Annotated in this window: 53 protein-coding genes, 1 pseudogene and 1 riboswitch (2 of these 55 running past the window's edge); of the genes and pseudogenes, 29 read left to right on the top strand and 25 right to left on the bottom strand. The window is 68.5% G+C overall.

The window, feature by feature from the left end:
• The 4 genes from GKZ92_RS05790 to GKZ92_RS05775 all read left to right on the top strand — a co-directional run.
• Positions 1–324 carry the final stretch of an AMP-binding protein gene (locus GKZ92_RS05790; protein ID WP_042378098.1) on the top strand. The gene continues 1,245 nt to the left of window position 1, outside the view, so 324 of the gene's 1,569 nt are visible here — the last part of the coding sequence; the start codon falls outside the window, past its left edge; the stop codon is at positions 322–324.
• A 35-nt stretch (positions 325–359) separates the two neighbouring features.
• A complete protein-coding gene (locus tag GKZ92_RS05785; protein WP_035753111.1) occupies positions 360–1,145 on the top strand; it encodes an enoyl-CoA hydratase-related protein in 786 nt (261 codons plus the stop codon).
• An 84-nt stretch (positions 1,146–1,229) separates the two neighbouring features.
• Complete coding sequence (locus GKZ92_RS05780) at positions 1,230–2,081, top strand: mycofactocin-coupled SDR family oxidoreductase (RefSeq protein ID WP_042378082.1); 852 nt, start codon at positions 1,230–1,232, stop codon at positions 2,079–2,081.
• Entirely contained in the window at positions 2,078–2,920 is an 843-nt protein-coding gene (locus GKZ92_RS05775; RefSeq protein WP_035753114.1) for an NAD(P)-dependent oxidoreductase, read from the top strand. The genes GKZ92_RS05780 and GKZ92_RS05775 overlap by 4 nt, the downstream gene beginning before the upstream one ends.
• Positions 2,921–2,950: 30 nt before the next feature.
• Here GKZ92_RS05775 and GKZ92_RS05770 read toward each other — a convergent pair whose 3' ends face one another.
• Positions 2,951–3,811 (bottom strand): acyl-CoA thioesterase, encoded by an 861-nt coding sequence (locus GKZ92_RS05770; RefSeq protein WP_042378086.1) that lies wholly within the window; start codon positions 3,809–3,811, stop codon positions 2,951–2,953.
• Between the two features lie 86 nt (positions 3,812–3,897).
• On the opposite strand from GKZ92_RS05770, the gene GKZ92_RS05765 reads away from it, so the two are divergent.
• Positions 3,898–5,001 carry a hypothetical protein gene (locus GKZ92_RS05765; RefSeq protein ID WP_155225086.1) on the top strand — a complete coding sequence of 368 codons (1,104 nt, stop codon included), beginning with the start codon at positions 3,898–3,900 and terminating at the stop codon, positions 4,999–5,001.
• A 21-nt stretch (positions 5,002–5,022) separates the two neighbouring features.
• Here the strand turns inward: GKZ92_RS05765 and GKZ92_RS05760 are convergent, their stop codons facing one another.
• From GKZ92_RS05760 to GKZ92_RS05745, 4 genes are read right to left on the bottom strand one after another with little or no spacing between them, the layout of a single operon-like run.
• On the bottom strand, positions 5,023–5,805 hold the full coding sequence (locus GKZ92_RS05760) for a FadR/GntR family transcriptional regulator (protein WP_052362814.1): 783 nt from the start codon (positions 5,803–5,805) through the stop codon (positions 5,023–5,025).
• Between the two features lie 35 nt (positions 5,806–5,840).
• On the bottom strand, positions 5,841–6,032 hold the full coding sequence (locus GKZ92_RS05755) for a ferredoxin (protein WP_042378514.1): 192 nt from the start codon (positions 6,030–6,032) through the stop codon (positions 5,841–5,843).
• 26 nt (positions 6,033–6,058) lie between these two features.
• Complete coding sequence (locus GKZ92_RS05750) at positions 6,059–7,738, bottom strand: AMP-binding protein (RefSeq protein WP_052362813.1); 1,680 nt, start codon at positions 7,736–7,738, stop codon at positions 6,059–6,061.
• A gap of 35 nt (positions 7,739–7,773) precedes the next feature.
• Positions 7,774–10,074 carry an acyl-CoA dehydrogenase gene (locus GKZ92_RS05745; protein ID WP_139319420.1) on the bottom strand — a complete coding sequence of 767 codons (2,301 nt, stop codon included), beginning with the start codon at positions 10,072–10,074 and terminating at the stop codon, positions 7,774–7,776.
• A gap of 141 nt (positions 10,075–10,215) precedes the next feature.
• On the opposite strand from GKZ92_RS05745, the gene GKZ92_RS05740 reads away from it, so the two are divergent.
• The 3 genes from GKZ92_RS05740 to GKZ92_RS05730 are packed head-to-tail and all read left to right on the top strand — an operon-like array spanning position 10,216 to position 13,078.
• On the top strand, positions 10,216–10,956 hold the full coding sequence (locus tag GKZ92_RS05740) for an enoyl-CoA hydratase/isomerase family protein (RefSeq protein ID WP_196222032.1): 741 nt from the start codon (positions 10,216–10,218) through the stop codon (positions 10,954–10,956).
• A 26-nt stretch (positions 10,957–10,982) separates the two neighbouring features.
• Positions 10,983–12,134: an acyl-CoA dehydrogenase family protein gene (locus tag GKZ92_RS05735; protein ID WP_035753120.1), complete on the top strand. Its 1,152-nt coding sequence runs from the start codon at positions 10,983–10,985 to the stop codon at positions 12,132–12,134.
• Positions 12,135–12,136: 2 nt separating this feature from the next.
• Positions 12,137–13,078: an acyl-CoA dehydrogenase family protein gene (locus GKZ92_RS05730; RefSeq protein WP_051405924.1), complete on the top strand. Its 942-nt coding sequence runs from the start codon at positions 12,137–12,139 to the stop codon at positions 13,076–13,078.
• A 79-nt stretch (positions 13,079–13,157) separates the two neighbouring features.
• Here the strand turns inward: GKZ92_RS05730 and GKZ92_RS05725 are convergent, their stop codons facing one another.
• Both GKZ92_RS05725 and GKZ92_RS05720 read right to left on the bottom strand, forming a co-directional pair.
• Positions 13,158–15,944, bottom strand: a complete 2,787-nt coding sequence (locus GKZ92_RS05725; protein ID WP_075862756.1) for a sacsin N-terminal ATP-binding-like domain-containing protein — start codon at positions 15,942–15,944, stop codon at positions 13,158–13,160.
• Positions 15,945–15,961: 17 nt separating this feature from the next.
• A complete protein-coding gene (locus tag GKZ92_RS05720; RefSeq protein ID WP_006360650.1) occupies positions 15,962–16,750 on the bottom strand; it encodes a DUF3027 domain-containing protein in 789 nt (262 codons plus the stop codon).
• A gap of 236 nt (positions 16,751–16,986) precedes the next feature.
• On the opposite strand from GKZ92_RS05720, the gene GKZ92_RS05715 reads away from it, so the two are divergent.
• Positions 16,987–18,807 carry an MFS transporter gene (locus GKZ92_RS05715; protein ID WP_006360649.1) on the top strand — a complete coding sequence of 607 codons (1,821 nt, stop codon included), beginning with the start codon at positions 16,987–16,989 and terminating at the stop codon, positions 18,805–18,807.
• A complete protein-coding gene (locus tag GKZ92_RS05710) occupies positions 18,804–19,337 on the top strand; it encodes a DUF2771 family protein (RefSeq protein ID WP_035753124.1) in 534 nt (177 codons plus the stop codon). The genes GKZ92_RS05715 and GKZ92_RS05710 overlap by 4 nt, the downstream gene beginning before the upstream one ends.
• A 37-nt stretch (positions 19,338–19,374) precedes the next feature.
• On the opposite strand, the gene GKZ92_RS05705 is transcribed toward GKZ92_RS05710, so the two are convergent.
• Positions 19,375–19,788: a cold-shock protein gene (locus GKZ92_RS05705; protein WP_006360647.1), complete on the bottom strand. Its 414-nt coding sequence runs from the start codon at positions 19,786–19,788 to the stop codon at positions 19,375–19,377.
• 241 nt (positions 19,789–20,029) lie between these two features.
• Between GKZ92_RS05705 and GKZ92_RS05700 the strand changes: the two genes are divergently transcribed.
• The 5 genes from GKZ92_RS05700 (at position 20,030) to GKZ92_RS05680 (ending at position 23,249) form a co-directional block, all read left to right on the top strand.
• Positions 20,030–20,239, top strand: coding sequence for a hypothetical protein (locus tag GKZ92_RS05700; protein WP_006360646.1), 210 nt, complete (start codon positions 20,030–20,032; stop codon positions 20,237–20,239).
• Positions 20,240–20,246: 7 nt separating this feature from the next.
• Complete coding sequence (locus GKZ92_RS05695) at positions 20,247–20,792, top strand: flavin reductase family protein (protein ID WP_035753382.1); 546 nt, start codon at positions 20,247–20,249, stop codon at positions 20,790–20,792.
• A gap of 13 nt (positions 20,793–20,805) precedes the next feature.
• Entirely contained in the window at positions 20,806–21,894 is a 1,089-nt protein-coding gene (gene moaA / locus GKZ92_RS05690) for a GTP 3',8-cyclase MoaA (protein WP_035753126.1), read from the top strand.
• A 10-nt stretch (positions 21,895–21,904) separates the two neighbouring features.
• On the top strand, positions 21,905–22,153 hold the full coding sequence (locus GKZ92_RS05685; protein WP_035753127.1) for a MoaD/ThiS family protein: 249 nt from the start codon (positions 21,905–21,907) through the stop codon (positions 22,151–22,153).
• A gap of 254 nt (positions 22,154–22,407) precedes the next feature.
• Positions 22,408–22,607: riboswitch (cyclic di-AMP (ydaO/yuaA leader) on the top strand.
• Between the two features lie 6 nt (positions 22,608–22,613).
• The gene (locus GKZ92_RS05680; RefSeq protein WP_006360642.1) at positions 22,614–23,249 is read left to right on the top strand and encodes a transglycosylase family protein; all 636 of its coding nucleotides are present in this window, start codon (positions 22,614–22,616) and stop codon (positions 23,247–23,249) included.
• A gap of 111 nt (positions 23,250–23,360) precedes the next feature.
• Here the strand turns inward: GKZ92_RS05680 and GKZ92_RS05675 are convergent, their stop codons facing one another.
• A complete protein-coding gene (locus GKZ92_RS05675) occupies positions 23,361–24,212 on the bottom strand; it encodes a helix-turn-helix domain-containing protein (protein ID WP_006360641.1) in 852 nt (283 codons plus the stop codon).
• A 53-nt stretch (positions 24,213–24,265) separates the two neighbouring features.
• Between GKZ92_RS05675 and GKZ92_RS05670 the strand changes: the two genes are divergently transcribed.
• Positions 24,266–25,093, top strand: a complete 828-nt coding sequence (locus GKZ92_RS05670) for an SDR family NAD(P)-dependent oxidoreductase (RefSeq protein ID WP_196813034.1) — start codon at positions 24,266–24,268, stop codon at positions 25,091–25,093.
• Here the strand turns inward: GKZ92_RS05670 and GKZ92_RS05665 are convergent.
• Genes GKZ92_RS05665 through GKZ92_RS05650 form a run of 4 tightly spaced genes read right to left on the bottom strand, consistent with a single transcriptional unit; the run spans position 25,090 to position 26,828 of the window.
• Positions 25,090–25,521, bottom strand: coding sequence for a molybdenum cofactor biosynthesis protein MoaE (locus GKZ92_RS05665; protein WP_035753129.1), 432 nt, complete (start codon positions 25,519–25,521; stop codon positions 25,090–25,092). The two genes, GKZ92_RS05670 and GKZ92_RS05665, sit on opposite strands and share 4 nt — an antisense overlap.
• Positions 25,522–25,559: 38 nt before the next feature.
• Positions 25,560–26,063, bottom strand: coding sequence for a MogA/MoaB family molybdenum cofactor biosynthesis protein (locus GKZ92_RS05660; protein ID WP_035753131.1), 504 nt, complete (start codon positions 26,061–26,063; stop codon positions 25,560–25,562).
• The gene (gene moaC / locus GKZ92_RS05655) at positions 26,056–26,592 is read right to left on the bottom strand and encodes a cyclic pyranopterin monophosphate synthase MoaC (RefSeq protein ID WP_035753133.1); all 537 of its coding nucleotides are present in this window, start codon (positions 26,590–26,592) and stop codon (positions 26,056–26,058) included. The genes GKZ92_RS05660 and moaC overlap by 8 nt, the downstream gene beginning before the upstream one ends.
• Positions 26,593–26,597: 5 nt before the next feature.
• Positions 26,598–26,828: a hypothetical protein gene (locus GKZ92_RS05650; protein ID WP_006360636.1), complete on the bottom strand. Its 231-nt coding sequence runs from the start codon at positions 26,826–26,828 to the stop codon at positions 26,598–26,600.
• An 88-nt stretch (positions 26,829–26,916) separates the two neighbouring features.
• Between GKZ92_RS05650 and GKZ92_RS05645 the strand changes: the two genes are divergently transcribed.
• A complete protein-coding gene (locus tag GKZ92_RS05645; protein ID WP_155225084.1) occupies positions 26,917–29,115 on the top strand; it encodes an RCC1 domain-containing protein in 2,199 nt (732 codons plus the stop codon).
• 141 nt (positions 29,116–29,256) lie between these two features.
• Positions 29,257–31,626 carry a protein kinase domain-containing protein gene (locus GKZ92_RS05640; RefSeq protein WP_035753138.1) on the top strand — a complete coding sequence of 790 codons (2,370 nt, stop codon included), beginning with the start codon at positions 29,257–29,259 and terminating at the stop codon, positions 31,624–31,626.
• A 24-nt stretch (positions 31,627–31,650) separates the two neighbouring features.
• Here GKZ92_RS05640 and GKZ92_RS05635 read toward each other — a convergent pair whose 3' ends face one another.
• The gene (locus GKZ92_RS05635; protein WP_035753140.1) at positions 31,651–32,412 is read right to left on the bottom strand and encodes an IclR family transcriptional regulator; all 762 of its coding nucleotides are present in this window, start codon (positions 32,410–32,412) and stop codon (positions 31,651–31,653) included.
• Positions 32,413–32,562: 150 nt separating this feature from the next.
• On the opposite strand from GKZ92_RS05635, the gene GKZ92_RS05630 reads away from it, so the two are divergent.
• Entirely contained in the window at positions 32,563–33,837 is a 1,275-nt protein-coding gene (locus GKZ92_RS05630) for a DUF6986 family protein (protein ID WP_035753142.1), read from the top strand.
• Positions 33,838–33,893: 56 nt separating this feature from the next.
• A complete protein-coding gene (locus GKZ92_RS05625) occupies positions 33,894–34,706 on the top strand; it encodes a bifunctional allantoicase/(S)-ureidoglycine aminohydrolase (protein ID WP_035753387.1) in 813 nt (270 codons plus the stop codon).
• A gap of 168 nt (positions 34,707–34,874) precedes the next feature.
• Here the strand turns inward: GKZ92_RS05625 and GKZ92_RS05620 are convergent, their stop codons facing one another.
• The 5 genes and pseudogenes from GKZ92_RS05620 to GKZ92_RS05600 all read right to left on the bottom strand — a co-directional run bounded on the left by GKZ92_RS05620 (position 34,875) and on the right by GKZ92_RS05600 (position 38,213).
• Complete coding sequence (locus GKZ92_RS05620; RefSeq protein ID WP_006360630.1) at positions 34,875–35,165, bottom strand: type II toxin-antitoxin system RelE family toxin; 291 nt, start codon at positions 35,163–35,165, stop codon at positions 34,875–34,877.
• Complete coding sequence (locus GKZ92_RS05615; protein ID WP_035753144.1) at positions 35,162–35,437, bottom strand: type II toxin-antitoxin system Phd/YefM family antitoxin; 276 nt, start codon at positions 35,435–35,437, stop codon at positions 35,162–35,164. Before GKZ92_RS05615 ends, GKZ92_RS05620 begins: the two co-directional genes overlap by 4 nt.
• A gap of 228 nt (positions 35,438–35,665) precedes the next feature.
• Positions 35,666–35,836 (bottom strand): annotated as a pseudogene (locus GKZ92_RS05610) (type II toxin-antitoxin system Phd/YefM family antitoxin); the annotation flags it as partial.
• An 80-nt stretch (positions 35,837–35,916) separates the two neighbouring features.
• Positions 35,917–36,639: an aspartate/glutamate racemase family protein gene (locus GKZ92_RS05605; protein ID WP_035753146.1), complete on the bottom strand. Its 723-nt coding sequence runs from the start codon at positions 36,637–36,639 to the stop codon at positions 35,917–35,919.
• 20 nt (positions 36,640–36,659) lie between these two features.
• Positions 36,660–38,213, bottom strand: a complete 1,554-nt coding sequence (locus tag GKZ92_RS05600; protein WP_035753147.1) for an NCS1 family nucleobase:cation symporter-1 — start codon at positions 38,211–38,213, stop codon at positions 36,660–36,662.
• A 249-nt stretch (positions 38,214–38,462) separates the two neighbouring features.
• Between GKZ92_RS05600 and allB the strand changes: the two genes are divergently transcribed.
• The 4 genes from allB to GKZ92_RS05580 all read left to right on the top strand — a co-directional run bounded on the left by allB (position 38,463) and on the right by GKZ92_RS05580 (position 45,107).
• Positions 38,463–39,857 carry an allantoinase AllB gene (gene allB / locus GKZ92_RS05595; RefSeq protein ID WP_006360625.1) on the top strand — a complete coding sequence of 465 codons (1,395 nt, stop codon included), beginning with the start codon at positions 38,463–38,465 and terminating at the stop codon, positions 39,855–39,857.
• Positions 39,858–39,909: 52 nt separating this feature from the next.
• Positions 39,910–42,258, top strand: coding sequence for a helicase-associated domain-containing protein (locus tag GKZ92_RS05590; protein ID WP_155225083.1), 2,349 nt, complete (start codon positions 39,910–39,912; stop codon positions 42,256–42,258).
• Positions 42,259–42,457: 199 nt separating this feature from the next.
• Positions 42,458–43,381: an oxygenase MpaB family protein gene (locus tag GKZ92_RS05585; protein WP_006360623.1), complete on the top strand. Its 924-nt coding sequence runs from the start codon at positions 42,458–42,460 to the stop codon at positions 43,379–43,381.
• Between the two features lie 55 nt (positions 43,382–43,436).
• Positions 43,437–45,107 carry a DNA repair helicase XPB gene (locus GKZ92_RS05580; protein ID WP_329602405.1) on the top strand — a complete coding sequence of 557 codons (1,671 nt, stop codon included), beginning with the start codon at positions 43,437–43,439 and terminating at the stop codon, positions 45,105–45,107.
• A 128-nt stretch (positions 45,108–45,235) separates the two neighbouring features.
• On the opposite strand, the gene GKZ92_RS05575 is transcribed toward GKZ92_RS05580, so the two are convergent.
• Positions 45,236–46,963, bottom strand: coding sequence for a serine/threonine-protein kinase (locus GKZ92_RS05575; protein ID WP_035753156.1), 1,728 nt, complete (start codon positions 46,961–46,963; stop codon positions 45,236–45,238).
• Positions 46,964–47,093: 130 nt separating this feature from the next.
• A complete protein-coding gene (locus GKZ92_RS05570) occupies positions 47,094–47,648 on the bottom strand; it encodes a hypothetical protein (protein WP_006360620.1) in 555 nt (184 codons plus the stop codon).
• A gap of 101 nt (positions 47,649–47,749) precedes the next feature.
• Here GKZ92_RS05570 and GKZ92_RS05565 point away from each other — a divergent pair, with 101 nt between their 5' ends.
• Positions 47,750–48,916 (top strand): pyridoxal phosphate-dependent aminotransferase, encoded by a 1,167-nt coding sequence (locus GKZ92_RS05565; protein ID WP_035753159.1) that lies wholly within the window; start codon positions 47,750–47,752, stop codon positions 48,914–48,916.
• A 243-nt stretch (positions 48,917–49,159) separates the two neighbouring features.
• Here GKZ92_RS05565 and GKZ92_RS05560 read toward each other — a convergent pair whose 3' ends face one another.
• On the bottom strand, positions 49,160–50,143 hold the full coding sequence (locus GKZ92_RS05560) for an LLM class F420-dependent oxidoreductase (protein ID WP_035753161.1): 984 nt from the start codon (positions 50,141–50,143) through the stop codon (positions 49,160–49,162).
• A gap of 51 nt (positions 50,144–50,194) precedes the next feature.
• Positions 50,195–50,827: a DUF3558 family protein gene (locus GKZ92_RS05555; RefSeq protein ID WP_155225081.1), complete on the bottom strand. Its 633-nt coding sequence runs from the start codon at positions 50,825–50,827 to the stop codon at positions 50,195–50,197.
• A 177-nt stretch (positions 50,828–51,004) separates the two neighbouring features.
• Here GKZ92_RS05555 and GKZ92_RS05550 point away from each other — a divergent pair, with 177 nt between their 5' ends.
• The 3 genes from GKZ92_RS05550 to GKZ92_RS05540 are packed head-to-tail and all read left to right on the top strand — an operon-like array spanning position 51,005 to position 54,835.
• On the top strand, positions 51,005–51,586 hold the full coding sequence (locus GKZ92_RS05550; RefSeq protein ID WP_155225080.1) for a TetR/AcrR family transcriptional regulator: 582 nt from the start codon (positions 51,005–51,007) through the stop codon (positions 51,584–51,586).
• Entirely contained in the window at positions 51,579–53,117 is a 1,539-nt protein-coding gene (locus GKZ92_RS05545) for a flavin-containing monooxygenase (protein ID WP_155225078.1), read from the top strand. Before GKZ92_RS05550 ends, GKZ92_RS05545 begins: the two co-directional genes overlap by 8 nt.
• The gene (locus GKZ92_RS05540; protein WP_075862768.1) at positions 53,114–54,835 is read left to right on the top strand and encodes a GMC oxidoreductase; all 1,722 of its coding nucleotides are present in this window, start codon (positions 53,114–53,116) and stop codon (positions 54,833–54,835) included. Before GKZ92_RS05545 ends, GKZ92_RS05540 begins: the two co-directional genes overlap by 4 nt.
• A 57-nt stretch (positions 54,836–54,892) precedes the next feature.
• Here GKZ92_RS05540 and GKZ92_RS05535 read toward each other — a convergent pair whose 3' ends face one another.
• Positions 54,893–55,522, bottom strand: coding sequence for an alpha-ketoglutarate-dependent dioxygenase AlkB (locus tag GKZ92_RS05535; protein WP_006360613.1), 630 nt, complete (start codon positions 55,520–55,522; stop codon positions 54,893–54,895).
• 330 nt (positions 55,523–55,852) lie between these two features.
• On the opposite strand from GKZ92_RS05535, the gene GKZ92_RS05530 reads away from it, so the two are divergent.
• A complete protein-coding gene (locus GKZ92_RS05530) occupies positions 55,853–56,365 on the top strand; it encodes a hypothetical protein (RefSeq protein WP_006360612.1) in 513 nt (170 codons plus the stop codon).
• 77 nt (positions 56,366–56,442) lie between these two features.
• Here GKZ92_RS05530 and GKZ92_RS05525 read toward each other — a convergent pair whose 3' ends face one another.
• Positions 56,443–56,751 carry the 3' portion of an oxidoreductase gene (locus tag GKZ92_RS05525; RefSeq protein ID WP_075862769.1) on the bottom strand. The gene runs 579 nt beyond the window's last position, so 309 of the gene's 888 nt are visible here — the last part of the coding sequence; the start codon falls outside the window, past its right edge — the gene reads right to left on this strand; its stop codon occupies positions 56,443–56,445.

Below are 56,751 nucleotides of genomic sequence, written 5' to 3'. Positions count from 1 at the left end.
ATCATCTCGGGCGGCGAGAACATCGCCTCCATCGAGGTCGAGCAAGCCATGTCACGCCATCCCGCGGTCTCCGAGGTCGCCGTTGTCGGCGCGCCACACGAGCGATGGGGCGAGGTGCCCGTCGCGTTCGTCACCCCCCGGGCCGGTGCCGAGGTGAGCCCCGAGGAACTCATCGAGTTCTCGCGCTCTCATCTCGCCGGCTACAAGGTGCCACGACGCATCGTCTTCACCGACCTCCCGAAGACCGGCACCGGCAAGATCCAGAAGTTCGCGCTGCGCCACCGCATCCGGGACGACTCCGATGCGTCCGGTCCCGGCATCTGAGATCATCCTCGACCGACACGAAAGGGGTTGGCACTGTGAATGACTCGGTGCTACTCGACCGCGAGGGTCACACCCTCGTGATCACGATCAACCGTCCTGAGGTCCGCAATGCGGTGGACATGGGCGTGTGCCTGGCGATCGGCGACGCCCTCTCCGACGCCGAGGCCGATCCCGACATCCGTGCGGTGATCCTCACCGGCGCCGGCGAGCAAGCGTTCTGTTCCGGCGCCGACCTGAAGGCGATCGGCCGCGGCGAACCCATCATCCCGCCCGGACGCGAGGCGTGGGGTCTGGCCGGCTACGTCAACCACCCGATCAGCAAACCGACGATCGCCGCGGTCAACGGCCTCGCCCTCGGCGGTGGTACCGAGCTGGCGCTCGCCAGCGACCTCATCGTCGCGTCGGAGAACGCGGTCTTCGGCCTGCCCGAGGTGAAGCGCGGACGAGTCGCGGGCGCCGGTGGCGCATTCCGGTGGACACGGCAACTCCCCGAACGCCTCGCCCTCGAGCTGCTGTTCACCGGCGAATCCCTGACCGCCGCAAAGGCGCTCGAGCACCACCTCGTCAACCGCGTCGTCCCTGCCGCCCTGGTACGCGCCGAGGCCCTCCGACTCGCCGCGAAGATCGGCGAGAACGGACCGGTGGCCGTGCAGGCGACCAAGCGGATCGCCAAGGGCATCCGTGACGGAGCCGTACCGGCCGAGACCGACTTCTGGACGCACACCGCACGGGAAGCCGTGACGGTGAACGCCTCCGACGATGCCCGCGAGGGTCTGGCGGCCTTCGCGGAGAAGCGGCCGCCGAGGTGGACCGGCCGCTGATCGTCTGGATTCCAGCGAAAGCCGGACGCCACAACGACACTCGCCCCACCCGATGGGGCACGAGAACGAACAGAGGAGAACGCAATGACAGGTAGGGTCGCGGGCAAGGTCGCCCTCATCACCGGTGCCGCACGAGGCCAGGGGCGCAGTCATGCGCTCGCCCTGGCTCGCGAGGGCGCCGACATCATCGCCGTCGACATCTGCGCGCAGCCGGAGTGGATGAATTATCCGCTCGCGACGCCCGATGATCTCGCCGAAACGGTCGACATGGTCAAAGGTCTCGACGGCCGGATCAGTCCCCACATCGTGGACGTCCGGGACAAGACCGCCCTCGCCGACGCCGTCGACGCCGGAGTCGCCGAACTCGGTCGTCTCGACATCGTCATCGCCAACGCCGGCGTCTGCCCCCTCGGGGAGAACGAGCCCGAATCGGTGTGGCTGGAAACGGTCTCGACCAACCTCACCGGCGTGATGAACGCGATCGACGTGGCACTCCCCCATCTCGGCGCCGGCGCGTCGATCATCGCCACGGGTTCCTTCGCGGGTCTCACCCCGCAGGGAGTCAAGAACGGCCCCGGCGGAACCGGCTACTCCTACGCCAAGCGAGGGGTCGCGTCCCTGGTCAACTCCCTCGCGATCCAGCTGGGACCGAGAAACATCCGCGTCAACGCCGTGCACCCGGGCAACTGCAACACCCCCATGCTGCACAGTGCGCCCATGTACAAGGTCTTCCGGCCCGACCTCGACGACCCCAAGCGCGAGGACGTGCTCGACGCCTTCGCCTCGACGCAGATCATGCCGGTGCCGTACGTGGAGCCGGAGGACATCAGCAACGCGGTGCTCTTCCTGTCTTCCGACGAATCGCGCTATGTCACCGGACTGCAGCTCAAGGTCGACGCGGGTGCGCTCCTCAAAGCCGGAGTGACCGGTCTGTGAGCACTGGATCACATGGTGGCGGAGTCGGTTTCATCGGGGCGGGCAGCATGGGCGCCCCGATGATCGACCGTCTCCTCGGCGCCGACGTGCCGGTGACCGTGTCGGTACGACGCCCCGAGGTCGCCGAGCGGCTGCGGGACGCGGGGGCTCAGGTGGTGGACACGCCGGCAGCCGCGACCCGCGGCCACGCGGTGGTCGTCGTGTGTCTCTTCGACGAGAAGCAGCTCGACGAGGTGATCCTCGGCGAGGGCGGCATCGCCTCGCACCTCGACAACGACGCGATCCTCGTCATCCACACCACCGCCGGGCCACAGATGATCCGTGCGATCGCCGACGCGGCAGCCCGACGTGCTGCGCGGGTTCTCGACGCCCCGATCAGCGGCAGTGCCACCGACATTCGCGACGGTCGGCTGACCGTTCTGGCCGGTGGCGATCCCGACGTGGTCGCCGCTGCCGAGCAGACGGTGTCGACGTACGCCGGTCGTTACCTCCCGACCGGCGCGCTCGGCACCGCGAGCACGATCAAGCTCATCAACAACCTGCTGTTCACCGCCAACGTGCAGCTCGTGGCCGAGGCCGCACGCATCGGGGACGCTCTCGGAGTCGACGAGTCCGCGCTCCTGGCGACGATCGGCCAGTGCAGCGGCGCATCCGATGCCATGCGTCGGATGGCACTCGAGTCCAGCGTGGCCGCCTTCGGCGACCGCGTCGGCAAGTACCTCTCCAAGGACTCCGATTCGGCTCTCGCACTGGCATCCTCACTCGGAGTTCCCTCGCCGCTGCTCCGGCATGTCGCCGTCGAAGGTCCCCTCCCCCTCGGGGTGACGACGCCGGCATAGGCGCGTCCGCCACGCCGGCCCGCGCGGGTTCTACGGTTCCAGCACCAGCGCACTCTGGGTCAGCGTGGCGACGCGCACACCGCTGGTCGTGTACACCCCGGCGACGACGTAGACCGTACCGTCGAATGCCGAGACGAGTTCGCGGTCGAACAGCAACCAGTCTCCGACGAGACCCGGCCGATGGACGACCATCGAGTGCGTGAGGGTCGCGGGGACCGCGGATTCCTGCCAGATCAGGGATGCGTGGTACGCGAGCGGGTCCAGCATGGACAGGTCACTCGCGTAACCGAGTGCAGCTGTGGCCAAACGTGGTTCGATGCCTCGCAGGTCGCAGTACCCACGGCTCCGCTCCGGGGTGCGGCCGGTGCCGGCGGCAACTCGCGGCGGGTCGTCGACGAACCGCATCCCGGTCCTGACGTACCGCGGGATCGCCTGCGCCGGAACCTCGACCCCTCGAACCCGATGCTGTTCGACCGCCGACAGGGGCGGGATCGGCGGGACGGCCGACATGGGTTCCTCGACCGGGAGCGTCACCGCCCCGGTGGGCTCGGCGTTCCCGAAGAGCACTGTCGCGGTGAACAGGAGCTTCCTGTCCTGAAATCGGTCCACGCGACGGCTCGCCAGACGCCGGCCGGTGAGCAACCGCGCGACGCGGTACTCGACCTCGTGCTCTTCGAGACCGGGGCGAAGGAAGTCGATCCGCACGGAGCGCAGGGGTTCACCCGAGACCGTCTCGGTTGCGGCGACGATGCTCTGGGCGATCGCATGGCCGCCGTAGAGCCGCCTGCTGCCGTCGGCGACCGCCGGCCCGGCGAACTCGTCGTCACCGGTCAGGCGCAGATCGAGGATGTCCGTCAACGGACGGTGGGCGGTGAGCCGGTCCTGTGACATGCCACTCCCATGGCTCGATTATCGTTGTATTATCTATACGATAATACGGCGCATTGTCTCCGAGCGACCGACCCCGGAAGTACTCCATGACAGATCTTCACGAACGAATCGCCCTGCTGCGCACAACCATCGGGATCCGAGTTCCGGTCGTGGGCTGGAACAGGCAGGTCACCCCCGAGTCGGTGCGACACTTCGCCGCTGGCATCGGTGATGATTCACCGCGCTGGGCCCGGGACGGACGGGTGCCCCCGACGTATCTCTACAGTTGCAGCAGCGTCGGACGAGCCGACGATGCGTCGACGCCGTCGCCGGCATCGTGCCTGGCCGGCTACGCAGCGCTGTGGCGGGGCGACCGCTGGACGTTCCACTCAGCGGTCGAGGTCGATCGCCGGGTCACGACGACGGTCGAACTGTCCGCCGTTGAGGTGCGGTCGTCGCGTCGGCGAGGCGAGGTCGTCGAACTGGAAGAGTTGTTCCGCCATCACGACGACACGGGCACGCTCCTCGCGGAGTGCCGGAAGCGCACCATGCGCTTCCCGCGCGGGGACCGCGCCGGCACAGCCGATTCGGCGCCTCCCGCATTCGGAGAGCCACCGACGTACAGGCCCGAGGACATCGATGCGTTGATGCGGGAGTCATTGCGGGAGAACATCCCCGGGCCCAGGGCGACCTTGGGTCCGGATGTACGGACGGGCGACGGTCTGGGCACCCTCGTCAAGGGGCCGCTGACCGTCACCTCCATCATCGCCTGGCTGCTCGGCTGGGGATCACCGCTGGTCCTCACCGACCGGTGCGCGCACCGGCTGTGGTCCGCCGACCCGGCCACACGCCTCTTCGGTGAACACGGTTACCCCGACACCGCGGAGGCCGGCCACTGGGACACCTCGATCGCACGCCAGAACGGACTCACACGCGGCTATGACTTCGGCGCGCAACGGATCTCGTGGCTGGCGCAGCTCGTCACCGACTGGTGCGGCGACGCCGGACGGATCGTCGAACTCGACACAGACCTGTTGGCCCCGAACCTGATCGGCGACGTCACCCGCATCGGCGGCGAGGTATGCGCGGTCCACGACGACGGCCGGGTGGAGTGCGAGGTCACCGCACGCAACCAGCGCGACGAGACCACCGCGAGCGCCCGGGTCGTCGTGCGCCGCAGGAGCACTGACAGCGGGGAGTTCTCCGGGTGAGGTCGGCACCCCCGGTGTGACTCAGCTCAGCAGGTCGATGACGGTACCCGGCACCACGTCGGCCATGGTCTCCGACACGCCTTCGAGATGGCGGCGCCACAGGGCATCTGCGCCTTCGACGTCACCGGCCGCGATCAGCCGGTAGAGCTTCTTGTGCGCGCGGAGAGCCGTGGCGCTCGACTTGGTCCCCCGCGACGGCGCCTGCGACGTCACATAGTTCTTGCTGGCGAGGTCGATGATCACGCCGAGCATCGAGTCGAACAGGGTCAGCGTCTTGTTGCCGCTCATCTCCACCACGATCGAGTGGAACCCGCGCGACAGGACCGGCAGCCGACTCTGATCCGCGTCGGGATCGGCCAGGATGCGTTCGGCCTCGGCGATGTTCTCCTCGAGCCGCCGGAGATCCTCCGGATCGGGGTTCTGCGCGGCGAGCGCCCCCGCCGGCGCCTCCATGACCGAGCGGGCGAAGTACACATCACTCAGTTCGGTGCGTTCGAACTGCAGCATCAACCCCGCATGCTGTGCGGCGACGTCGGCATCCGGCAGCCGGACCCGGGCACCGCCCTTGGCACCACGACGCACCTCGATGAGGCGCTCCGACTCGAGGATGCGGTAGGCCTCCCGCAGCGTCGGCCGCGATACCTGATACTTCTCGGTGAGCAGGTGCTCCGGGGGCAGGCTGTCGCCCTCGACGAGCTCGCCGCGGATGATCTGGCGTCGTAGATTGGCCGCGACGAGCTCGGCGGTCTTCGGCACACGAAACCCGCCGTGCGGTACGGAGGTCTCCACCGGCTGCATCGTCATGGGGTTGATCGTAACCGACATGGGAGCGAACTCGCTTAATCTATAACCTCAATGGCATTTTCCGGGCATGCGTCGGCACCAGACGCGGCAGCATCCTCCTGGTCGGCGGGAACGAGCAGGTCGGTGATGGCGCAGTACCCTTCGTCATCGAGTTCGTAGACCTCGGGCGCGTACACCGCGCATCGCCCATGGCCCTGGCACGTGTCGCGGTCGACGACGATCTTCATCTGTTTCTCCTCCACGGAAGGGGTTGTCACCGGCGGACCTCGAGATCGGACTGCTCGCGGTCCCAGGTCGAGGACGTCACGCCCTCGTCCCGCAGTTCGTACTTCAGGATCTTGCCGAGTGCGTTCTTGGGCAGTTCGTCGCGGATCTCGACATATCGCGGCACCGCGAAGTAGGGCAGGCGGTCGAGCGACCACTCGCATAGGTCGTAGGGGGTCACCGTGGCACCCTCACGCAGTGTGACGGTCACCTTCACCTCGTCCTCGGTGAGGTCGCTCGGTACGGCGTGCACGGCGCATTCGCGGACCGCGGGGTGCTGATGGAACGTCGACTCGAGCTCGTACGACGAGATGTTCTCCCCTCGCCGCCGGAGATAGTCCTTCTTGCGGTCGGCGAAGTACAGCCAGTCGTCGTCATCGAAGTAGCCGAGGTCGCCGGTGTGGAACCACAGGTTGCGCATGACCTCCGCGGTCGCGTCGGGACGTCGCCAGTACCCGGCGAACATGATGTTGGGGCGCCGCGGCCGGACGACGATCTCGCCGACCTCGCCGGTGGGCACCTCGCAGTCCTGGGCGTCGACGATCCGCACGTCGAAGTCCGGTCCGCGTCGACCCGCGCTCCCCGGCGGCGGGGTCGCCGCGGCGTCGGCCATGGTGACGAGCGATGCCTCGGTCAGCCCGAAGGCGTTCGAGCCGAAGATCTCTCCCCCGAACCGCTGTTTCCAGTGCTCCTGCAGCGACGCCGGGAACGGGGCGCCGCGCACGACGCGCAACTGGCCGAAGCACCGCTTCTCGGCCTCGGTCTCCGGTGCGTTGGCGACCATCGTCAGCATGGCGCCGAGCAGGGTGGCGATGCGTGCACCGCTCTCCTCGATCTCCCGCCAGAATCCCGACACGCTGAACCGGGTGGCGAGATAGACCTTGCTGCCGATCATCAGTGTCGAGAGCACGGCGGTCGATGCCGCGTTCATGTGGAACAGCGGGAGCGCGGTCCAGGCCACCTCCTCGGGCGTACGTGCGGTACCGGCCAGATACTGGCGAGCCAGATTGCAGACGTAGTTGTGGCTGATCATGCAGCCCTTCGACGGCCCGGTGGTGCCCGAGGTGTAGATGAACATCGCCAGGTCACCCGGGGCCACGGTGACCATCGGCACGTGCGGCCGGTCGGCGGTCAACAGTACGGCGAGTGTTTCTGCGCGCCAGGGCATATCGTGGCCGACAGGTTCGCGGGTGACGACCGTGGTGACCTCGGGGATGCCGTCGGCGATCGGCACGAGGCGTTCGACGAACCTGGATTCGGTGATCACCACGGCCGCACCCGCATTGTGGATCTGGTGACGCAGGAACTCGCCCTTGTTCGCGGTGTTCAACGGCACCCAGATGGCACCGAGCCAGTTCACCGCGAACCACACCTGCGCACATTCGACGCTGTTGTCGAGCAACATCACCACGCGATCGCCGCGCTGCACACCGAGAGCGGCGAGACCGGCGGCGAGGGATGCCGCCGACTCGGCGATCTCGGAGTAGGTGTGAACCACACCGTTGTTCTCGAGGTAGGGACGATCCGGCCACTGACCTGCCGCCCGGGCGAGCAACTCATTGACGGTCTCCTGGACACCGGCAGACCATTCCGGCTGCGGTGCAACGCGCACCTCGTCCGCCGGTGCGTGCTGCACCCGGTCCGCGTCGTGGACGGCTGTGTCAATCATCGGGAGTTCTCCTCTTGTGTGCTGTGCGGCCACCGTCATCGGGGTAGGCCCAGCACTCTCTGGGCGATGACGTTCTTCATGATCTCGGTGGTACCACCGGCGATGGACGCCGAGCGGGACCGCAGGTACGCCACCTCGGTGGCCGCGTCGGGTTCGAGTGCGCCGGCACCGGCCGCGGCGAGCCGCAACTCCCCCAGCGACTGGGTGACCTGGCTCCAGGCCAGTTTGACGACGGACTGTTCGGGTCCCGGTGGCGTGCCGGCCTCGATGGCGGACAGAATCCTGGTTCCGTGGAGGTCCAGTAATCGGGCGCGGGCCGCGGTGTCGGCCAGTGCACGTGCCACGTCGTCGTCGAGACGTGTGCCGTCGACGATGCCGTCGGTGTCGTTGACGTCGACGATGCCGTCGAGGACGTCCTGCACCGACTGCTGCAGACGCGCCGCGAGCGCGACGACGCCGGTCCGTTCGTAGGCCAGCGTGGTGCGACTGACCGCCCAACCCTCGCCTTCGACACCCAGCAGCGCCGACGCCGGGACCGCGACGTCGTCGAAGAAGACCTCGGCGTACCCGACCGAGCCATCGAGCTGGACGATCGGGCGACGGGTGATTCCCGGGGTGTCGAGCGGCACCAGCAGCACGGTGATACCGGCATGCCGTGTGGACTCGGGATCGGTACGCACCATCAGTTCGATGTGGGTGGCGTCCATGCCGTCGGTCGTCCAGATCTTCTGTCCGTTGATCACATACTCGTCACCGACACGGGTGGCACGGCAGCGCAGGCCGGCGAGGTCGCTGCCGGCGCCCGGTTCGCTGAACCCCTGGCACCACACCTCGTCGGTGGACAGGATCGCCGGGAGGTGCCGCTGCTGCTCGGGCGTACCGTGCGCGATCAGGGTGGGCCCCACGTTGTTGATGCCGAGGACGCCTGCGAGGGAGGGCGCACCCGCGGCGGCCAGCTCGCGTTCGCAGTCGACCTGCTGTCGGACCGTGAGTCCGCGTCCGCCATGGCTTTCCGGCCATCCCAGGCCGATCCATCCGCCGTCGTGCAGCCGTCGCTGCCAGGCCCGCCGGGCGCCGAAGGTCTCGTCGACGCCCCATTCTCGTCGATGCTGAGCCACCGCGGTCGACAAGAACTCACGGAACGCCGCGACCACCGGGTCCGTCGGCGGCGCACCCGTCGCGTCGTTCCGACGTCGGACGGCCGGCGCGGTGGCCGGACCCAGGAGCCGGGCATGCGCGCCCGCCCTACGGAAGGCGTGGTGCGCCGTCGCCTCCCAGGTGAAGCCGAGACCGCCGAGGACCTGGATGACCGACGCCGACGCCATCCGCAGCGCCTTGACGGCCTGGTGATGTGCCAGCTGTGCGGGTTCGGTGACGTCGTGACCGCCCGTATCGAGGACGACCGCCAGGTGACGCACCGCGCTCGTGGCCAACTCCGTCTCGACGAAGACGTCGGCGAGTCGATGGGAGACACCTTGGAAGCTGCCGATCGGCGCCCCGAACTGTGTGCGGTCCCTCGCATGCGCGACCGCGTGGCGCAGTACGCGCCGACACAGGCCGACGTGTTCGGCGGCGAGCGCCAGGGTCGCGACCGCGTGCGCGGTGCGCAGCGCACCCGAGGCCTCCGACGCCTGCAACACGATGGTCGCCTCAGCGGATTCCAAGGCCACCGCGGCGAGCGGGGTCAGCACATCCAGACCCGTGCGCGCGGTGAGGACCGCTCGCTCGGCCGGGACCATCGCCACGACCACGTCGTCACCGAGCACAGCGGGCACCAGCAACAACTCGGCCGCGGGCCGGAGGAAACAGTCGACGTGGCCGGACAAGGTCACTGTGCCGGCACCCGAGGCCTGCGCCTCCACCTTCAGGGCGTCGGTATCCGCCCAGTCCGCGGTGGTCCAGTCGGCGGCGACGCCCGCCCGCAGCGAGCCGTCGGCGACACGTCCGGCGAGGCCGGTGTCGGCGACATCGCTGTGGGACAGCAGCACCGTGGCCGCATACGACGTGGCCAGCGGGTTGGGCACCAGGGTTTCTCCGATGCGTTCGATCGCGGACACGACGTCGAGCCATCGTCCGCCGAACCCTCCGCGGTGTTCGGGGACCGGCACGCCCGGCATACCGACTCCGGCCAGCGCCGCCCATGCGACCTCGGCGTCGGCGTCCCGACCGTCGCGACCGATGCCCCGCAATGTCTCGTCGTCCCACACCGAAGCGACCGCCGCGGCGACGGCAGCTGCGAATGAGCGGTGCTCATCGGTCTCGATGGTCGACTCCAGCTGATCGGGCGCGGCCGCGCTCGACGTCGCGGACTCGGCCGCCACCTGCGTGGGGGTCACTGCGCCTCCTCGGGTTTGTCAGTGTTCAAGAATTAGCATAAATAGGTAGATAAAACATAGACTTATTGGGCCTCGGCGATCCATACTCGACCGAGAGTTCCGAGCGGGCCGCGCTACGGCCGGGAAGAGGAGTTGAGCAACGTGGGTGTGATCTTGGATGTTGAATCCGACGCAGCGGTGGTGACTTTCGACTGGCCGGAGAAGCGCAACTCCCTCAACCCCGAGGACGCCGACCAGATCGTCGACGCCATCGAGGAAGCGGGCCGGTCCGACGTCGGACTGGTCATCGTCACCGGGAACGGGGCCTTCTGCTCGGGAGGCGATCTACCCGCATTCGCCGAGATCTCCGCGACTCACACCCCGGAGCAGGTCCGCGACACCGTCTACAGCCGCATGCAGCGCATCATCCGCGCCTTCCAGCACTGTCCGCTGCCCACCGCCGCGGCGGTCGACGGCGCCGCGATCGGACTCGGTCTCGACATCGCCCTCGCCGCCGACATGCGCTTCGTCGGTCCCCGCGGCTGGTTCCGCCAGGGCTGGGCCAATGCGGGCCTGATCCACGGCGTGGGCGGGATCGGACTGCTGCGCCGGTTGGACGGCTCACTGCTGTGGCGGCTGCTCGCGGACCAGGAACGCATCGACGCCGACCTCGCCGCACAGTTGGGTCTCGGCGAGAAGGCCGAACCAACCGCCCTCGACGCCGCCCGCGTCCGCGCCGCCAAGCTCGCCGCGCATCCCGGGCACCTCCTGGAGTCCTACGCCCGCCTCGCCCGCGAGGACTGGCCGTCCGACGGCCATTTCGACACCGCCGCCGACATCCAGGGACAACTGATCGGCTCCGCCGAGTTCCGCGCACTGACCGCTCAGGTCCTGGGCAAATAAGTCGCCCGGCACGAACGAAGGACATCATGGATCTGGATTTCTCCGAAGAACAGGAGCAGTTCCGCGCCGAACTCCGGGCGCTGCTGGAATCGCGCCTGCCCGACGACTGGGTCGGGATCTTCCACGGACCGGACGAGTATCTCGACCTCAGCTTCTCGATCACGCGCGAGATGGCCGAACGCGGATGGCTCACCCAGACATGGCCCGAGGAGTACGGCGGTCGGGGCGCATCGAACTGGCGGCAGGTGGTGCTCCAAGAGGAGACGTGGGCCTACTTCGAACCTCGCGGCGGCCAGTACATGGGAGTCAACTGGATCGGACCGGCGATCATCAGGTTCGGCACCGACGAACAAAAGATGCGATTCCTCCCGCGTATTGCCGCCGGCGACGTGCAGTGGGCGCAGCTCTTCTCCGAGCCGGGGGCCGGATCCGACCTCGCCGCGCTGCGGACCAAGGCCACGCCCACCGGTGACGCGTTCATCGTCAACGGCGAGAAGATCTGGACCAGCTACGGCGACTACGCCGAGTACGGCGTCCTCCTCGCTCGATGCGAAGCAGGCTCGGAACGTCACGCGGGACTCGTCGTGCTCCTCATCGACATGTCGACGCCCGGCATCGAGGTCAAGCCCATCGCGACCCCATTGGGCAAACACAAGCTCAACTCCGTCGTCTTCACCGACGCGGTGATCCCCGCCGACGCCGTTCTCGGCGCGCCAGGCGACGGATGGCGAGTCGCCATGGCGTCGTTGGCCTTCGAACGGGTCGGTGTGGCGCGATATGCGCGCTCCACGCGCATCCTCGGTGAGCTCGAGCGTCTTCCGGAGGCGGACCGGCCCGAGATCCAGCGCGACATCGCGACCGCACTCGCCGGTGCGCGCGTCGCCGAACTGATGAGCTACCTCGTCGTCGACATGAAGGAGCGGGGCGAGGTGCCGACGTGGCAGGGCAGTGCAGCCCGCGTGCACAACGTCACTCTCGAACAACGGGTCTCGGCCATCGCGGATCGGGTACTGGGACCGATGGCGATCGTCGACTCCCACGACACCGCCGCGGTCGAGGGCGGCGAGATCGAGGACTTCACCCGCCTGGCACCCACCGGCACCGTCACCGCCGGTGCCTACGAGATCCAGATGGGGATCATCGCCCAGCGCGGACTGGGCCTGGAAAGGATTCGCTGACCATGGATTTCGTCCTCCCCGACCACACCGTCGGCCTCGTCGACGAACTGCGTCGATGGGCCAGGGACCGGCCCATCTTCGAGGTGTCCGATGCCGACGACGCCACCGGCTGGAAGCAGCTGGTCGAGTTCGGCATCTTCGACCTCGAGGCGCATGGCGGCGACATGCTCGACCTGGTGTGTGCCATCAGCGCGGTCTCCCGCGCTCCCCTACCCGGGCCGCTCGTCGAAGCCGAACTAGCCGCCCGCGCCAATCCCACTGTGGCGCCCGACGTCCTGGGGCGTGGCGGTGTCATCAGCAGCATTGGCCCCGGCGGTCCGGCCCGCCGCGTCGTCGGCTGGGGCGCCCGCGCCGAGGCGGTCGTGTCCACGGTCGACGGCGCGGTACTGACCGATCGGCCGTGCGAACCGGTCCACAACGCCTACCATCTGCCGCACGGCTGGCTCGAGCACGATGGGCAGGGCGCCGACGAGATGGCATCCCGCCGTTGGCTACTCGCCTCCGCGGCCACTCTCGGACTGGCGTCCGGGGCATATGAGATGACCATGCGGCATACCAAGGACCGTGAGGTCTTCGGCCGGCCGCTCGCATCCCGGCAAGCCGTGCAGGTCCGGCTCGCGGAGTGCTCGATGCTCCTGCAAGGCGCCGAGGTCGCCGTCCTCGATGCCGCTTGGCGGTGGTCGGGAGACGACGTCCGATCGCCCACCGCGGCCGCACTCACCTGGCTCTACACGCGGGAGGCGACCGAGAAGGTTCTGGCACACGCACACCAACTGTTCGGCGCGCTGGGATTCTGCGACGAGACCGGACTCGTGCGCCTGAGTTCCCAAGCGCGATGGTTACGCCTGTCGGTGCCGGAGGGCCCCGCCGTCGACCACGTGGTCTCCACACGCGCCCGTGCCGCCGGTACGCCGCCGTCGTTGGTGTTGCGAGGTTTTCGCTGACACCGCCCGGAAATCGAGGCCACGCAGGCCGGTGGTTCCGCACTCCCCGGTGAGGGCGCGCCATCAGGTGCTCGGCGAATCAGCGAACTCGGCGAGCACGCTCGAGGTGTGTGGCCCCGCCCTCGACCCACCAGCGCACGCGCACATCCTTATGAGAGTCCCCGTCGCGCAGCGAGATCCACAACTCGTCGTGGAGGCGCACCTGGCCGCGGGGGACCTCGACCCCGCGTTCGGCACCGAACCGCACCGCCTCGGGGTGAGCCCAGGTCGCCGCGTCGCCCGGGTCGCGGACGGTCGCGGCGTACTCCTCGGAGGCCGGTGGCAGGTCGAGCAGCGTAGCGAGCATCTCGGCATCGGCCGCGGTCACCGTCGGTCCGGCGAGGACCGCTTCGTCGTCGGGTAGCGCTTGGAGGAACCACGGTCGGTCGACCACCACCGCGCGGTCGGTGACGGTGCCGGCGATCGTCCGGACCTGTTCGGGCACTTCGACATCGGCCGCATCGAGATCGCCCCGGCGGCATGCCGCGACCACGGCGGCGTGCACCATCACCGCGGCACCGGCGGAGATGTCCCGGTCGGGGTCGCCGAGGCGGGTGAGAAGCAGCGCGGCATCGTCGGCGGTGTCGGGTTCGAGGCGTGCGAGCGCGCCTACCAGCGCGTCGGCGTGCGGATGATCGAGCGGGTCGATGATCCCGGCGAGGATCTCATCCGAGGGTGCGCGGTACTCCCCCAGCAACAATCCGTCGACCTCGGCATGCCGCCGCAACCACCAGGCGGTGTACCCGTCGCGGTCGGCGAGCAGCGGTGCAATGTCCGCGTCGGTCGCCATCATGGTCAGCGCCTCGGACCAGGACCGGTCGTCGATCAGGTCGAGATCCCGGACCGCCGTGAGCCTTTCGGGTGCGTCGGGCAGCGTGTCCCACCAGTCCTCCTCGTCGGGGAGGTCGTGGTCGGGACCGACCGGCAGGTCGTCGACGACGGTGAGGAATCCCCACCCGACGCCCAGGCGCCGCAATTCTTCTGCGCCACACTCGGACACGACCTCGTCGTCGACGACACCGAACGGATGGTCGTCGACGAGGACCGACAGCAGCGGACTGTCGGGCAGCAGCAGTTCATCGGCGGGGCGGAGCTCGCCGTCGCTGTCGAGCAGCGGCAGGGTGGCCAGCCACGGCGGTACGGACGCATCCGGATCGGCCCGTAGGACCGCACAGATCTCGGCGGCCAGCCCGTCGTCGCCGGCACCGTCGAGGTCGATGTCCTCGACCAGCACCCGAAGTGCCGGGTCGGCCAGTGCGTCGGCGACGGAGAGTTCCCGCACGCCCAGGCGTTCGAGGAGCGAATGCCGGGCGTCTGGGTGGACGGTGGGCATCCATCGCATCGGCGTGGCGATGCGATCGCTCACGAACAGTCCGCGGACCCCGACCGACATCCGTCCGTCGGATCGCGGGATCGGCAGCGCGCCCAGTTCCTCGACCTCGCGTCCCGTCGACACGAGCGGCGCGAGCGCGTCGTACAGGTCGTGCCACCAGGACGGCTCGTGGTGCAGGCCGCCGAGCCGCTCGGCCAGCGCCGCCAGCCCGAGTTCCTCGACGCCCAGCCGCCCGAGCGTCGGAAGATGCTGGGCGAGTGAGATGTCGGGGTGGACGAGATCCGCGAAGTGTTCGGACAGCATCCCGGCCAGGCGATCGGTCAGCCCGATCAGGACCACCGACCGCGACGGCAGCAACGGCTCGCCGTCCGCACCCGGCAGCCACGCGACGTCGCGGAGCTGTACGCGCACGGCCTCGATCAGCCTGGCGTCGTCGCGATTTCGCGCGAGATGCAGCTCCGGCACGAGCTGTAGCCGACGAACCGGGTCGACGAGGAGCAGAAGGTCCACATAACCGGCTGCGGCATCGCCGATCTCGGCACCCGGGTGAAGGTGCCGACGGTCGGGGGTGAGCGCGAGGTCGGTGATGCACCGGCACGGCAGGCTCAGTTCGATGTCGGTGGGCGTGGGTGCGCGCAGCACATCGTGCTCAGGTGCGCGACCGCCGTCGGCGTCGACGAGCCAGCGCGTCCCGCCGCGGGTGACCTCCAGCCAGCGTTGGGTCGACACCGAACCGGAGCCGTCCACGGACACGGTGACGATCGCGGACGAGGCCTGATCGTCACCGATCTCGGGCCCGGCGGACCGCTCGACCGTGACCTCCACGCCGTCCACGGTGATCCGTTGCAATGCAGCGAGTTCCACGACAAGATCCGGCGCCTGGACGAGCATCGCGTCGATGAGCGGCCCGGACGGCTCACGCAGACTCAGGACCACCTCGGTGTCGAAGCCCGCTGTGCTGGAACCCACCCCCGCCCCCGGCACGGCATCGGTCGGCCACACAAGCCGTAGGACCGGAACGGTGTCCGCCGAGAGCCCGGCATCGTCGACGGCTTCGGCGGTGGCGGCGCGGTCGAAGACGATCGACCCGGTACGAGACCGGACCTCGACGCGGTCGGCGACCGTTGCGGTGGCGGTGAATCCGACGCCGAATCGTCCGATCTGACCGTCGGTGGGCGCCTTCGCCGACACCCGCAGCGCGGCCAGCGATCGGACGCCGTCGACACTCAGCGGCTCACCGGTGTTCGCGACATGTAGCTCGTCACCGTCGACCCAGACGGCGAGCTCCCCCGCGATCCCCGCCGCGGCCGCGGCATCGGCGGCATTCGCGGCGAGTTCGGTGAGCAGCCGATCGCGGTATCCGACGGTCACCAGATCCGACTCGGCAGCCGCGTCCTCGGCGAGACGGGTCGGCGAGGCCGTCCAGGCGTCGAGCGTCGACGACCGCAGTGCGGCGGTGCCAAACGGGTCCGGGCCGAACGGATCGGCGCTCATGGATGGTGGCGAGTCGTTCAGGAGCGGGCCGGTTCGGCGTCCCGGGTGACCGAGATGACCTCGAGGGCGCCGTCGTCGTAGGCGTCGTAGGCGGGTGAGCCCTCACCCTTGGGCGCCTGGACATCGGAGTGCGCTCCGCAGCCGTACTCGGCGGAGACCACCCGGCCGTCGGCTGCGTATTCGTTGGTGCAGGCACCGAATCCGGCGCGCAGCGCACCCGCGAGGGGCACATAGAAACCACAGGTGCAGCAGGGGAACGGGGCCGCCTGAGCCATCTCCGACGACGGACCGAAGTCGCCGTCGTACCAGCGCTGCGCGGCGTCGGCGCGACCGTCGTAGCTCAGCAGTCGGCGACGGCCGAGGCCGATCTCGCCGGCGATCTGACCGATGTCGTCGGGGTCCTCGGACTCGGAGTCGAAGCGGAACTCGTCGCCGGTGTCGATCTGGTTGGGCACCAGACGCGGATCGTCGGGTTCGGCGGCCAGCAGGTCACCGGGCGCGAGGTCGCCGGAGGCGACACGCTCGGCCCACGGCACCCACGGCGGTGCGAGCAACGAGCCGTCGCCCGGCAGCAGCACGACCTCACTGAGGGTGATCTCGTCGCTGCCCGGGGAACCGGCCAGCACGACGCACCACTGCCATCCGCGATAGCCTGCGAGCTCGGCGTCGAAGTAATGCGCAGCGGCCCACTCGCCCTCGGCGACGCTGCGCCGATGCGCGCCGGGCTGCTGTCCTTCGTCGACCAGCGCGGCTCGTGCGATGTCGACGGCCGCCAGCAGTCGTCCGCCCTCACTTACGTCAGTCACGCTTCCAGTGTGCAATATCGCCGACGTGTGCCACACAACGACCCGCTTCAAGCGGCACCGGCACGAGATGAGGAACAATCGGGGGCGTGATCCCACGGAGTTCCCGACACGACGATGGGCGCGGGGCCCCCAGGGGTCCGGCGAGCCAGCATTCTCGACCGCCGACAGACGATCGCGGCCGTCGCGCCGCGCAGCACCCCGGGTCGGCCAACTACCCGGCCGACGAGACCCGCCAGATGCGCGGCCGCCGGCCCGCACCCGGCTGGGGACCGCCACCCGGACCGGGTCCCGGCCGCAATGCCTACCTGCCCCCGCCCACCCACAATCCGCATCTGCCGCCGCTCGACGAGCGAGGTCAGCCGCAGTACGACGAGTCGGCGACCCGGGCGATGCCCGCCGACCACGGGCCGCGAACGCCCAAGAAGCTGACCGTGATGCGCGTCGCCGCGATGCGCAGCCGCGAGCTGACGGGCAAGGGCATCGGCAAGATCCACCGGGCCGCGACCGCCGACGGCGCCGACCAGTCCGGCCTCACTGCGCTCACCCTGCCGGTGATCGCGAACTTCGCCGCCGACGCCGCGATGGCCGTCGCGCTGGCCAACACCCTGTTCTTCGCCGCCGCGTCGGGTGAATCCAAGACCAACGTCGCGCTGTATCTGGCGCTGACGATCGCGCCGTTCGCACTCATCGCTCCCCTGATCGGTCCGCTGCTCGACCGACTCCAGCGCGGGCGTCGTATCGCGATGGCCACGACCTTCGGTCTGCGCGTCATCCTGGCGCTGCTGATCATGTCGAACGTCCAGTGGAACGACGCCACCCAGCAACTCGAGTACGACCCGTGGGTGCTCTATCCCTGCGCGCTGGGCCTGCTGGTGCTGTCGAAATCTTTCGGCGTGCTCAAATCGGCGGTCACCCCACGTGTGGTGCCCCCGACCATCGACCTGCCGCGGGTGAACTCCCGCCTGACCACCTTCGGCCTGATCGGCGGCACGATCGTCGGCGGTGCGGTGGCCGCGCTGATCGAGATGCTGCTCGGCAAACTGCTGCCGCTGCATCTGCCGGGAGCCATGGTGTGGCTGGCGATCGTCGCCGCGGCCGGCGCCTACCTGTGCATGCGCATCCCGTCGTGGGTCGAGTCGACCGAGGGCGAGATCCCCACGACCCTGACCTATCACGGCGAACCGGCCCGCTCGGCGATGCCCGAACACGAGCCGACCAGCGCTCGCGAGGGTGCCAAGATGCTCGCCGCGAAGATGCGTCAGCCGCTGGGCCGCACGGTGGTGGCCGGTCTGTGGGGCAACGGCACCATCCGCATCCTGACCGGCTTCCTGACGCTGTTCGTGGCCTTCTACGCCAAGGCCCAGCAGGGCGACGCATCGGACTGGACGCAGCTGCTGCTGCTCGGCGCCGTCGGTGCCGCCGCCGGCGTCGGCAACATGATCGGCAACGGCGTCGGCACCCGGCTGGAGCTGAAGAACCCGCCGGGCATCATCGTCTGGGCCACCGTGGCCTGCTTCGTCGTCGCGGTCCTCGCGGCGATCTTCGGCAACATCCTCTTCGCGGCGGTCGCCGCGCTGGTCGCCTCGGGCGCCAGCGCGATCGGCAAGGTGTGCCTCGACTCGTCGATCCAGGACGACCTGCCCGACGAGTCACGCGCCTCGGCCTTCGGCCGTTCGGAGACGGTCCTGCAGTTGTCGTGGGTGTTCGGCGCCTCACTCGGGGTGCTGCTGCCCCCGACCCTGTGGATCGGCTTCACCGTCGTCGCCGTGCTGCTCGGGCTGGGCCTGCTCCAGACCGTGATGACGACCCGCGGCACATCGCTGGTGCCGGGTCTGGGCGGTCGACGCCCCGACCACGCCGCACCGACTGTCGCCTTCCGGGCCGCCGGTTCGGACGATGCCGCACGCCGGACCGGACCGGGGTCGGCACCGACCCGGGCGCATTCCCAGCGGCCGACGACCACGCGGATGCCGTCGACGGCACCGTTCCCGAACTCCGGTCACCGGCCACCCGGTGACCGCTCCACCCCCGACGAGACAGGACAACGCCGACCGTGATCAGCAGTGGTGAGAAGAAGGCACTTTCGATCATCGCGATCGTCGTGGTGGCGTTCGTCGCAGTCGTCGGCGTCTCGGTGTTCCTGCTGACCCGCAACTCCACGCACGACGACCGGCCGTACGTGCACCTCGCCGTCGGCAAGAACCTCTACACCGTCGAACCGGTGCGGTGGTGCGACCTGATGCTCGACGAGTGCGACCCGCCGCTCGGCACGTCGCAGCGCGAGGCGCCCCGGGTTCCGGTGGCGGTCGGCGACACGGTGATGCTGTCGGTCTCCGGCGACATCGCGAAGGGACCCTGGAACCTCGCGGCCGTCTACTGGACGCCGAAGGGGCTCGTCGAAGACGAGCAGCCCCAGGCGTCGGGTGAGACGTACACGGTCACGCTGAAGACGGCACCCGAATTCGTCCTGCTGGGGGTCACCGTCTACCCGGCGTCGGCCCGGTTGACGCAGAACGACGAGATCATCCCGCGCGGAGTGCTGGCAGCACAGACCGCACCGGAGAATTTCCTGCAGTACCTCGGCTGACACCGCGGCGTCGAGGTCGGCGCTCGACGACCGGGGTTCAGCTCTCGAGTTCGCGGGCGACCGCGCGCACGACCTCGGAGATCCGCTGCGCGGTCTTGCGGTCGGGGTAGCGCCCCTTGCGCAGGTCCGGCTGCACCTTGCCCTCGAGCAGGGTGATCAGATCGGCGACCATGCCGTGCAGTTCATCGGGGGTGTGCCGCTTGGTGTCCTTGCGGGCGGCCTCGCGCACGTTCTTGGACACGCTCGGCGCGGGTTCGAGAACCTTGACGCTCAGTGCCTGCGGCCCGCGGCGACCGGCGGCCATGCCGAACTCCACCCGCTGCCCCGGCTTGAGGGCCTCCACCCCTTCGGGCAGGGCGGACGAACGGACGTAGACGTCCTCACCGCTCTCCTGAGCGAGGAAGCCGAAGCCCTTGTCCGCGTCGTACCACTTCACCTTGCCGGTCGGCACTGTGCTCACCCTCATCTGTACGTCGTAGATCTCTTGCGGATCTGCCTGTCACAACAAAAGACGCCGTCACCCATCACACGACCCACGGCGGAAAGTCCGTATGGGCCCAGACGGATGCAAGGCGCCTGCTGCGCCCCATGGTAGCCAACACCCCACCCCGCGGTCACACCATTACCTCAGCCCAACCCGTCACACCCTTGCGCGACGTCGCCCTCCCGGAGAGTGCACTACCGTAGACGGCATGCAGAAGACGACGTCCCCGCGGCTGCTGCAGGTGGCCATGGTGATCTTCGCGATCGGACTCATCGCCCTCGTGGCCTTGTTCGTGACCCCGCTGGTCACCGACGGCGACACGGCACCGACCTTCGTCTACCTGCTGACCATGTGCGCACCCCTGGGTTTTCTCCTCGGCCTGGTGTACGCACTCCGTGCCGGACGCCGAGCCAGGTGAGGACCCCGTGACAGCGACCATCGACACCACCCCAGACCTCGCCCCCGTCTCCGACGCCAAGGCTCTCCGGGCAGCGTTCAGCTGCTTCCCCAGCGGCGTCGTCGCGGTGTGTTGCCTACAGGGTGAGGGAGATTCGACCACGCTGATCGGAATGGCGGCGAGTTCTTTCACCACCGTCTCCCTCGACCCTCCGCTGGTGTCGGTGTGCGTTCAGAACACGTCGACGACGTGGCCGCAGATCCGTACCGCGCCGGCCATCGGGGTCAGCGTCTTCGCCGGCGACCAGACCGACGTCTGCAAACAGCTCGCCGGTCCGTCGGAGCGCCGTTTCGACGGCATCACACCGCTGCGCACCGACGCCGGGGCCGTCTTCGTCCCGAACGCCGCCGCCCATCTGTCGTGCACCATCCACAACGAGATCCAGGCCGGCGACCACACCGTCGTGCTGCTGGAGATCAGCACCCTGCGCGCCGATCCCGGCGTCGAGCCGCTTGTGTTCCACGCCAGCACCTTCCGTGCTCTCGAGGCCCGTAAAGACCCGAACGCCACGTGATCTGCAGGACAGCATGAGCACGGTCGGCCTCGGGATCCCCACGCCACGGTCGATGACGGCCGCGGCACCATCGGACGTGCCCACGCAGGGACCCCTGCGCGACACGTTCGGGCGGGTCGCGAAGGACCTGCGGGTCTCGGTGACCGACCGATGCAATCTGCGCTGTACCTACTGCATGCCGGCCGAGGGACTCGACTGGATGCCCAACGACGCGGTGCTGAGCGCCGACGAACTGATCCGTGTGCTGACGGTCGCGGTCCGGGATCTGGGGATAGAACGCATCCGCTTCACCGGCGGGGAGCCCCTGCTGCGCCGCGACCTCGAGCAGGTCATCGGCGCCGTCGCCGCCCTGCCCCGGCGACCCGAGATCGCGATCACCACCAACGGTCTGGGTCTCACGCGGCGGATCGACGGTCTCGTCGCCGCCGGGCTCAGCCGCATCAACATCTCCCTCGACACCGTCGACCGGGAACGGTTCGCCCAGATCACCCGGCGCGATCGGCTCGACGACGTGTTGGCCGGTCTCGCCGCCGCCAAACGCGCGGGTCTCGACCCCGTCAAGGTCAACGCCGTGCTCCCCGACCGCGCCGACCTCGACGCCATCCCCGACCTGCTCGCCTACTGCCTGGAACAGGGCTACGAACTCCGCATCATCGAACAGATGCCCCTCGACGCCGACCACGCCTGGCAACGGGCCCGGATGGTGACCGCCGACGAGATCCTGGCGACGCTTCGCACACGGTTCGATCTGCTGCCCGATCCGGCACCGCGCGGCAGCGCCCCGGCGGCCACCTGGATCGTCGACGGCCATCGGACGTCACGGGGCCCGGCCAAGGTCGGGGTGATCGCCTCGGTCACCCGCCCGTTCTGCGGCGACTGCGACCGCACCCGGCTCACCGCCGACGGGTCGCTGCGCAACTGCCTGTTCGCGTCGTCGGAGACCGATCTGCGCGCTGTGCTGCGCACGCTGCCCGACGACGAGGTCGACGCCGCCATCGCGGCGCTGTGGCGCACCGACATGTGGCAGAAGGCTCCCGGACACGAGGTGAACGCGGCCGGCTTCGTGCAGCCGACGCGGCCCATGTCCGCCATCGGCGGATAGGCTCGCCCCGATGAACCTCACCGTCCGCTTCTTCGCCGCTGCTCGCGCCGCCGCCGGCACCGAGTCGCGCGTCGTCGACATCGAGCCCGCGGCCACCCTCGGAGACCTCGAGTCGACGCTGTCCGCCGGCAACCCCGAATTGGCGACGGTCCTCGAGCGGTGTTCCTACCTCCGCGACGAAACGGCCTTCACTGACCGTTCACTACAGCTCGGCATCTGCTCGACACTCGACGTCCTCCCCCCGTTCGCCGGTGGTTGACACCACAGCCGCCCTGTGACCTTTCTCACATAACGGAGCGGTAACGAGATGGCCACGGGACCGCATCCGGCGCGATGAACTGCGAGGACGCCGAAAGTTGGTCGGGAGACCAGGTTCTGGAGAAAAAATAAGTTGTGGACAAGCAGGTGAATCGGCCGATCGAAGGACGTACTGTACGAAGCGACCTTCTCGAAGGTCACGGTAAGGAAACAGAACATACGTCCCGCCGGCCGCGCCGAGCCTCGCTCCGCCGGTGGGAACGACCGCACGAAATCTAGGAGCGAGGACGGGGGACCCAACCTCATCCCCTGAGACCGGGCACCACACACGGTGTCCTCGGGGTTAAGTCCCAGGCGCAGAACCGTGGTTAACAAATCATGGTGACGCACTGGGGCCGAGCAGCCTCTCGCTCGAACCCGACAGCTGACTTCGTAGGCGCGTGGAGAGAGGAATTCGATCTATGTCCGGACGTCACCGCAAGCAGACGACCAACTCGACCACCAAGACCATCACCAAGGTCGCCCTCACCGGCGCCGTCCTCGGTGGCGGAGCCGCACTCCTGGGCACCGGTACCGCGAATGCCGCGACCGACGCCGAGTGGAACCAGGTCGCCCAGTGCGAGTCCGGCGGTAACTGGGCCATCAACACCGGCAACGGCTACCACGGCGGCCTGCAGTTCTCGCCGAGCACCTGGAGCGGCCACGGCGGCGGCGAGTTCGCCCCGACCGCCGAGCAGGCCACCCGCGAGGAGCAGATCGTCGTCGCCGAGCGCGTGCTCGCCTCGCAGGGCAAGGGCGCATGGCCCACCTGTGGCGTCGGCCTGTCGGGCCACACCCCGCGCACCGCGCCGAGCGATGTCCCGGCCCCGATCGTCAAGAAGCTCCAGGACGGCAACGGCAGCTTCAGCCTCGTCAAGGCCCCTGAGGCCAGGACCACCGACGACGTCGCCAAGCAGGTCACCTCGGTTCTCACCGATGCCGGTGTGAGCCCCGAGGTCGAGAACCTCTGGAACGCGGCCAAGAACAGCGGTGTCTCGCTGAGCCCCGATCAGATCAAGATGTTCAACGACAACAAGCACCTGCTGCCCAACCCCTGACGAGTAGCAACCCTTACCTGTAGCAGCTCGGACACAATCCGCAGCGCACAGAGGGACCCAGACGAAGGGCCCCGCACGATGACTGATCCGTGCGGGGCCCTTTTCCAATTCTCAGCTGGTTTCCGACAACCCCGCAGCGTCGGAACCGAGAACCTGCAGCAGGGCGAGCGCCTCGGCGTCCGCCGAACCCGCCGGCGCACTGTAGAGAACCAGATGCTGATCCCGCTCGGCGAGCTCCAGCGAATCGCAGTCGACCGTGATCTTTCCGACGACGGGATGCTGCAGACTCTTCCGGAGCGTCGGTGCAGCTGCGACGTCGTGCTGATCCCACAGCCGGGCGAACTGTGCGCTGCCTTCCCGGAGATCCTCGATGAGACCGGCGACCGTCGGGTCGGAGGGATAGCGGGTCGCCGCGAGCCGCAACCTGGCGACGACGTGGTGACGGAACTCCGCGCCGTCGGAGATCCCGTACAGCGGCGCGGCGTCGTCGGTGAGGAACGCCCGACGCGCGAGATTGCGTTCGGCCGGGCCGAGTTCGCCGAAGTCCTCCAGAAGCGCAGCCGCCAGATCGTTCCACGCGAGAACCTCGAAGATCGCCGACATCACGAACCCCGCGGTCTGCGGCATGCGGCCCAACAGGGCGACGATGCTCGGACGCACGTCCCGCCGATGAAGGGCGGTGCGGAGTGGGGCTGTCCCGGCGAGCATGTGCAGGTGATCGGACTCCTCATCGGTGAGCAGCAGCGCACCGGCGATGCCGACGAGCACCTCCGCCGACGGGCGGGGTGCGCGACCCTGCTCGAGGCGTACGTAGTACTCGGTCGAGATGTGTGCGAGCACTGCGACCTCTTCCCGCCTCAGCCCGGGAGTCCGACGCCGGGTACCGGCCGGCAGACCGACGTCCTCCGGCTGCAAACGCTCGCGTCGACTCCGCAGGAAGGAGGCGAGCCCGTGTTTGTCCATACCTCGAGTGTGCGTCCGGTCGGCCGGCGGAGAGTAGTACAGCCTGTGCCTGAATGAGCTCGTCTGTCGCGGCCACGCTGAACGGCATGACACACAACCCCGACATCCGGTCCACCCCGTCCATCGGCCTGCTCCGCGGCAAGGTCGTCTTCATCAGTGGCGCCAGCCGCGGAATCGGCGCCGCCGCAGCTCATCTGTTCGCCCACGAGGGCGCCTCGGTCGTCCTCGGTGCGCGCGGCCTCGATGCCCTCGAGCAGATCGTCGACGACATCCGGTCGACCGGCGGCACCGCCGACGCGGTGGCCCTCGACCTGGCCGACGACGCGAGTGTCCACGCCGCGATCGACCGTGTCGAGGAGCTGCACGGCCGCCTCGACGGCGCGTTCAACAACGGTGCCGTCGTCCAGGAGGTACCCGGTCAGCTGCAGGACACCACGGCAACCGACATCGACCGGCAGTTCGCGGTGAACTTCCGCGCGCACTGGATCGCGATGAACGCCGAAGCGGCGCTGATGCGGCGCAGTCGCGGCGGCGCGATCGTGAACACCTCGAGCATCGGGTCACGACGCGCCAACCCCGACCTGCCCGCCTACGGCGCGATGAAGCGCGCGCTGAACAGCATCACCGAGACCGCGGCCGTGAGCTGGGCCCGCGACGGCATCCGCGTCAACGGGCTCACGCCCGGGGGCACCGCCACCGAGATGATCGACGAGTGGGAGGCGGCCAGCCCGGGCGTCACCCGCTGGATCAGCGACTCCACCCCGCTCGGCCGGATGGCCGAACCGCGGGAGATCGCCGAGGTCGCCGCGTTCCTGCTCAGCGACCGCGCCTCCTTCGTCACCGGCGCGATCGTGCCCGTCGACGGTGGCGCCGGGGCCTAGGCCGAGTTGATCCACTCCTCGGTGCCGTCGTCGTAGTACTGGTGCTTCCACACCGGGATACGCGCCTTGACCTCGTCGACGAGCCGGGCACACGTCTCGAACGCGGCGCGGCGATGGTCGGCGGCCACGGCCACCACGAAGGCGACGTCGCCGATCTCGAGTTCGCCGACGCGGTGCGAGACGGCGACCGCGCGGACACCCTCGACCGCCGACACCTCTTCGACGACCTCGGCGAGCACCTTCGGCGCCGTCGGATGGGCGGAATAGTCCAGTTCGGCGACGGTCCGGCCGCCGTCGTGATCGCGGACCGCCCCGACGAAGCCGACGATCGCGCCGGCCTTACCGTCCGAGGCGTCGGCGACCATCGCCTCGTGATCGGCGAGCCCGATCGGGGTGTCCGACACCGCGGTGTGTACAACCACTGCCATTTCGAGAGTCCTGTCCTGTCGCGGCGATCGGGGGACGATCAGTGATCCCCGCCGCGGATCTGGTCGAGAGCATGGTGCACGACGCCGGTGAGCACGGTCAGGCCGTCCCGCACACCGCCGGTCGAGCCCGGCAGGTTCACCACCAGTGTGGTCCCGGCGATGCCGGCGAGGCCGCGGGAGAGCACGGCCGTCGGCACCTTCGGCAATCCCGCTGCGCGGATGGCGTCGGCGAGGCCGGGGATCTCGACGTCGAGCAGCGGCCGTGTCTCCTCGGGGGTGCGGTCGGTGGGTGACAGACCTGTTCCGCCGGTGGTGAGCACGAGGTCGACGCCGGCGTAGACCGCGGCGCGGATCGCGGCGCCCACCGGTGGACCGTCGGCCACCACATCGCGTTCGGCGACGCGGAAACCCTGCTCGGCGAGCCAGTCCTCGATGATCGGGCCGGTGCGGTCGGGATAGACCCCGGTGCTCGCCCGCGTCGAGGCCACGACGATCTGCGCGACGCGTTGCCGCGCGGGGTCGGGCGAGGGGTTCTCAGCCATCGGCCGGGTCGTCCCGCAGCCAATCGCCGGATTTGCCGCCGGTCTTCTCGAGCAGACGGATGCCGTCCATGTGTGCACGCTTGTCCACGGCCTTGACCATGTCGTGCAGCGTCAGCCCGGCGACGGCGACCGCGGTCAGTGCCTCCATCTCGACGCCCGTCTGGCCGGAGGTGGCTACGGTCGCGGTCACGTCGATGGAGTCGGTGCCGATGGTGAAGTCGACCTCCACCGACGACAACGCCAGCTGATGGCACAGCGGGATCAACTCATCGGTGCGCTTGGCCGCCATGATCCCGGCGATGCGGGCGGTCGCCAGCACATCGCCTTTGGGCAGCTTCGACTCACTGAGGAGACCGATCACCTCGGTCGTGGTGTGAAAGGTGCCGCCGGCGATCGCGCGACGCTTCGTCGGCGCCTTGTGCCCGACGTCGACCATGCGCGCCGTGCCGCTGCTGTCGATGTGCGACAGGCGGCCGGCACCTTGCCTCGGAGATACCGACCCGCCGCTGTTGGTTCCGGTGGTCGGCATCGGCGTCAGCGGTTGACGACCGTCTTCGACTGCACGAACGGCAGGTCGTCGACCGGGAGCGGGAACTGGGTGTCACCGAACGGGGACAGCGCACCCGAGATGTGCGTCGCGAGCTCGGAGACCGCGTGGTCGGGATGGTTGCCGTCCTCGTCCTTCGGCCAGCCGTTGTCGACGTAGTGCTTCTTGTCGGCTTTGTCACCACTGTTGTTTGCCACGGGAGCATTGTGCCACGCCATTCGAATGAAAGAAGTGCGGTGTCCGGGCATGGCGGCCGGACCGGGGCTATCGTCGTCGCATCACAGGTCACGCCACCAGGAGGCGCTGATGGCCCACCACCCGGAAGAGGTCGCCGGCTACCGCGTGATCAGCCGCCTGGGCACGGGCGGCATGGGCACGGTCTACCTGGTGGAGAACCGGCCACTCCGACGCCGCGAGGCACTGAAGGTCATCTCGGTCGCCGAGACCGTCGACGAGGATTTCGTCCGCCGGTTCAGCCGGGAGGCACAGACCGCGGCATCCCTCGACCACCCGAACATCGTCACGATTTATCACTACGGCGTCACCGACGACGACCCGTGGTTCACCATGGCCTACCTCGACGGACGCGACCTGCGGAGCAGCTCGTTCCGGCCGGACGAGATCCTGACGATCGTCGACCGCGTCGCCGACGCCCTCGACTACGCGCACGCCCACGGCGTCGTGCACCGCGACATCAAGCCGGGCAACATCCTCGTCACCCGGCGGGCGATGGACGACGCTCTCGACCGGGTCGTGGTCCTCGACTTCGGGATCGCGAAACTGGCCACCGCCACCACGCTCACCGCACCGTCGTCGTTCGTGGGCACGCTGGTCTACGCCGCGCCGGAGATCCTCGACGGCAAACCGGCCGGTCCGGCGTCAGATCAGTACGCGCTCGCCTGCACCGCCTACGAGCTGTTGTCCGGCACGACGCCGTTCGAGGCCGACACCCAGACCCGGCACATCGTCGCGAAGCTGACGTCACCGCCGGAGCGGATCAGCCGGTACCGGCCCGACCTCGCCGCACTCGATCCCGTCTTCGACCGCGCCCTGGCCCGCGGGCCGCTGGACCGCTACCCCACGTGCACCGACTTCGCCGTGGAACTGCGGCGGGCACTCACCGCGGCCGGCGTCGGCACCGCGGCGACGCAGATCGTCCCACCGCCCTCCGGTACGGAGACCCTGCCACCGGAGACCCAGCAGCGGCGGCCGTATCCCGGTCCGCCGCCGCCTCTGTACGCGCAGGGCCCGCCGCCGGATACCCATCACCTCTCCGCACCGGGCTTCACTCCCCCGCTGCCCGCCCACTCCGCACCCACCCGGGCCGCGACGCCGGGCCGCCGACGCCGCCTGCCGTTGCTCGCCGGCGCGATCGGCGTGGTCGCGCTGCTGGCGGTGGTCGCGGCCGTCGTCCTGCTCACCCGCGGCGACGACAAAGGCGGCGACGGTGGTTCGAGCCCGCAGGCAGCCGCAACCGAGGAGATGCGACTCAGTGCCGGTCTCGGTGCCTCCTGTTCGATCCGGGACGGCACCGCCTGGTGCTGGGGTGACAACCAGGCCGGACAACTCGGCGACGGCACCACGACAAACCGCTGGACACCCACCCGCGTCGCCGACCTCACCGGCGTCACCTCGATCACCACCGGCGGCCCCAACACCTGCGCCATCGCCGAGAGCGTCGCCTACTGCTGGGGCAACAACGACTACGGACAGATCGGCGACGGCACGACGACCAGCCGCTGGAAGCCGGCCCGGGTGGCCGACCTCGCCGACGTCACCGCGATCTCCACCGCGAACTGGGCCACGTGCGCCATCGCGGCCGGAACCGCCTACTGTTGGGGCACAAACGATTTCGATCAGCTGGGCGATGGATCGACGGCCAACCAGTACCGTCCGGTGCGCGTCGCCGGGCTGGCGGACGTGACCTCGATCAGCGTCGGCGTCAACTTCGCGTGTGCGGTCGCCGGCGGCGACGCGTACTGCTGGGGACTCAACGACAACGGGCAGGTCGGTGACGGCACCACCTACAACCAGTCCAAGCCCACCCGCGTGGCCGACCTCGACGCCGCGACCTCGGTGTCGGCGGGCGATCAGGCTGCCTGCGCCGTCGCCGGCGGCAGCGCGTATTGCTGGGGCAACAACGCTTTCGGGCAACTCGGTGACGGCACCAAGGACTCCCGCACCTCCGCGACGCTCGTGTCCGGCGTCGACGACGTGACCGCGATCAGCACCGGAACCGGGCACACCACCTGCGCGATCGCCGGCGGCGTCGGCTGGTGCTGGGGCGCCAACGCCTGGGGGTCGGTCGGAGACGGCACCCTGGAGGACCGCCCGAATCCCACGCGGCTCAACGGGTTGTCCGATGTCACCGCGATCTCGACGGGCGAACGGACGACGTGCGCACTCGCGTCGTCGAACGTCTGGTGCTGGGGCTTCAACGCGACCGGTCAGCTCGGCATCGGCACCACCGACGACAAGCTCACACCCACGCAGATCGGGTACTAGACATGGCCGTCATCGGATCGGCAGTCATCCGGTTGAAGGGTGCCCCGCACCAACGCCGCTTGGGTATCGTCCCAGCGTACGTCCGCCAGGAGTCCGAGTTCTCCCCGTAAGTGATTCTCACCGTAAGAAAGAGGTGTCGCCGTGCCACTGAGTCCGGGCACCCACATCGCCGGCTACCGCGTGATCTCCCAGCTGGGTGCCGGTGGCATGGGCGAGGTGTATCTCGTCGAGAACCTGCAACTCGAACGGCGAGAGGCGTTGAAGGTCATCTCGACCGCCGTCAGCGCCCAGCCCGGGTTCAACCAGCGCTTCACCAACGAGGCGAAGACCACCGCGAAACTCGACCACCGCAGCATCATCACGATCCACCAGTACGGCATCGAGGACGGTTCGCCGTGGTTCTCGATGAGCTACGTGGAGGGCAAGGACCTCACCGAGGAGCGCCTGAAGCCGGCCGAGGTCTCGACGGTCGTCACCCAGGTCGCCGACGCCCTCGACTACGCGCACCGTCATCAGGTGGTGCACCGGGACATCAAGCCCGCCAACATCCTCGTCACCCGCGACCCCGCCTCCGGCACGATCGACCGTGCCCTGGTGCTCGACTTCGGCATCGCGAAACTCGCCGGCTCGGCCAACCTGACCGGCACCCACTCGTTCATCGGGACCGTCGCGTTCTCCGCACCGGAAACCCTCGAAGGTGCCGACGCCACAGCACGTTCCGACCAGTACTCGCTGGCGTGCACAGCCTATGCACTGCTCGCCGGACAACCGCCGTTCGTCGGGCAGTCCGAACCGTCGGTGATGCTCGGCCACATCCAGCGGCCGGTCCCCCACATCGGCCAGTTGCGCGGCGACCTCGCGCACCTCGACCCGGTCTTCCAGCGCGCACTCGCCAAGGACCCGGCGGCCCGCTACCCCGACTGCCGCAGCTTCGCCGCCGCCCTGAAGTCGGCGATCGAATCGCCGTCGGCACAGGGCAACACGATCGCGGCCGCACCGGTTCCCCCACCCACGCTCGTCGGCGGCAGCACCGGCGCACCGTCGGCACCGCAACCGCCGTACGGCCGGCCCTACGGGCAGTACACCCCGCCGCCGCAGCCGACGATGACCGGACCGTCCGGCCCACAGCCGCTGATGAACCACCCCTCGGGGCCCGGCGCGACCGCGAACATCTCCGGGCCGCAACCGCTTTACAGCTCACAGCCGCACGGCGCGATGCCACACGCGCCGGCCGGCCATCCGGGCGCAACGGGTACACCGCCGAAGAAGAAGCGCACCGGCCTGATCATCGCCGGCGTCCTGGGCGCCGTGCTGATCGTCGTCATCGGTGCGATCACCGGGCTGGTCCTCCTGAGCAGCACCGCCGACGATCCCGAAAAGGCCACCGTCGCACAACCGTTGGTCAGCACCAACTTCGGCACCAGCTGCGCGATCGTCAACGAGGCCGTGAACTGCTGGGGTGACAACACGACCGGCCAGCTCGGCGACGGGACGACCACTCCGCACAGTCGTCCGGCCACGGTCGGCGGTGTCACCGACGCGACGTCGGTCTCCGTCGGCGGCTACCTCACCGGTGAGAACAAGTACGTCGGCACGGCGTGCGCGGTCGCCGCCGGCGAGGCGTGGTGCTGGGGCAACAACCACTACGGCGAGGTCGGCAACGGCTCCGACGGCAACACCGTCGAGACCGCGACCAAGGTCGGCACCCTCTCCGACGTCAAGGCGATCACCACCGGCTGGGGCACCAGCTGCGCGGTCGCCGGGACCGACGCCTACTGCTGGGGCAACAACGAATACGGACAGCTGGGCACCGGCGGCACCGAGGCCGTCTCGGTCCCCGCCAAGGTCCCGGGCCTCGGAGTCGTCACCGAGATCACCACCGCCTACGGCACCACCTGCGCGGTGTCCGACGGTTCGGCGTTCTGCTGGGGCAACAACGACAGCGGCCAGATCGGCGACGGCAGCACCACCGAACGGTCGGCGCCGGTGAAGGTCGGCGGGCTGGGCGAGGTCACCGACATCTCCCTCGGCGGCTACCACGAGTCGGCCCCCGACGACGACAACGACCCGAGCACCAACACCAGCACGTACTTCCAGACGGCCTGCGCGATCGCCGGCGGAGACGCGTACTGCTGGGGCGCCAACGCCTACGGCCAGATCGGCAACGGCACCGCCGAACCGCGCAAGACACCCACCAAGGTGAACGACATCTCCAAGGCCTCGGCCATCTCCACCGACTGGGGGACCACCTGTGCGGTCGCCGACGGAAAGGCCTGGTGCTGGGGCGACAACGACCGCAGCCAGCTCGGCTCCAGCGGCGGCTCGGTGAAGATCCCCCGCGAGGTCAGCAGCCTGACCGACGTCACCTCGATCTCGACCGGCAACGGCACGTCGTGCGCGATGGCCTCCGGTTCGGTCTGGTGCTGGGGCTTCAACAACGACGGCCAGATCGGTGACGGCTCGAGCGGCGACTCGGCCAATCGCACGACGCCGACGAAGCTCACCATCTGACACCACCGCGCGATTCTGCGTCGGCTACGACTCCTTCGCGCCGACGAGGGCTTCGGAGATGGTCTCGGCCGCTGCTCGCAGGGCGCCGACCGCCCGCGTACGCAGGTCCTCGTCGAACCGGGCGACCGGCCCCGAGATGCCGACCGCCATGGGCGTCGGCGCACCGGGCACCGCGACGGCCATACCGCAGACCCCGACCTCGTACTCCTGTTCGTCGGTGGCGACACCCTCTGCGCGCACCTGTTCGACGGCCGCGAAGACGCCGGACAGCGAGGTGACGCTCCACTCGGTGGCGGGCGTGAGGCCGGCCTGGGTGACGTGCTTGAGGATTCGCGCGTCGTCGAGTTCGGCGAGGACCGCCTTGCCGACCGCGGTGTTGTGCATCGTCACCCGACGCCCGACCTCGTTGTTGGTGCGCATGCTGTGTGGCGACGGGACCTGCGCCACGTAGATGACCATGTCGCCGTCGAGCACGGCGAGACTCGCGGTTTCACTCAGTCCGGCGACGAGCGAGCCGAGTACGGGCGCGGCCACCGCGCCGAGTTGCCGGTTGGCCACCTCGCCGAGTCGGATGAGGCGCGGGCCCAGCGCATATGACCGGTTCGGCAGTTGCCGGACGTATCCGATGCCCACGAGAGTGCGCAGCAACCGGTGGATGGTCGGCGGCGGCAGCGGCGACTCCGACGACAGATGGCTCAGGGAGCACTCACCACCGGCGCGTCCGATGAGTTCGAGCAGCTCGAAAGCCCGCTCGACCGACTGGACACCACCCGAGTTCCCCGCCATTGCCACCTCCACAGTTCGGCGCAAGATTACGTTCCATGATGTGAAACCACAATCGGAGTCCATGCCCACCTGCGACTGGCGACGTGGACTATTTAAGGTAAACTCCACTCTGCGGAATTATTTTTCCATCAGATCGACGGAGGACTCCTCATGAGCGTGCAGCCCGGCCGCCTCGGTGCGGCCTTCCTGGCCGAGGTCGAGGCAGCCCTCGCCCCGGCGGACGCCCTCCTGTCCGAGAGGTACCCCGGTGACGACGGCAGCCGGCAGCCGGTCCACACCGTCTACGTCCCCGCCGACCGGTATTCCGCGGACCTCGCCCGGGAGTGGGGCCGCACGGCGCTGGAGACGGCCGCCGAACACGGTGGCCTCGACGCGATCGCCCGCGCGACCGTCGCCCGAACCGATTCGACCGCAACCGAACTCGCGACTCTCGTCGAGGCGAAGCTGCGCACCGAGCCCATCGAGGATCTGCGCGTCGACTTCGAGGACGGTTACGGCGTCCGCGCCGACGACGAGGAGGACGCAGCCGTGGCGGCTGCCGTCGCCGCGATCCGCGACTCCGGCGACAGCTCGCCGCCGTTCCTCGGTATCCGCTTCAAGTGCTTCGAGGCCGATGTGCGAGCTCGTGGCCTGCGCACCCTCGACCTGTTCGTCTCCGGACTCGCCGACACCGGCGACCTCCCGGCCGGCCTGACGCTGACACTGCCGAAGGTGACCTCGACCGATCAGGTGGCCGCGATGGTCACCGTCGCCCGCGAGCTCGAGCGCGTCCATGGACTGCCGGACGGACGGATCGGGTTCGAGATCCAGGTGGAGACCCCGCAATCGGTGATGGGCATCGACGGTTCGGCGCCGGTCGCGAAGATGATCCACGCCGGCGAGGGTCGAGTGACCGCGCTGCACTACGGAACCTACGACTACTCCGCGTCCCTCGGCATCGCCGCCGCCTACCAGTCGATGGAACATCCGGCCGCCGATCACGCGAAGGCCGTGATGCAGCTGGCCGCAGCCGGCACCGGTGTGCGCCTGTCGGACGGATCGACCAACATCCTCCCGGTCGGCGACCGCGAGGCCGTCGAAGCCGGTTGGGCATTGCACTCGCGACTGGTCCGCCGCCACCTCGAACGCGGTTTCTATCAGGGCTGGGATCTCCACCCCGCCCAGCTGGTGACCCGCTTCCTGGCCACGTACGCCTTCTACCGTGACGGATTCGATTCCGCCGCAGAGCGTCTGCGCAACTACGCCCACCAGATCACGTCGTCGGTGCTCGACGAACCCGCGACCGCCCGCGCCCTCGCCGGCTTCATCCGCCGCGGTGAGGTGTGCGGCGCGCTGACCGTCGACGAGGTGGAGACCGCAACCGATCTGCCCATCGCGAAGGTGCGTGAACTCGCACTCCACCGGCCGCCAGCACCGAGTAACTGAGCCGAGACCAACAGCCCGACATGACCATTGACCCATCCATCGAGAAGGACACCCCGATGACCGCGTCGCCGTACCACACCCCCGCGGGCGGACTCCCGCCGCAGACCGATCTGCTCTCCGACCGCGCAGTGGTCACCGAGGCCTACACCGTGATCCCGCGCGGCGTGCTCCGCGACATCGTCACCTCGGTCTTCCCCGAGTGGACCGGCACCCGCGCGTGGGTGCTCAACAGCCCGGTACCCGGTGGCGCGCAGACCTTCTCGCAGTCGATCGTCGAGGTCGCGCCGGGCGGCGGATCGGAGGCACCGGAGCCGCAGCCGGAGGTCGAAGGATTCCTCTTCGTCACCGCGGGCACGCTGACCGTCTCCGTCGACGGCGTGGAACACACACTGACAGAGGGCGGGTTCGCCTTCCTGCCCGCGGGCACCGCATGGTCGGCGCACAACCGCAGCGACGCCACCACGACCTTCCACTGGATCCGCAAGCGCTATCAGCCGATCGCGGGCCACGCCCCGGCCCCGAAGTTCGGCAACGAGCGCGACATCGAACCCTCCCCGATGCCCGACACCGACGCGTGGAGCACCACCCGGATGCTCGACCCGCAGGATCTCGCGTACGACATGCACGTCAACGTCGTCACCTTCAAGCCCGGCGGCTCGATTCCCTTCGCCGAGACCCACGTGATGGAGCACGGCCTGTACGTCCTCGAGGGCAAGGCCGTCTACCGGCTCAACGAGGACTGGGTCGAGGTCCAGGCCGGCGACTACATGTCGCTGCGCGCCTTCTGCCCGCAGGCCTGCTACGCCGGCGGGCCGTCGAACTTCCGCTACCTGCTCTACAAGGACGTGAATCGGCAGATCGTGCTCTGAGTCAGGCGATTGAAGAACAATGAGGCGCCCCGGTGTGGGTCGACGGCCAGATCGTCGCGGTGGGCGAGGTCACGGTAGTCGCGCTCGGTGTCGAGGGCCTGGCGAGCGTGTTCCCGGGGTCGTTCACGACGTTCTCCCCTTCGTTTAGGTATGCAGCGCCACAGTCAGTCAGGTGCGATATGCGTGGGCACGGTGGTCGATTCTGACGACGACGATGGTGTGGTTGGGGTCGTCGATGCGCAGCAGGACCCGGTAGTCACCGCGGCGGGCGCTGTGGAGGCCTCCGAGGTCGTCGCGCAGCGGTTTGCTGAGCCGGTGCGGGTTCTCGGCGAGGGGTCCGGAGATGAACTCGATGACGGCGTGGACGATCCGGGATGGAAGGCGTTGAAGGTCGCGGCGAGCTGGGGATGCGACCTCGACCCGGTAGGGGGCGGGCGAGTCTGTCGGAGCGTCGTTCATTTCGGCGGCAGGCCGTGTTCGGCGCGCAGGTCGTCGATGGAGACGGTGTGGCCGGCGGCGTACTCGGCGTCGGCGGTGGCGACGTCGTCGCGGAGACCGGCACGTGAGAGCCAGTAGATCGTCTCGTGCAACGATTCGAGGTCGTCGGCCGACATCAGCACCGCGGCGGGTTTGCCGTGCTTGGTGATCGTGATGATGTCGTGCGTGGTCTCGGCGCTGTCGATGAGCGCGGAGAGCTTGTCCTTGGCCTCGCCGAGTGGCACTGTAGTCATGGTTACAGTGTAGCCGCGATACTGGCCTTCCATTAGCCAGACTTTTAGCCGGGCGGTGCGGCGTGTGGCTGGCGGCGAGCGGCGGCCGCCGCGCCCACCTGTGACAACAACAGTTCGCGGCGCATCGGTCCGAACTCATGCGCATGAGGGATCTCACCGACGAACCCCACTTCGTGGTCGTCAGGATCGGCGGTTTGGACCGACACCGTTATCGAGCTCCCGTAGAGGATGTCGAGAGCGTTGGATCGTCTCGCGCAGCGATTCGAGGTCGTCGGCCGACATCAGCACTGCGGCCGGTTTGCCGTGCTTGCTGATCGTGATGATGTCGTGGGTGGTCTCGGCGCTGTCGATGAGCGCTGAGAACTTGTCCCTGGCTTCGCCGAGTGGCTGTGTCGTCATGGCTACAGATGGCTTGTCTCGAGAGACAACGACAGCGCCCCGGTTTCGGCCACCGGGGCGCTGTCGTGTTCAGATGTCCGTCAGATCTTGAACGGCCACCCCGTGACCTTCTTCTCCCGCGGCTTCGCGTAGGTCCGGACCTTCGACGTCGAGAGTCCCATCCGGACAAGCCCTTCGGCGATCGTGACGGCCGAGCGCACACCGTCGACGATCGGGACGCCGGTCGCGGCGCGGACCTGCTCCTCGAGCTCGGCCATGCCGCCGCAGCCGAGGCAGATCACCTCGGCCTTGTCGTCGGCGACCGCCTGCCTTGACTGTTCGACGATCGCCTCGACCGCCCGCACGGGATCCGACTCGAGTTCCAGCACACCGAGTCCCGACGCCCGGACCGACGCACATCGCGCATCGAGGCCGGCGAGCTTGAGCCTGTCCTCGATCAGCGGGACCGTGCGGTCCAGCGTCGTCACGACCGAGAACCGGTGTCCCAGATACATCGCCGTCGACGCCGCAGCCTCGGTGATGTCGACGACCGGGACCTCGAGGAGTTCTTGCAGACCTTCCCGACCGTGTTCGCCGTACCCGGCCTGGATGACGGCGTCGTACGGCTCGGGGTAGGCGAGGATCGCGTCCATCACCGCGATCGCCGCGAGATAGGACTCGAAGTTGCCCTCGCACGAGTCGGCGCCGAATCGCGGTGTGATGCCGACGATCTCAGTACCCGGTGAAGCGACCGAACGAGCCGAGGCGGCGATCGCCTCGGTCATCGACTCGGTCGTGTTGACGTTGGCGACGAGAATGCGCATCGGGATCTACCTCCTGGCGATCAGTGGGTGCTGGCGACGGAGATCGGCTCGCCCGACACCTCGGCGAACGGTCCGCGACGGTCGGCGACCAGCAGGTAGACGACCGCGCCGAGACCGGCACCGATGAACCAGGAGAACTCCGAGACCACTTCGAAGGCCGGAACGAAAGCCATCACCAGGGCGAAGGCTGCCGTCGGGACCAGCGCGACGATGGCCCGCAGGTTCACGCCGTTCCGGTAATGGTAGGCGGCGTCGGGCGCTTCGGAGAACAACGCGGGCACGTCGATCCGCGAACGGCGGACGAGCCAGTAGTCGGCCATGACGATGCCGAACAGCGGTCCGAGCAGCGCACCCAGCCCGCCGAGGAAGTAGTTGATCACCGCAGGCGAGTTGTAGAGATTCCACGGCAGGATGACCAGCCCGATGATGGCGGTCACGAGCGCCGCGCGGCGGAAGTCCAGGTAGCGCGGGAACAGGTTGGACAGTGCGTAGATCGGCGCGACGAAGTTGGCCATCAGGTTCACCGCGACCGTGAGGATCAGCAGCGCCAGGCAGGCCAGCACCAGCAGGAAGGTGTTGGGCACGGTCTGGACGATGTCCGACGGCGACTCGATGACCCGGCCGTCGATCCGGAACTGCGCGCCGGCCAGCACGACCACGATGCCGCCGAAGAGCAGCATGTTGAGCGGGATGCCCCAGAAGTTGCCGCGCACGATGGCTTTTCGCGATTCCGCGTTGCGGGTGAAGTCACAGAAGTTCAGGACGAAGGTGCCGTAGATGGCGACCCACAGGCTCGCGCCGCCGATGATCTGCAGCCACATGTCCACGCCGGTCAGCGAGTCGGGAGTGGTCCACGCGATGGTCCAGTCCGCGTTGCTGAGCATCCAGATGGCCAGCGCCACCATCGTGAACAGGATGACCGGGCCGGCGAAGGCCTCGTACCGACGGATCATCTCCATGCCGTAGCTGACGATGATCACCTGGATGACCCACAGCGAGACGAAGGAGATCCAGCCCAGGGTCGAGAGGCCGAGGAAGCGGTTGGCGTCCAGGTCCTCCGCGCCGGGGAACAGCGCGACCAGCATGATCCGGAGGACGACCGACGCGAGGTAGGTCTGGATGCCGAACCACGCGATCGCCACGCCACCGCGGATGAGGGCGGGGATCTGCGCGCCGCGGATGCCGAACGAGATGCGACTCATCACCGGGAACGGGACACCCGTCTTCTCGCCCATGAAGCCGGACAGGTTGAGCAGCAGGAAGAGGAAGACACCGCCGAGCACCAGCGCCGTCAGGATCTGCCAGCCGCCCAACCCGAGGGCGAAGAGTCCGATGGCGAAGGCGTAGTTGCCCAGGCTGTGGACGTCGTTGGCCCACAGCGTGAAGATGTTGTAGCTCTTCCAGCGACGACCTTCGCGGCTCGTGGGCGCCAGGTCGTCGTTGTACAGCTTGGGACTCAATCCGGCCGGGACGGTTCCGGTCACGCCGTGGCTCTCCTCGCCGGCGGACACGCCGATCGTGGACGTCATCGGCGTCGCCTCGTCACGTTGGATCGTGGGCGGTTCAGTGCTCATCTCTGCACTTTCGTCGGACGGTCATCGATGACCGCGCTCCTACACTCGTGGAACTTCCGTGATGTGGAATCAGGGTTCCGCGTTGGTGAAGGTTAGCGCCCGCGTGCGGGGCGTTGTCAATAGCATCGCTCAGCGCTACTCGCGAGTCACGTTTCCGAAATCGCGACGCGACATTCCACGATGAGGAATCTGCTGGGTTAGTCTCTGGAACGAACCCAGGACACGGCGATCAGCAAGGAGTCCCGCCCCATGACCTCAGAAACCGGTGCCCCGGCCCCTCTCTCCGACGCCGCCACGGACTCGACCGCTGCGCCGTTCGACCTGGTCGTCCGCGGTGAACAGACCCTGACGACCGCGGGCATCGTGGCGCGCGAGATCGGAATCCGCGACGGCCGCGTGGTCGCCATCGAGCCGCTCGGCAGCGGGCTCGTCGGCACCGAGGTCATCGAACTGGCCGACGACCAGGTGATGATCCCCGGATTGGTGGACACCCATGTCCACGTCAACGAGCCCGGCCGCACCGAATGGGAGGGCTTCGACTCGGCCACCCGCGCGGCCGCCGCCGGTGGCGTTACCACGCTCATCGACATGCCGCTCAACTCGATCCCGCCGACCGTCAACGTCGACGCCCTCGCCGAGAAGCGCGCCGCCGCGCAGGGCAAGACCCACATCGACGTCGGCTTCTGGGGTGGCGCCATCCCCGGCAACTCCGACGACCTGCGCGGCCTGCACGACGCGGGCGTGTTCGGCTTCAAGTGCTTCCTGCTGCATTCGGGCGTCGACGAGTTCCCGCACCTGACGGCCGACGAGATGGAAGCCGACATGGCCGAGCTCGCCGAGTTCGACTCGCTGATGATCGTCCACGCCGAGGACTCCCGCGCCATCGACCACGCGCCGTCCCCCGAGGGCGACGAGTACGCCCGCTTCCTCGCCTCACGCCCGCGCGGCGCCGAGAACCTGGCCATCGCCGAGGTCATCGAGCGTGCCCGCTGGACCGGCGTCCGCGCACACGTGCTGCACCTGTCGTCGTCGGATGCCCTGCCGATGCTGGCCAGCGCCAAGCGCGACGGCGTGAAGATCACGGTCGAGACCTGCCCGCACTACCTCACCCTGCTGGCCGAAGAGGTCCCCAACGGCGCGACCGCCTTCAAGTGCTGCCCGCCCATCCGCGAGGCCGGCAACCGTGAGTTGCTGTGGGAGGGACTGCTCGACGGCACGATCGACTGCATCGTCTCCGACCACTCGCCGTCGACCATCGACCTCAAGGACCCCGAGAACGGTGACTTCGGCGTCGCCTGGGGCGGGGTGGCCTCACTGCAGCTCGGACTGTCGCTGATCTGGTCGGAGGCCAAGAAGCGCGGCATCGGCCTGCCGCAGGTCATCGAGTGGATGGCGTCGAAGCCCGCTGATCTCGCCGGCCTGCCGACCAAGGGCCGCATCGCCCTCGGCTGCGACGCCGACTTCGCCGTCTTCGAGCCGGAGTCCGCGCAGATCGTCGACGTCAACCGACTGCACCACAAGAACGCGATCAGTCCGTACGACGGCCGCGCACTGGCCGGCGTGGTCAAGGGGACCTGGGTTCGCGGGCAGAAGGTGGACTTCGAAACGGCTCGCGGCCGGATGCTGCGCCGCGGCGACGTCTGAGGGCTGCCGCACCGGAGGTGGCGATTACACACCGACCGGTAAAGTCGATCGAATGAGTTCGGATGACCAGCACGCCGGCCTGGCCGAGGAGTTGGCCGCGCGTTCCGACGACGAGCTCACCGAGCTGCTGATCGAACGCCCCGACCTCGCCTCCCCCACCCCGCAGGGCACGCGTGTGCTGGCGCAGCGTGCGCTGTCCGCGGCGTCGCTGGCGCTGGCCGGTGAGGATCTCGACGTCTTGGCGATCGCCGTCCTCGAGCAGGCGATCGCCCTGGGCAGCCGCAAGGCCACGAAGACCAAGCGCCCGTCGGAAACCATGATCGTCAAGTCGTTGTCCGGGCGCGCCGCGGCCAGGGACGTCCGCGCCCGCATCGACCTCCTTCGACGCCGCGCGATCCTGTGGGGCGACAAGACCTCGCTCTGCGCGGGCGAGCACGTCGACTCCGCGATGCCCTGGCGGTCACCACATCTCACCGGACCGCTCGCGGGCCGGAGCGGCGAGGAGATCGCCGCGATGGTCGCCGACCTCGACGAGCGGCCGAAAGAACTCCTGGAGACCCTCGCCCGCGGTCCGGCGCTGGGCCGCAGCCGCGACGCCGATCCCGACGCCGACCCGAGCACACCCGTCGCGCAACTGATCTCGTCGGGTCTGCTGGCCCGCGTCGACAATCAGACCGTCGAACTCCCGCCGATGGTCGGCGCGGTGATCCGCGACGAACCCGCTTGGCGCACCGACGATCTCACTCCCCCACCGCTGCACGAGGCCGGCCTCAAGCCGCGTTTCCCGGCGAAAGCGGTCGACGCCGCGGCGGGCGGCGAGGCACCCGAACTCATCCGCCACCTCACCTCGCTGATCAACATCCTCGGCGCCACCCCCGCGACGGTCCTGCGGTCGGGGGCGCTCGGTGTCCGCGAACTCCGGCGCCTGTCGAAGCTCTCCGGCATCGAGACGCAGCGCGTCGCATTCCTGATCGAGCTCGCCGGCTACCTGCGAATCATCGACGCCGGGTTCCCGGAACCGCCGCCGCCCAACGACTCCGGCGAACAATCCTTCGCGCCGACCTCCACCGCGGACACCTGGCTGCACCAGCCACGTGAGCGTCAATGGTTGTCCCTCGCCGACGCCTGGCTGCACATGCCCCGACGCGCCTGGCAGGTCGGCGACCCCGACCGCGACGGCAACGCGATGGCCACCCTGTCCGCCGATCTCCACGACGCGTACGCGCCGATCCAGCGGCAGCTCATCCTGTCGACGCTGGCCCACGCCGACCCCGCGGTCGCGGTGACGCCCGACGCCGTGCTGGCGAGCCTGCACTGGCACCGTCCCCGCCAGATCCGACGCTTCAGCAAACGCCTCGTCGCCGAAACCCTGCGTGAGGCACGCGAGATCGGGCTCGTCGCACACGATGCGCTGACCACCGTCGGCCGGGCATACACCGTCGATCCGCCGGACGATGCCGATCCCGCCGACGCCGACGCAGCGGTGCTGGCGGCGATGCGCGCCGTGCTGCCCGAACCGGTGGACCACTTCCTCACCCAGGCCGACCTGACCCTCACCGTGCCGGGTCCGATGACGCCCGAACTCGCGGAGCAGGTCGAACTCGTCGCCGACCTCGAATCCGGCGGCGCCGCATCGGTGTACCGGATCACCCCGGAGAGCGTTCGACGCGCCCTCGACGCCGGACGCAGCAGCAACGAGCTGTTGTCGATGTTCACCACGCACTCGAGAACTCCGGTGCCGCAGTCGCTCTCGTACCTCATCGAGGACGTCGCCCGGAAACACGGGCAACTCCGCGTCGGCGTCGCGTCGGCGTTCATCCGCTGCGAGGACCCGACGGTCCTGGCCGCGGTGCTACGCAGCCCGGCCGCCGAGCCGCTCGCACTGCGGGCACTCGCCCCAACCGTGGCGATCTCACCGTCCGAGGTGCGCGAGGTCATCGACCAGTTGCGTGCCGCGGGTTTCGCTCCGGCAGGCGAGGATTCGACAGGCGCCGTCGTCGACCTCCGCGAACGCGGCAGCCGCGTCACCGTGTCGCGGGCCCGCCGCCAGGCCCAGCCGCGTCGCAGCGCGCCGTCGGAGGAACAACTCCGGTCCGTGGTCGGCCGCATCCGTTCGACCGACCGCGCCGCCGCGGCCACCCCGGTTCGCAGCACCTCGGCGTCGACGCCGGTGCGCGCCACCGGCAGCGGCGAGTCGGCCACCGCACTCATCCAGCTCGCACTGCGCGCCAAGCGCCGGCTCCGCGTCGGCTATGTCGACGCCCAGGGGTCGGCCAGCCGCCACGTCGTGACCCCGAAGGTCCTCGGCGCCGGTCAGCTCGTCGCCGTCGAAGAGGGCAGCGACACCGAGCAGCGATTCTCGCTCCACCGCCTGACCAGCGTCGAACTGCTCGACGCCTAGCCTCCGAGGGCCGATCCTCACCCGCTGCCCACCCAACCACCGGTCGACTTCAACCCGACCTGCAGACTTCGATCGACGTCTGCCGGTCGAGTTGAGGTTCGGCAGTCGGGATCCCCACCGCAATGACACGACCTGTGACATCCGTCTCACAATCTTGGTAGGCTCGCGGATACTCAGCGCCGAGGAAAGCTGGCCCGTCATGACCGCTGTACGCCACCTCACCGACGCCTCCGCCGGGGTACCGGACACCTACCAGCACGATCTCGTACATCGGATCAAGCCACCGTCACGACGCCGCCGCGTGAAACGTCCGGTCGACCTCGTCACCGTCATCGGTCCGACGCTCTCCGTCGCGAACGTGATCATGCAGCTGTCCAACCCTAAGGTCGGGTACGGCGTGCACGAGAGCCGCGTTCCGCAGGGCAACGCCATCAAGCGCCCGGTCAAGCGGGCCCGCACCACCGGTACGTACCTGGCCGTCGCGCTGGTGGGCAGCGACTCCGACAAGGAGTACATCCACAACTGCGTCGGCCGTGTGCACGACCAGGTGTATTCGACCGGGACCAGCCCGGTTCGCTACAGCGCCAACGACTCGCGCCTGCAGCTGTGGGTGGCGGTGTGCCTGCTCAAGTACTTCATCGACCAGTACGAGCTGATCTACGGACCGCTCTCCGCCGCCGAACGGCACATGGTCCTCACCGAGGCGCATCCGCTCGGCACCGCGCTCAACGTGCCCCGGGACAAGTGGCCGGCCACCTACGACGAGCTCCTCGTCTACTGGAACAGCCAGCTGGCCGAACTCCGGATCGACGAGCCGGTGCGGCAGGAACTGCAGAGCCTCGCCGACCTCTCGTTCCTCGAGTTCCGCGCCGGCGTCGTCGGCACCATCGCCCACAAGACCCTCGGTGGTTTCCTCACCTATGCCATCAACGCCGGGCTCCCACCGGAGTTCCGGTCGATGATGGGCTGGACGTGGACCGAGGACGACGCCCGTCGCTACCAGGCACTTCTCTCCGCACTGCGCGTCGTCGACCCGGTCGTGGCGCCGGTATTGCGCGGCATCTTCCGGCTGAACATCGTCGACCTGCGGGTGCGCCGCCGCCTCGGCATCCCCGTGTTCTGACCCACAAAGAGGCCCGTCGCTGACAATCACCGCTCCTATCTGGACAATGGAGCGGGTGACCGATGGACCCCTGATCGTGCAATCCGACAAGACCCTGCTGCTCGAGGTCGACCACCCCGATGCGCAGGCGGCTCGTCAGGCGATCGCACCTTTCGCCGAACTCGAACGTGCCCCCGAGCACGTCCACACCTACCGGGTCACCCCGCTCGCGCTGTGGAACGCCCGCGCCGCCGGTCACGACGCCGAACAGGTCGTCGACGCGCTGGTCACCTTCTCGCGCTACGCCGTCCCGCAGCCGCTGCTGATGGACGTCGTCGACACGATGGGACGCTTCGGCCGGCTGCAGCTGGTCAAGCATCCCGCGCACGGACTGACCCTCGTCAGCCTCGACCGTGCCGTGCTGCTCGAGGTCATGAGGCACAAGAAGGTCGCCCCGATGCTCGGTGCGCAGATCGACGACGACACGGTCATCGTGCATCCGTCCGAGCGCGGACGCCTCAAACAGGTCCTGTTGAAGGTCGGCTGGCCGGCCGAGGACCTCGCCGGGTACGTCGACGGCGAGGCGCACCCCATCGAGCTGGACCAGGACGACTGGCACCTGCGCGACTACCAGGAGATGGCGGCCGACTCGTTCTGGGCCGGCGGCTCCGGTGTCGTCGTGCTGCCGTGTGGTGCGGGTAAGACGATGGTCGGCGCGGCCGCGATGGCCAAGGCCGGTGCCACCACCCTCATCCTGGTGACCAACACCGTCGCCGGCCGGCAGTGGAAGCGCGAGCTCATCGCGCGGACCACGCTGACCGAGGAGGAGATCGGCGAGTACTCCGGCGAGCGCAAGGAGATCCGTCCGGTCACCATCGCGACCTATCAGGTGATGACGCGAAAGTCGAAGGGCGAGTATCGGAATCTCGACCTCTTCGACTCCCGCGACTGGGGCCTGATCATCTACGACGAGGTGCACCTGCTGCCCGCACCGGTCTTCCGGATGACCGCCGACCTGCAGTCGCGCCGACGCCTCGGCCTCACCGCAACGCTCGTTCGTGAGGACGGCCGCGAGGGTGACGTCTTCTCCCTCATCGGCCCCAAGCGCTACGACGCCCCGTGGAAGGACATCGAAGCGCAGGGCTGGATCGCACCGGCCGAGTGCATCGAGGTCCGGGTGACCCTCACCGACGAGGAGCGTCTGCAGTACGCGGTCGCCGAGCCGGAGGAGAAGTACAAGCTCTGCTCCACCGCGCACACCAAGGTCAACGTCGTGAAGGCGATCCTGAACAAGCACAAGGGTCAGCAGACGCTGGTCATCGGCGCCTACATCGACCAGCTCGAAGAGCTCGGCCGCGAACTCGACTGCCCGGTCATCCAGGGGTCGACGAAGAACAAGGAGCGCGAGATCCTGTTCGACCGCTTCCGTTCCGGCGAGCTGCAGACCCTCGTCGTGTCGAAGGTCGCCAACTTCTCCATCGACCTGCCCGAGGCGTCCGTTGCCGTCCAGGTGTCGGGCACGTTCGGCTCGCGCCAAGAGGAGGCCCAGCGCCTCGGTCGCCTGCTGCGGCCGAAACACGATGGCGGACAGGCACACTTCTACTCGGTGGTCTCTCGCGACACCCTCGACGCCGACTACGCCGCCCACCGGCAGCGCTTCCTCGCCGAACAGGGCTACGCGTACCGCATCACCGACGCCGACGACCTCCTCGGCCCGACCATCGGCGACACCACCCCGGCGGACTGACCGGGGTTCCCCCTCCCTGACCTGCTGAAACACGCCCCTGGGAACCACCCTGCACAGGCGGGCCGGTGACATGGTGTCGCCGGGTCGCCTGCGCAGGGCGGATCCTGGGGGCGCTTTTCGGTGGCCCCTCACACCTCCATCAAGCAGTACCCGATCGACTCGGGCTGGAAGAACGTCCAGCGGGCCTCGCCGGCAGCGCAGGTGACGGTCGACGCGCCTCGCCTGGTCACCTGCGCGAGCACCGTCCGCAACGCGGGTGCACTCGTGCACGGGACCTCGCGATAATCGGCCAGCGATCCGTCCTCATTCGGGATCAGGTAGCAGAGTCCTTCGTAGAAGTTCGGGGTGAGGCACAGCTTCCGGGTGCTGTTCGGGAAGGTCAGCGTCGAATTCTGTTCGCTGGCACAGGGAGTCGCGGTGGCGATGATCGACGCGGTGTAGAAGTTCATGCCCGACGAGTCGCAGTCCACCTCCGATGCGAGCACCGTCGCCGACGACCCAGCCTGCATGGCGATGGTGACGCACTCGCCGACCTGAACGTCGTCGGGACCCGTGACCGACAGCGGCGTCGTGTCGGTGGTGCGCGCCGCGGGGCTCTGGCTCGGAGTGGTCGCGGTGGTCACCACCGGCGCCGAAGCGGTCGTCGACGTCCCGGCGGCTTCCGGTGCGGACGACACCTTGGTCGCCACGTAGACGACGCCGGCGACGATCGCGAGCACGAGGACCAGCGCCAGCGCACCGAGCGCGATCAGCACCCCCGACCCCTTCTTCTCGGGCGGCGGCGGGTAGCCGGGTTGCGACGAATAGCCCTGGTAGCCGCCGGGATACGTGCCCGGCGGTGGTTGCCCGGGCGGAGTGCCCTGCGTACCCGGTGGAGTGCCCTGCGTACCCGGTGGAGAGGCGGCGTACGACGGCTGCCCCGCATACGGCGGGTGCGATGGCCGCGCGGGTGGGGGTGGCTGCTGAATGCCCGGCTGCCGATAGGGAGCGCCCGGCGGTGGTGGTGCCGGTTCGCGGGTGGTCAGTGCATTCTCGAGTGCGACGCCGAACTCCCGGCACGACGGGTAGCGACGCTCGGGCTCCTTGGCCAACGCGCGACTGAACACCGCGTCGGCGGCGGGTGAGATCCCGGGACGCAGGCTCGACAGTCGCGGGGGCATCGACTGCAGGTGGTGGGCGATGATCGACGCCGTGCTCGCGCCCTGGAACGGCGGCCGGCCGGTGAGGAGTTCGAAGACGGTGGCGGCGAGCGCGTACTGGTCGGCGCGGGCGTCGACCGCGTCGCCCAGTAGTTGCTCCGGCGCCGCGTAAGCCACGGTGCCGAGGAAGACGTTCGTCGACGTCAGGTGGCTGACGTCCTGCTCGGACTTGGCGATCCCGAAGTCCGCGAGCAACACTCGCGGTTCCGGACCGTCGAGGCCCTGCAGCAGGATGTTGGCGGGTTTGACGTCGCGGTGCAGCAGACCGGTCGCGTGGGCACGGTCGAGGGCGGCGCCGACGGACCGGACGATGGCGATCACGATCTGGGGATCGAGGCCCTGCGGGGTCTTCCGCAGCAGTTTGAGGGCGTCGATACCGTCGATGAACTCCATCGCGATCCACAGATGACCGTCGTACTCACCGGAGTTGAAGATCGTGACGATCGACGGATGCACGACGCTCGACGCATGTTCGGCCTCTTTGACGAAGCGCTGCCGGTACATCGGGTCGCGGCTGAGTTCTGCGGGAAGGACCTTCAGCGCCTCGTTGCGCGGCAGATGCGGGTGCCGGGCCAAGTAGATCTCGCCCATACCGCCTCGACCGATGAGTCGGATGATCGTGTAACCGGCGAAGTGCTCGCCGGGATTCCGCGGCATCGCCCCTCCTCATCCTCCTCGGGCAGGTTCGCTCAGTCTGCACCGCCAGATCGTGCGCGGCGACCACAATGCGTCCCGACGTCACGCAACGCCCACCACCCCGGGCCGCCGGCTTCAGACGGCGACGGCGTCAGGCACCCGAGAGCGACGCCAGGCAGAACACGCGCGGTTCGGGCTTGTCATAGGTGGCCTTGACCTGGCCTTCGGCGCATTCGAGGGAGCCGTCGCCGTCCGTCTCGACGCGATAGATCACCGCTTCCGAGCCGGCATCGGCGTTGCAGTCGACCTCCTTGAAGTCGACCAGCGAGCCACCTGCCGACTGCGGGATCTCGTAGCACTGGCCCTCCACGAAGTTCGGCATCAAACAGAGGCGATCGGAGGTGTCCGGGAAGGTCAGGTAGTTCTCGAACTCGCCGCACTCGCCGGGCACGACCTGCGACGCGATGAAGGTCATCCCGTCGGCGTCACACTCCGCCTTCGTCGCCTCGACGTTCGACTTGTCTCCATCGGTCGATCTGACCTGCACACATTGCCCGATCGCCACATCCGTGGGCTTGGAGACGTTGTTGGTCACGCGGTCGACCGAGGAACACGCGCCCACGAGGAACAGCGCGGCACACGCCACGATCGCGATGACGGTACGTCCCGCACGACCATGCTGGTGACCCACTACCGGCGCTGCCATGCGAGGGATCGTACGCTGCAGCGACGTTGCAAAGCGCAGAAATCGGGCAGGTCGGATCGAGTCCCGATTCTGCGCCCCGGCCGATGTGCCACCCTGGACCCATGTCATTCGAGAGCAGGACCGCAACCCGCTTGCGGCCGTTCATGACCACGATCTTCGCCGAGATGTCGGCCCTCGCCGTGGAGCACGGCGCCATCAATCTGGGGCAGGGCTTCCCCGACACCGACGGGCCGGAGTCGATGCTCGAGGCCGCCCGCCGCGCCATCACCGACGGCCACAACCAGTATCCGCCCGGGATCGGCGTCCCGGAGCTGCGGCATGCGGTCGCGCGCCATCAGCGCGAGCAGTACGGCCTCGACTACGACCCCGACCGCGAGGTGCTCATCACCGTCGGGGCCACCGAGGCGATTGCCGGCGCCGTCGTCGGGCTCATCGAACCGGGCGACGAGGTCATCATGATCGAGCCCTACTACGACGCCTACGCGGCGACCGCGGCAATGGCCGTAGGTGTTCGACGCGTCGTGCCACTCATCCCCGACGGCGACGGTTTCCGTCTGGACCGCGAACGCCTCGCGGATGCCTTCGGACCGAAAAGCGCGGTGTTCATGCTGAATACACCGCACAACCCGACCGGCACCGTGCTCTCCGACGACGATCTCGCCGAGATCGCGCGACTCTGCATCGAATTCGACGTGATCGTGGTGGCCGACGAGGTGTACGAACACCTGGTGTTCGACGGCCGCATCCACACGCCGATCGCGACACTGCCCGGAATGAAGGAGCGGACGCTCCGGATCTCGAGCGCCGCCAAGACATTCAACTGCACCGGCTGGAAGGTCGGCTGGATCAGCGGACCACCCGAGCTGATCGCCGCGACGAAAACGGCCAAGCAGTACATGTCCTACGTCGGGTCCGGGCCGTTCCAGCCGGCCGTTGCGCACGCCCTCGACAACGAACTCGGTTGGGTCCGGGCGTCGGCCGCCGCGCTGCAGAGCAAGCGCGACATGATCACCGCCGCCCTCCTCGACGCCGGTTTCGACGTCCATCGCAGCGAGGCAACGTATTTCGTTTGCGCCGACCCACGCCCCCTCGGTGTCGACAACGGCATCGAGTTCTGTCGGTCCCTACCGGAACGGATCGGCGTCGCCGCGGTCCCGGTCAGCGTGTTCGCCGACGACCGCGAGCCCTGGCACCACCTCGTCCGCTTCGCCTTCGCCAAACGCGACGACGTCATCGCCGACGCCGCGGAGCGGTTGCGCAAGCTGTGAAGCCTGCTCCTCTGGTAGAGAGCCCCCACTGCTCCTTGAGTAGCGAGCTTGCGAGCGTATCGAAAGGGAGCGACACGGCCCCCGCTCCCTGAGGTGCGAGGAGCGCAAGCGACGAGCCTCGAAGCGCCGGTGAGACACCGTCGCCCACCCAACCACCGGTCGACGTCAACCCGACCCGCAGACTTCGATCGACGTCTGCCGGTCGAGTTGAGGTTCGGCAGTCGGGGCTCCGGACGTCCCAGCTCACCGCAACGCGGGCACCACGTGCTCCTCGAACAACTCGAGGTCCTCGCGGTCGTGGGCGATGTTCGGGAAGTAGAAGATCCCGTAGGTCATACCGGCTGCCCTGAGCCCACGAAGGTTGTCCGCGACCTGCTCCGGGGTCCCGACCGCAGGCATCCCGCGAAACGCGCCCATGCTGCCCGACGCCGCTTCCGGCCCGACGATCTTCGCCATCCCCGCCTCGAGGTCGGCGAGCTTACGCTCGACGTCGGCATCGGTCTCACCGAGTATGACGTTGTAGTTCGACGACCGGACGATCGAATCGAAGTCGCGTCCGAGGTCGGCGCAATGCTGTTGCAGCACCGACGATTTGTGGGCGAATCCTTCGGGAGTGCCGTCGAAGTTGGTGTAATCGGCATACTGCGCCGCGATCCGCAGCGTCTTCTTCTCACCACCGCCGGCGATCCACAGCGGCAGCTTCCCGGCGGTCGGTTGCGGCTGACAGATCGCGTCGTTGACGGTGTAGTGCTTGCCGTCGAGGGTGGCGCGGCCGGTTTCCCACGCCTGCTTCATGATCTGCACGCCCTCGTCGAGCCGGGCGAGACGCTCACCGGCCGAAGGGAATCCATATCCGTAGGCGCGCCATTCGTGTTCGTACCAGCCGCCGCCGATGCCCATCTGCACGCGTCCACCGGAGATCAGGTCCGCGGTGGCGGCGACCTTCGCCAGGTACATCGGGTTGCGGTAGCTCATCGCGGTGCACATCTGTCCGATGTCGACGCGACTCGTGGTCGCGGCCAGCGCGGAAACGAGCGTCCACGCCTCATGCGTGGCCTCGTCGGTCGGCAGCGGGACGGTGTGGAAGTGGTCGTAGACCCAGACCGAGTCCCAGCCGGCGGATTCGGCGCGGTTCGCCACCGACGACATCACCTCCCACTGGTTCGCCGGGTCGATACCCACGAGATCAAGCCGCCAGCCCTGGGGAATGAAGAGTCCGAATCGCATGAGGTCGAACTTACTCCGACACCGACCCGTCCGAAGGGACGGACAGAACGACTACGGCGGCATCTTGTCGATGGTGAGTCGCACGAATCCGAGCGCTTTCTCGCACAGCAGATTCACCCCCGGGCCGTCGCGAAGTATATCGCGCATGGTCGTGACGACGACCGCAGAACCGGACTGAACAAACGCGTCACACGAGCCGCGCTCGACACTTGCCACCACCGTCCTACCCGAGATCACGACATCGTCGAGCCATTCGTTGTACTCGGTGGATTGCAGCTGCTTGTAGTCCTTCAGGTTGTCGACGCCCATACCCGTGAGATTCCCGACGAACTGACTCAGCGACGGACGAAGAATCTCATCTCCTTCGAGGAGGTCCCATTGGCAGCCCCTCGCGGTTTGGTGGTTGGATGCCGCGACATCCTCGACTGTCGCTGGGTCCAATCCGAAGGCCCTCGCCTGCGCATAGTCCACGGCAGTGCACGGTTCATAGGTGGTTCCGTCATTGTTGCGACTCCACCGATCAGGGAACTCGGTGTCGAATGGCAGCCGCTTCCCGGCATCATCGGTCTGACGGATCGGCTCGGTTGCCGCGGACGAGGAGACCGAGACGACGGCCTCGGGTTGCGCACTCGGTACGCCCTCGACATCACAGGCCACCATCGTCACGCCGAGGACGGCGACCACCGGGATCAATGCCAGCTTCCAGAACCGGCGCCCGACACCGACTCCGCGGTTGACCCCTACGACCCGACGGCATCTCACGAGTTCCAGAGGCTACTCGACAGAGCGCGCCCGGTCGCTCTGCGATCCCAAGCGTCATTTACAAGCAGTCCGGACTGTTTGTGTGTTACGCTCACCACTGTGACCGAGCCCACCAGCACCCCGCGACGGCGTACCCAGGCCGAGCGCACCGCGGCGACCCGCACCCGGGTCCTCGACGCCGCGGTCGAAGCACTGGTCGAGGTCGGCTATGCGGCCACCACCACCCAGGAGGTCAACCGGCGTGCGGGCGTCTCCCGCGGCGCGCTGCTGCACCACTTCCCCACCCGGGAATCCCTCGTCGTCGCGGCCGTCGGGCACCTCGTCGACCGCCGCCTCGAAGAAGTCCTGTCTCGCCCGCGCACCGGCGACGAGGGACTCGAGGTCCTGATCGAGTCGTTCAGCGGACCGCTGTTCGACGCCGCACTCGAACTCTGGGTGGCCGCACGCTGCGACGTCGAGCTGCGCACCGCGCTGATCCCGCTCGAACAGCGGGTGTCCGACGCCCTGGCCGTGGGTTGCGCCGAACTGTTCGGCGACCGCTACACCCCGCCCGAACTCGAACTCTCCATCGAACTCGCACGCGGCCTCGCGGTGTCGCGCATCCTGCGATCCCCCGACGCCGACCGCGAATACCTCGACCGACTTCTGCCCATCTGGAAGGACCTGTTGAACCATGGCTGACATCTCGCTGCCCGAACACATCGACGTTCTCGTCGTCGGCGTCGGATTCGGCGGCCTCGCCGCACTTCACCGGCTGCGCAAGGACCATCCCGGCCTGACGACCCTCGCGATCGAGCGCGCCGAGGGCGCCGGCGGGGTCTGGCGCGAGAACGACTACCCGGGTGCGGCCTGCGACGTCCCGACCTCGCTCTACTCGCTGTCCTTCGCCCCGAACCCGGACTGGTCGCACACCTACGGTCGACGCCACGAGATCCACAACTACCTGCGTTCCGTCGCCGCCGATTACGACGATCAGATCCGCTACAACTGCGCCCTGACCGCCGCCCGTTGGGACGGTGCCGCGCAGGAGTGGGTCGTCGACACGACGCAGGGTCAGATCCGGACCCGCTTCCTCGTCGCCGCGCCGGGCGCACTGTCCGAGCCGGGCCTGCCCGAGGTTCCGGGTGCCGACGAGTTCACCGGCACGATGTTCCACTCCGCCAAGTGGGATCACACCCACGACCTGCGCGGACGCAAGGTCGCCATCGTCGGCACCGGGGCGTCGGCGATCCAGATCGTGCCCGAGATCGTCGACACCGTCGAACATCTCACCGTCTTCCAGCGCACCCCCGCCTGGGTGGTGCCACGCCTCGACCGCAACATCGGCCCGATGGAACGCGCCCTCTACAAGCGCGTCCCCGGCGTCCACCGCCTGGTCCGCAAGATGGTGTGGGCCTACCGCGAGGCCTACGTGCTGATGATGGCACGCAACCCCAAGCTGCTGCCGATCGCGAAAACCCTTGCCCTGGCGCAGCTGCGGGTCCAGGTCCGCGACCGCGCCCTGCGCAAGCGTCTCACCCCCGAGTACACGATCGGCTGCAAGCGGATGCTGTTGACCAACAAGTGGTTCCCCGCCCTGCAGCGCGACAACGCCACCGTGACCGGCGCCATCACCCGCCTCACCGCGAACGGCGCCGTCGACGATCAGGGTCGTGAGCACGAGGTCGACACCGTCGTCTTCGCCACCGGGTTCACCCCCACCCAGCCGCCCATCGCGAAGGCCGTCACCGGTCGCGACGGACGTACCCTGGCCGAGGCCTGGCAGGGATCGCCGCGCGCCTACCGCGGTGTCGAGGTCCACGGCTTCCCGAATCTGTTCTTCCTGTACGGCCCCAACACCAACCTGGGCCACAGCTCGATCGTGCTGATGCTCGAGCCGCAGGCGTACTACATGTCGAAGACGATCGCCGAGGTCATCGGCTCCGGACACTCGACGTTCGAGGTCACCCAGGCCGCCCAGGACGCCTACAACGCCGACCTCGACCCCGAACTGGAACGCACCGTGTGGAATTCGGGCGGCTGCTCGAGCTGGTACCTCGACTCCACCGGCCGCAACTCGGTGATGTGGCCCAAGTTCACCAGCGACTTCCGCCGCCAGATGGCGTCCTTCGTGGCCGCCGACCACCGCTTCGACGACGCCATCCCGGCCGTCGCCGACACCGTCGAGACCACCGCCACCGACACCGATCCCGAAAGGACCCTCGCCCAGTGACCAGGACCGCGCGCACTGACGCCGACCACTACGACGCCATCGTCATCGGTTCCGGTTTCGGCGGCTCGGTGGCCGCCCTCCGGTTGACCGAGAAGGGATACCGAGTCGCGGTCGTCGAGTCGGGCCGTCGTTTCACCGACGCCGACCTGCCCAAGACCAGTTGGCGCCTCAAGGATTACGTGTGGGCGCCGGCGCTGGGCATGTTCGGTGTGCAGCGCATGCACCTGCTGCGCGACGTGCTGGTCATGGCCGGCGCGGGTGTCGGCGGCGGGTCGCTCAACTACGCGAACACGCTCTACCGGCCGCTCCCCGCATTCTTCGACGACCCGCACTGGGGTCGGATCACCGACTGGGCCGCCGAACTCGACCCCTACTACGACCAGGCATCGCGCATGCTCGGCGTGACCACCTACCCGAAGGTCACCCCCGCCGACCGCGTCATGCGTAAGGTCGCCGAGGACATGGGCGCCGGCGACACCTTCGTCCACACCCCCGTCGGGGTCTTCTTCGGCGAGCCGGGCAAGACCGTCGAAGACCCGTTCTTCGGCGGTGCCGGTCCCGCCCGCACCGGTTGTACCGACTGCGGCGCGTGCATGACCGGCTGCCCGGTCGGCGCGAAGAACACGCTGGTCAAGAACTATCTGTATCTCGCCGAACAGGCCGGTGCGACCGTCATCCCGATGACGACCGTCGACACCGTCCGCCCGCTGTCGGAGGGTGGGTACACGGTCGGATCGCATCGAACCGGTCGACGCTGGTCGCGTCGAGGACGCCGTTCGTTCACCGCCGATCACGTGGTGTTCGCGGCCGGCACGTACGGCACCAACAAGTTGCTGCTGGACATGCAGCAGAGCGGCAACCTGCCCGGCCTCTCGTCGCGCCTGGGCAAGGTGGTGCGCACCAACTCCGAGGCCGTCCTGGCCGCGACGGCCACCGACCTGAAGGTCGACTACACCGAGGGTGTGGCGATCACGTCGTCGTTCCACCCGAACGAGCACACCCATATCGAGCCGGTGCGATACGGCAAGGGCAGCAACCTGATCGGTCTGTTGCAGGCGATGCTCATCGACGGTGACAGTCGCCTGCCCCGACCGCTGGCGGCGATCGTGGAGATGATCCGGCACCCGCTGGTCACCCTGCGCGGGCTCTCGGTTCGACGCTGGTCGGAACGGACGATCATCGCCCTGGTGATGCAGACCGCCGACAACTCCCTCGAACTGTTCGCCCGTCGGGGCCGTTTCGGTCCGATGCTGCGCAGTAGGCAGGGTGCCGGCGATCCCCCGCCGACCTGGATCCCGGTCGGCCACGACGCCGTCCGCAAGATGGCCGACGAGATCGGCGGCGACGCCGGCGGTTCCATCGTCGACTGGTTGAACATCCCGATGACCGCACACTTCCTGGGCGGTTGCTCGATCGGCCGGTCCGCCGCGGACGGCGTCGTCGACCCGTATCACCGCGTGTTCAACCACCCCGGCCTGCACATCGTCGACGGTTCGACGGTGTCGGCGAACCTGGGCGTGAACCCGTCGCTGACGATCACCGCTCAGGCCGAACGCGCACTCGCGATGTGGCCGAATGCCGGTGAAGCCGACCCCCGTCCGGAGCTCGGTGCGTCGTACCAGCCGATCGCCCCGGTGCCACCGGTCCACCCGACGGTGCCCGAATACGCACCCGCCGCGCTGAGATTGCCGATCACGCCGATCTCCAACGCCGGCTGAGGTTCTCGTAGAAGTTGTGGGCGTATGACGTCCACAACTTCTACAAAGCCCAGTAAGTCACCACACCCCCGGCGGCCGCAGCTGGATGCTGATCCGGGCGCCGACGCCGCGCACCTTGGGAACCGCGTGTTCCCAGGTGCGTTGGCAGCTGCCACCCATGACGAGCAGGTCACCGGTCGACAGGGTGAACTTCAACGACTTCCCGCCGCCACGCGGCCGCAGCATCAGCGGTCGTGGGGCGCCGAGGGAGATGATCGCGACCATCGTGTCGTGCGTCGACGCCCGCCCGATGCGGTCCCCGTGCCATGCCACTGAATCGTTGCCGTCGCGGTAGAGGCTGATCCCGGCGGTCGCGAATCCTTCGGGCAACTCCTCGCGGTAATGCCGCGACAGCGATGACCGCATCTTGGTGATCAGCGCATCCGGAAACGGGTCGTCCTTCTGGTAGATCGACACGAGCCGCGGGACGTCGACGACGCGGTCGTACATCTGACGCCGCTCGGCCCGCCACGGGACGTCGCGTCGAAGCCGATCGAAGAGTTCGTCCGGCCCGCTGATCCAGCCTGGGCACAGGTCCACCCACGCGCCGTCGGTGAGCGGACGCCGCGTCGTCGAGGTCGACAGGTCCGACAGCGCCGGCTCCGCGGCCATCTCGGCGAACAACGATCCCTGGATGCCTATGGACATACACCCCACCGTACACCCGGATCGAACGCCTGTTCGACGGACGGCATGTCCGTGCCGTTCGCGCCCACCCTTCGAACGTGAGCGGAAACGGATCGAGAGAGCGGGTAAGGACCTACGGGACCCCCGTCCGCGCACGAGGCGTCCCTCACATTTTCGAGTAATGCTCGGACCATCGTCGACGCAGCTCAAGCAGCCCCTGGCCCGACGCGGCAGTGACGAAGCGCACATTCGGCTCACCACGAAAGGGCCGCGATGTGAGGTGGCCCACAGCACGGTCGCCGGGTCGATGCTTTAATCAATTCGTTATAAATCGTTACAAGGGGGAACTCGATGAAGCGCACCGGTATCGCCGGTCTGTTTGCTGCCGCCGCCATGCTGATCCCGATCGCGCCGGCGACCGCCGATCCGGTCGGCGATCTGTTCGGTAGCGCCAGCGGCAGCCTCGACTCCGGAAGTTCCGCGTTCGGGTCGTCGGGCGACAAGGTCACCCACTACGGCAAGCTCGGCCGCGCGGGCGCACGCAACGGCGTGAAGTCCATCAACGTCTGGGTCTACAACCCGAAGGGCGCCCGGGAGATCACTCCGGGAACCTTCGGCAAGAACTCGCGACTCGGCGTGCGCTGGAACTCCATCATCGACGCCGGCCCCATCGTCGACGGCAACGAGTGCCGCATGGAGGTCCGCCTCGCCGGACCGAAGGTGCCCAAGGAAGCCGCGCTGTACAAGACGCAGGACTGCACCGCGGTGAAGTCCTACTTCTTCAAGGGCGGCGGCAACTTCACCATCCGCGTCACCGACCTGGTCTCCGGCGCGTCGAACAGCATCGCGTTCTCGGTCCAGTAGTCACGCGAACCGCAGACACGAAGTGCGGGATGGATGCCGGTTTCCGGCACTCATCCCGCACTTTCGTCGTCAGGCGGTCAGCTCCCTGACACGTCGAACTTCTCCCCGGTCAGCTTCTCCGACTCCGCCCAGAGCGCCGCACGGAAGTCGGCGTCGTCGGCCGCCTTCTTGTACTTGTTCCGTCCGGGCGCGCCGTGCAGCCCGAAGAATTTCGTCGGTCCGTAGTAGGTGCCGGACGGCAGACCCGACATCGTCGCGGCGTACAGCTGCGGCAGGGCTCCGTCGGCGGCCGGCTGCGCGATGGGCAGCTTGTTCGACAGCTTCGCCAGGACATCCATGAAGTTCTCGCTCCGACCCTGCAATTCCGTTGCGGCATAACCGGGGTG

Source organism: Gordonia sp. 135, from assembly GCF_009720185.1.
Taxonomy (GTDB): domain Bacteria; phylum Actinomycetota; class Actinomycetes; order Mycobacteriales; family Mycobacteriaceae; genus Gordonia; species Gordonia alkanivorans.
This window is presented reverse-complemented; position numbering and strand designations above follow the sequence as displayed.

Coding starts and splice junctions, on each gene's coding strand:
- GKZ92_RS05700 (WP_006360646.1), top strand. CDS start 20,030: ATGCAGAAGACGACGTCCCCGCGGCTGCTGCAGGTGGCCATGGTGATC.
- GKZ92_RS05760 (WP_052362814.1), bottom strand. CDS start 5,805: ATGACGATGCAGCCGGTGGAGACCTCCGTACCGCACGGCGGGTTTCGT.
- GKZ92_RS05615 (WP_035753144.1), bottom strand. CDS start 35,437: ATGACTACAGTGCCACTCGGCGAGGCCAAGGACAAGCTCTCCGCGCTC.
- GKZ92_RS05665 (WP_035753129.1), bottom strand. CDS start 25,521: ATGGCAGTGGTTGTACACACCGCGGTGTCGGACACCCCGATCGGGCTC.
- allB (WP_006360625.1), top strand. CDS start 38,463: ATGACCTCAGAAACCGGTGCCCCGGCCCCTCTCTCCGACGCCGCCACG.
- GKZ92_RS05585 (WP_006360623.1), top strand. CDS start 42,458: ATGACCGCTGTACGCCACCTCACCGACGCCTCCGCCGGGGTACCGGAC.
- GKZ92_RS05535 (WP_006360613.1), bottom strand. CDS start 55,522: ATGTCCATAGGCATCCAGGGATCGTTGTTCGCCGAGATGGCCGCGGAG.
- GKZ92_RS05735 (WP_035753120.1), top strand. CDS start 10,983: ATGGATCTGGATTTCTCCGAAGAACAGGAGCAGTTCCGCGCCGAACTC.
- GKZ92_RS05645 (WP_155225084.1), top strand. CDS start 26,917: ATGGCCCACCACCCGGAAGAGGTCGCCGGCTACCGCGTGATCAGCCGC.
- GKZ92_RS05620 (WP_006360630.1), bottom strand. CDS start 35,165: ATGAACGACGCTCCGACAGACTCGCCCGCCCCCTACCGGGTCGAGGTC.
- GKZ92_RS05675 (WP_006360641.1), bottom strand. CDS start 24,212: ATGGACAAACACGGGCTCGCCTCCTTCCTGCGGAGTCGACGCGAGCGT.
- GKZ92_RS05685 (WP_035753127.1), top strand. CDS start 21,905: ATGAACCTCACCGTCCGCTTCTTCGCCGCTGCTCGCGCCGCCGCCGGC.
- GKZ92_RS05605 (WP_035753146.1), bottom strand. CDS start 36,639: ATGCGCATTCTCGTCGCCAACGTCAACACGACCGAGTCGATGACCGAG.
- GKZ92_RS05545 (WP_155225078.1), top strand. CDS start 51,579: ATGGCTGACATCTCGCTGCCCGAACACATCGACGTTCTCGTCGTCGGC.
- GKZ92_RS05635 (WP_035753140.1), bottom strand. CDS start 32,412: ATGGCGGGGAACTCGGGTGGTGTCCAGTCGGTCGAGCGGGCTTTCGAG.
- GKZ92_RS05630 (WP_035753142.1), top strand. CDS start 32,563: ATGAGCGTGCAGCCCGGCCGCCTCGGTGCGGCCTTCCTGGCCGAGGTC.
- GKZ92_RS05660 (WP_035753131.1), bottom strand. CDS start 26,063: ATGGCTGAGAACCCCTCGCCCGACCCCGCGCGGCAACGCGTCGCGCAG.
- GKZ92_RS05600 (WP_035753147.1), bottom strand. CDS start 38,213: ATGAGCACTGAACCGCCCACGATCCAACGTGACGAGGCGACGCCGATG.
- GKZ92_RS05530 (WP_006360612.1), top strand. CDS start 55,853: ATGAAGCGCACCGGTATCGCCGGTCTGTTTGCTGCCGCCGCCATGCTG.
- GKZ92_RS05770 (WP_042378086.1), bottom strand. CDS start 3,811: ATGTCACAGGACCGGCTCACCGCCCACCGTCCGTTGACGGACATCCTC.
- moaC (WP_035753133.1), bottom strand. CDS start 26,592: ATGCCGACCACCGGAACCAACAGCGGCGGGTCGGTATCTCCGAGGCAA.
- GKZ92_RS05560 (WP_035753161.1), bottom strand. CDS start 50,143: ATGCGATTCGGACTCTTCATTCCCCAGGGCTGGCGGCTTGATCTCGTG.
- GKZ92_RS05780 (WP_042378082.1), top strand. CDS start 1,230: ATGACAGGTAGGGTCGCGGGCAAGGTCGCCCTCATCACCGGTGCCGCA.
- GKZ92_RS05565 (WP_035753159.1), top strand. CDS start 47,750: ATGTCATTCGAGAGCAGGACCGCAACCCGCTTGCGGCCGTTCATGACC.
- GKZ92_RS05670 (WP_196813034.1), top strand. CDS start 24,266: ATGAGCTCGTCTGTCGCGGCCACGCTGAACGGCATGACACACAACCCC.
- GKZ92_RS05730 (WP_051405924.1), top strand. CDS start 12,137: ATGGATTTCGTCCTCCCCGACCACACCGTCGGCCTCGTCGACGAACTG.
- GKZ92_RS05715 (WP_006360649.1), top strand. CDS start 16,987: ATGCGCGGCCGCCGGCCCGCACCCGGCTGGGGACCGCCACCCGGACCG.
- GKZ92_RS05755 (WP_042378514.1), bottom strand. CDS start 6,032: ATGAAGATCGTCGTCGACCGCGACACGTGCCAGGGCCATGGGCGATGC.
- GKZ92_RS05575 (WP_035753156.1), bottom strand. CDS start 46,963: ATGCCGCGGAATCCCGGCGAGCACTTCGCCGGTTACACGATCATCCGA.
- GKZ92_RS05765 (WP_155225086.1), top strand. CDS start 3,898: ATGACAGATCTTCACGAACGAATCGCCCTGCTGCGCACAACCATCGGG.
- moaA (WP_035753126.1), top strand. CDS start 20,806: ATGAGCACGGTCGGCCTCGGGATCCCCACGCCACGGTCGATGACGGCC.
- GKZ92_RS05725 (WP_075862756.1), bottom strand. CDS start 15,944: ATGAGCGCCGATCCGTTCGGCCCGGACCCGTTTGGCACCGCCGCACTG.
- GKZ92_RS05750 (WP_052362813.1), bottom strand. CDS start 7,738: ATGATTGACACAGCCGTCCACGACGCGGACCGGGTGCAGCACGCACCG.
- GKZ92_RS05590 (WP_155225083.1), top strand. CDS start 39,910: ATGAGTTCGGATGACCAGCACGCCGGCCTGGCCGAGGAGTTGGCCGCG.
- GKZ92_RS05625 (WP_035753387.1), top strand. CDS start 33,894: ATGACCGCGTCGCCGTACCACACCCCCGCGGGCGGACTCCCGCCGCAG.
- GKZ92_RS05570 (WP_006360620.1), bottom strand. CDS start 47,648: ATGGCAGCGCCGGTAGTGGGTCACCAGCATGGTCGTGCGGGACGTACC.
- GKZ92_RS05680 (WP_006360642.1), top strand. CDS start 22,614: ATGTCCGGACGTCACCGCAAGCAGACGACCAACTCGACCACCAAGACC.
- GKZ92_RS05650 (WP_006360636.1), bottom strand. CDS start 26,828: ATGGCGTGGCACAATGCTCCCGTGGCAAACAACAGTGGTGACAAAGCC.